This window comes from Microtetraspora glauca (assembly GCF_040656155.1).
GTDB lineage: Bacteria > Actinomycetota > Actinomycetes > Streptosporangiales > Streptosporangiaceae > Microtetraspora > Microtetraspora glauca.
Genome location: NZ_JBFALK010000012.1, coordinates 172,336 through 228,822 on the forward strand (window position 1 = coordinate 172,336; position 56,487 = coordinate 228,822).

The 56,487-nt window shown below is 69.3% G+C and carries 55 protein-coding genes, 1 tRNA gene and 2 pseudogenes (1 of these 58 only partly in view); 27 read left to right on the top strand and 31 right to left on the bottom strand.

From position 1 onward, the window contains the following. Both AB0I59_RS22375 and AB0I59_RS22380 read left to right on the top strand, forming a co-directional pair. Nucleotides 1-681: the 3' portion of an SAM-dependent methyltransferase gene (locus AB0I59_RS22375; protein ID WP_358135620.1), read on the top strand. 126 nt of this gene lie to the left of the window's left edge; the window shows 681 of its 807 coding nt (coding positions 127-807); its start codon lies off the left edge, out of view; its stop codon occupies nt 679-681. 144 nt (nt 682-825) lie between these two features. Further along, nucleotides 826-1,122, top strand: a complete 297-nt coding sequence (locus AB0I59_RS22380) for a hypothetical protein (protein ID WP_358135623.1) — start codon at nt 826-828, stop codon at nt 1,120-1,122. On the opposite strand, the gene AB0I59_RS22385 is transcribed toward AB0I59_RS22380, so the two are convergent. The 3 genes from AB0I59_RS22385 to AB0I59_RS22395 form a co-directional block, all read right to left on the bottom strand. Next, complete coding sequence (locus AB0I59_RS22385) at nt 1,110-1,703, bottom strand: phosphotransferase-like protein (protein WP_358135626.1); 594 nt, start codon at nt 1,701-1,703, stop codon at nt 1,110-1,112. The genes AB0I59_RS22380 and AB0I59_RS22385 overlap by 13 nt on opposite strands. After that, a complete protein-coding gene (locus AB0I59_RS22390; protein ID WP_358135629.1) occupies nt 1,700-2,737 on the bottom strand; it encodes a P-loop nucleotide/nucleoside kinase family protein in 1,038 nt (345 codons plus the stop codon). Before AB0I59_RS22390 ends, AB0I59_RS22385 begins: the two co-directional genes overlap by 4 nt. Before the next feature lie 285 nt (nt 2,738-3,022). After that, the gene (locus tag AB0I59_RS22395) at nt 3,023-3,388 is read right to left on the bottom strand and encodes a winged helix-turn-helix domain-containing protein (protein WP_358135631.1); all 366 of its coding nucleotides are present in this window, start codon (nt 3,386-3,388) and stop codon (nt 3,023-3,025) included. 144 nt (nt 3,389-3,532) lie between these two features. On the opposite strand from AB0I59_RS22395, the gene AB0I59_RS22400 reads away from it, so the two are divergent. The 10 genes and pseudogenes from AB0I59_RS22400 (at nt 3,533) to AB0I59_RS22445 (ending at nt 9,809) form a co-directional block, all read left to right on the top strand. Next, nucleotides 3,533-3,865 (top strand): SCO3933 family regulatory protein, encoded by a 333-nt coding sequence (locus AB0I59_RS22400; RefSeq protein ID WP_358135634.1) that lies wholly within the window; start codon nt 3,533-3,535, stop codon nt 3,863-3,865. Beyond that, a complete protein-coding gene (locus AB0I59_RS22405; protein WP_358135638.1) occupies nt 3,865-5,238 on the top strand; it encodes an FtsK/SpoIIIE domain-containing protein in 1,374 nt (457 codons plus the stop codon). The genes AB0I59_RS22400 and AB0I59_RS22405 overlap by 1 nt, the downstream gene beginning before the upstream one ends. A 37-nt stretch (nt 5,239-5,275) precedes the next feature. Continuing rightward, a pseudogene (locus AB0I59_RS22410) lies at nt 5,276-5,596 on the top strand (DUF2637 domain-containing protein); the annotation flags it as partial. 206 nt (nt 5,597-5,802) lie between these two features. Beyond that, nucleotides 5,803-6,072: a hypothetical protein gene (locus AB0I59_RS22415; RefSeq protein WP_358135641.1), complete on the top strand. Its 270-nt coding sequence runs from the start codon at nt 5,803-5,805 to the stop codon at nt 6,070-6,072. A 14-nt stretch (nt 6,073-6,086) separates the two neighbouring features. Next, nucleotides 6,087-6,452, top strand: coding sequence for a hypothetical protein (locus AB0I59_RS22420; RefSeq protein ID WP_358135644.1), 366 nt, complete (start codon nt 6,087-6,089; stop codon nt 6,450-6,452). 22 nt (nt 6,453-6,474) lie between these two features. Further along, nucleotides 6,475-6,648 carry a hypothetical protein gene (locus AB0I59_RS22425; protein WP_358135647.1) on the top strand — a complete coding sequence of 58 codons (174 nt, stop codon included), beginning with the start codon at nt 6,475-6,477 and terminating at the stop codon, nt 6,646-6,648. Continuing rightward, nucleotides 6,645-6,779, top strand: coding sequence for a hypothetical protein (locus tag AB0I59_RS22430; protein ID WP_358135650.1), 135 nt, complete (start codon nt 6,645-6,647; stop codon nt 6,777-6,779). The genes AB0I59_RS22425 and AB0I59_RS22430 overlap by 4 nt, the downstream gene beginning before the upstream one ends. 101 nt (nt 6,780-6,880) lie before the next feature. Further along, nucleotides 6,881-8,257 (top strand): replication initiator, encoded by a 1,377-nt coding sequence (locus tag AB0I59_RS22435; RefSeq protein WP_358135653.1) that lies wholly within the window; start codon nt 6,881-6,883, stop codon nt 8,255-8,257. Further along, on the top strand, nt 8,257-8,448 hold the full coding sequence (locus AB0I59_RS22440; protein ID WP_358135655.1) for a helix-turn-helix transcriptional regulator: 192 nt from the start codon (nt 8,257-8,259) through the stop codon (nt 8,446-8,448). Before AB0I59_RS22435 ends, AB0I59_RS22440 begins: the two co-directional genes overlap by 1 nt. Next, nucleotides 8,445-9,809 (top strand): tyrosine-type recombinase/integrase, encoded by a 1,365-nt coding sequence (locus AB0I59_RS22445; RefSeq protein ID WP_358135658.1) that lies wholly within the window; start codon nt 8,445-8,447, stop codon nt 9,807-9,809. The genes AB0I59_RS22440 and AB0I59_RS22445 overlap by 4 nt, the downstream gene beginning before the upstream one ends. Nucleotides 9,810-9,926: 117 nt before the next feature. On the opposite strand, the gene AB0I59_RS22450 is transcribed toward AB0I59_RS22445, so the two are convergent. From AB0I59_RS22450 to AB0I59_RS22460, 3 genes are all read right to left on the bottom strand, one after another. After that, nucleotides 9,927-10,604 carry a hypothetical protein gene (locus AB0I59_RS22450; protein WP_358135661.1) on the bottom strand — a complete coding sequence of 226 codons (678 nt, stop codon included), beginning with the start codon at nt 10,602-10,604 and terminating at the stop codon, nt 9,927-9,929. A gap of 203 nt (nt 10,605-10,807) precedes the next feature. After that, nucleotides 10,808-11,284 (bottom strand): NUDIX domain-containing protein, encoded by a 477-nt coding sequence (locus tag AB0I59_RS22455; protein ID WP_358135664.1) that lies wholly within the window; start codon nt 11,282-11,284, stop codon nt 10,808-10,810. A gap of 259 nt (nt 11,285-11,543) precedes the next feature. After that, nucleotides 11,544-11,628: transfer RNA gene (locus AB0I59_RS22460), tRNA-Tyr, on the bottom strand. A 136-nt stretch (nt 11,629-11,764) separates the two neighbouring features. On the opposite strand from AB0I59_RS22460, the gene AB0I59_RS22465 reads away from it, so the two are divergent. From AB0I59_RS22465 to AB0I59_RS22480, 4 genes are all read left to right on the top strand, one after another. Further along, nucleotides 11,765-12,241 carry a GNAT family N-acetyltransferase gene (locus tag AB0I59_RS22465; RefSeq protein WP_061253762.1) on the top strand — a complete coding sequence of 159 codons (477 nt, stop codon included), beginning with the start codon at nt 11,765-11,767 and terminating at the stop codon, nt 12,239-12,241. A 362-nt stretch (nt 12,242-12,603) separates the two neighbouring features. After that, nucleotides 12,604-13,137, top strand: coding sequence for an RNA polymerase sigma factor (locus tag AB0I59_RS22470; protein ID WP_358135666.1), 534 nt, complete (start codon nt 12,604-12,606; stop codon nt 13,135-13,137). Then, complete coding sequence (locus AB0I59_RS22475; protein ID WP_061253764.1) at nt 13,134-14,294, top strand: CU044_5270 family protein; 1,161 nt, start codon at nt 13,134-13,136, stop codon at nt 14,292-14,294. Before AB0I59_RS22470 ends, AB0I59_RS22475 begins: the two co-directional genes overlap by 4 nt. 173 nt (nt 14,295-14,467) lie before the next feature. Continuing rightward, complete coding sequence (locus AB0I59_RS22480; protein ID WP_061253765.1) at nt 14,468-14,959, top strand: YajQ family cyclic di-GMP-binding protein; 492 nt, start codon at nt 14,468-14,470, stop codon at nt 14,957-14,959. A 313-nt stretch (nt 14,960-15,272) separates the two neighbouring features. On the opposite strand, the gene AB0I59_RS22485 is transcribed toward AB0I59_RS22480, so the two are convergent. Continuing rightward, nucleotides 15,273-15,560: a hypothetical protein gene (locus tag AB0I59_RS22485; RefSeq protein ID WP_358135670.1), complete on the bottom strand. Its 288-nt coding sequence runs from the start codon at nt 15,558-15,560 to the stop codon at nt 15,273-15,275. Nucleotides 15,561-15,881: 321 nt separating this feature from the next. On the opposite strand from AB0I59_RS22485, the gene AB0I59_RS22490 reads away from it, so the two are divergent. Beyond that, a complete protein-coding gene (locus AB0I59_RS22490) occupies nt 15,882-16,424 on the top strand; it encodes a helix-turn-helix domain-containing protein (RefSeq protein WP_228646433.1) in 543 nt (180 codons plus the stop codon). A 114-nt stretch (nt 16,425-16,538) separates the two neighbouring features. Further along, nucleotides 16,539-17,501 carry a hypothetical protein gene (locus tag AB0I59_RS22495; protein WP_358135673.1) on the top strand — a complete coding sequence of 321 codons (963 nt, stop codon included), beginning with the start codon at nt 16,539-16,541 and terminating at the stop codon, nt 17,499-17,501. A gap of 28 nt (nt 17,502-17,529) precedes the next feature. Here the strand turns inward: AB0I59_RS22495 and AB0I59_RS22500 are convergent, their stop codons facing one another. The 5 genes from AB0I59_RS22500 to AB0I59_RS22520 form a co-directional block, all read right to left on the bottom strand. Next, a complete protein-coding gene (locus AB0I59_RS22500; protein ID WP_358135676.1) occupies nt 17,530-18,780 on the bottom strand; it encodes a peptidase C39 family protein in 1,251 nt (416 codons plus the stop codon). 457 nt (nt 18,781-19,237) lie between these two features. Further along, nucleotides 19,238-21,355, bottom strand: a complete 2,118-nt coding sequence (locus AB0I59_RS22505; protein WP_358135679.1) for a dipeptide ABC transporter ATP-binding protein — start codon at nt 21,353-21,355, stop codon at nt 19,238-19,240. A 113-nt stretch (nt 21,356-21,468) separates the two neighbouring features. Beyond that, nucleotides 21,469-22,320 (bottom strand): ABC transporter permease, encoded by an 852-nt coding sequence (locus AB0I59_RS22510; protein WP_061253769.1) that lies wholly within the window; start codon nt 22,318-22,320, stop codon nt 21,469-21,471. After that, entirely contained in the window at nt 22,317-23,264 is a 948-nt protein-coding gene (locus AB0I59_RS22515; protein WP_061253770.1) for an ABC transporter permease, read from the bottom strand. The genes AB0I59_RS22510 and AB0I59_RS22515 overlap by 4 nt, the downstream gene beginning before the upstream one ends. A gap of 8 nt (nt 23,265-23,272) precedes the next feature. Beyond that, nucleotides 23,273-24,919: an ABC transporter substrate-binding protein gene (locus tag AB0I59_RS22520; RefSeq protein ID WP_358135683.1), complete on the bottom strand. Its 1,647-nt coding sequence runs from the start codon at nt 24,917-24,919 to the stop codon at nt 23,273-23,275. A 204-nt stretch (nt 24,920-25,123) separates the two neighbouring features. Here AB0I59_RS22520 and AB0I59_RS22525 point away from each other — a divergent pair, with 204 nt between their 5' ends. Next, on the top strand, nt 25,124-26,137 hold the full coding sequence (locus tag AB0I59_RS22525) for a hypothetical protein (protein WP_358135686.1): 1,014 nt from the start codon (nt 25,124-25,126) through the stop codon (nt 26,135-26,137). Between the two features lie 275 nt (nt 26,138-26,412). On the opposite strand, the gene htpX is transcribed toward AB0I59_RS22525, so the two are convergent. The 7 genes and pseudogenes from htpX to AB0I59_RS22560 all read right to left on the bottom strand — a co-directional run bounded on the left by htpX (nt 26,413) and on the right by AB0I59_RS22560 (nt 34,574). Further along, nucleotides 26,413-27,261, bottom strand: coding sequence for a zinc metalloprotease HtpX (gene htpX / locus AB0I59_RS22530; protein ID WP_061253773.1), 849 nt, complete (start codon nt 27,259-27,261; stop codon nt 26,413-26,415). A 75-nt stretch (nt 27,262-27,336) separates the two neighbouring features. After that, nucleotides 27,337-28,794, bottom strand: coding sequence for an NADH-quinone oxidoreductase subunit N (locus AB0I59_RS22535; protein ID WP_358135690.1), 1,458 nt, complete (start codon nt 28,792-28,794; stop codon nt 27,337-27,339). Then, nucleotides 28,791-30,278, bottom strand: a complete 1,488-nt coding sequence (locus AB0I59_RS22540; protein WP_358135693.1) for a complex I subunit 4 family protein — start codon at nt 30,276-30,278, stop codon at nt 28,791-28,793. Before AB0I59_RS22540 ends, AB0I59_RS22535 begins: the two co-directional genes overlap by 4 nt. Before the next feature lie 91 nt (nt 30,279-30,369). After that, nucleotides 30,370-32,244 carry an NADH-quinone oxidoreductase subunit 5 family protein gene (locus AB0I59_RS22545; protein WP_358135696.1) on the bottom strand — a complete coding sequence of 625 codons (1,875 nt, stop codon included), beginning with the start codon at nt 32,242-32,244 and terminating at the stop codon, nt 30,370-30,372. A gap of 200 nt (nt 32,245-32,444) precedes the next feature. Beyond that, nucleotides 32,445-32,753, bottom strand: a pseudogene (gene nuoK / locus AB0I59_RS22550) (NADH-quinone oxidoreductase subunit NuoK); the annotation flags it as partial. Between the two features lies 1 nt (nt 32,754). Further along, complete coding sequence (locus tag AB0I59_RS22555; RefSeq protein ID WP_061253777.1) at nt 32,755-33,423, bottom strand: NADH-quinone oxidoreductase subunit J family protein; 669 nt, start codon at nt 33,421-33,423, stop codon at nt 32,755-32,757. After that, the gene (locus AB0I59_RS22560) at nt 33,420-34,574 is read right to left on the bottom strand and encodes a 4Fe-4S binding protein (RefSeq protein WP_358135699.1); all 1,155 of its coding nucleotides are present in this window, start codon (nt 34,572-34,574) and stop codon (nt 33,420-33,422) included. The genes AB0I59_RS22555 and AB0I59_RS22560 overlap by 4 nt, the downstream gene beginning before the upstream one ends. A 526-nt stretch (nt 34,575-35,100) precedes the next feature. On the opposite strand from AB0I59_RS22560, the gene AB0I59_RS22565 reads away from it, so the two are divergent. Next, nucleotides 35,101-35,751 (top strand): ComEA family DNA-binding protein, encoded by a 651-nt coding sequence (locus AB0I59_RS22565; RefSeq protein ID WP_358135702.1) that lies wholly within the window; start codon nt 35,101-35,103, stop codon nt 35,749-35,751. A gap of 439 nt (nt 35,752-36,190) precedes the next feature. Next, nucleotides 36,191-37,735, top strand: a complete 1,545-nt coding sequence (locus AB0I59_RS22570) for a trypsin-like serine peptidase (protein ID WP_358135705.1) — start codon at nt 36,191-36,193, stop codon at nt 37,733-37,735. 153 nt (nt 37,736-37,888) lie between these two features. Here AB0I59_RS22570 and nuoH read toward each other — a convergent pair whose 3' ends face one another. The 5 genes from nuoH to AB0I59_RS22595 all read right to left on the bottom strand — a co-directional run bounded on the left by nuoH (nt 37,889) and on the right by AB0I59_RS22595 (nt 41,820). Next, complete coding sequence (gene nuoH, locus AB0I59_RS22575; protein WP_228646451.1) at nt 37,889-38,842, bottom strand: NADH-quinone oxidoreductase subunit NuoH; 954 nt, start codon at nt 38,840-38,842, stop codon at nt 37,889-37,891. Continuing rightward, entirely contained in the window at nt 38,835-39,428 is a 594-nt protein-coding gene (locus tag AB0I59_RS22580) for an NADH-quinone oxidoreductase subunit C (protein ID WP_358135707.1), read from the bottom strand. Before AB0I59_RS22580 ends, nuoH begins: the two co-directional genes overlap by 8 nt. Continuing rightward, nucleotides 39,425-39,937, bottom strand: a complete 513-nt coding sequence (locus AB0I59_RS22585) for an NADH-quinone oxidoreductase subunit B (protein ID WP_061254126.1) — start codon at nt 39,935-39,937, stop codon at nt 39,425-39,427. Before AB0I59_RS22585 ends, AB0I59_RS22580 begins: the two co-directional genes overlap by 4 nt. Before the next feature lie 144 nt (nt 39,938-40,081). Beyond that, the gene (locus AB0I59_RS22590) at nt 40,082-41,215 is read right to left on the bottom strand and encodes a M48 family metallopeptidase (RefSeq protein WP_061253780.1); all 1,134 of its coding nucleotides are present in this window, start codon (nt 41,213-41,215) and stop codon (nt 40,082-40,084) included. 233 nt (nt 41,216-41,448) lie between these two features. Beyond that, nucleotides 41,449-41,820 (bottom strand): NADH-quinone oxidoreductase subunit A, encoded by a 372-nt coding sequence (locus AB0I59_RS22595; protein ID WP_061253781.1) that lies wholly within the window; start codon nt 41,818-41,820, stop codon nt 41,449-41,451. A 136-nt stretch (nt 41,821-41,956) separates the two neighbouring features. On the opposite strand from AB0I59_RS22595, the gene AB0I59_RS22600 reads away from it, so the two are divergent. The 3 genes from AB0I59_RS22600 (at nt 41,957) to AB0I59_RS22610 (ending at nt 46,820) form a co-directional block, all read left to right on the top strand. Beyond that, complete coding sequence (locus AB0I59_RS22600; protein ID WP_358135711.1) at nt 41,957-43,432, top strand: polysaccharide deacetylase family protein; 1,476 nt, start codon at nt 41,957-41,959, stop codon at nt 43,430-43,432. A 492-nt stretch (nt 43,433-43,924) separates the two neighbouring features. Beyond that, on the top strand, nt 43,925-45,769 hold the full coding sequence (locus tag AB0I59_RS22605) for a 2-oxoacid:acceptor oxidoreductase subunit alpha (RefSeq protein ID WP_358135714.1): 1,845 nt from the start codon (nt 43,925-43,927) through the stop codon (nt 45,767-45,769). Further along, nucleotides 45,762-46,820, top strand: a complete 1,059-nt coding sequence (locus tag AB0I59_RS22610) for a 2-oxoacid:ferredoxin oxidoreductase subunit beta (protein WP_061253784.1) — start codon at nt 45,762-45,764, stop codon at nt 46,818-46,820. The genes AB0I59_RS22605 and AB0I59_RS22610 overlap by 8 nt, the downstream gene beginning before the upstream one ends. Before the next feature lie 417 nt (nt 46,821-47,237). Here AB0I59_RS22610 and AB0I59_RS22615 read toward each other — a convergent pair whose 3' ends face one another. From AB0I59_RS22615 to AB0I59_RS22625, 3 genes are read right to left on the bottom strand one after another with little or no spacing between them, the layout of a single operon-like run. Further along, nucleotides 47,238-47,675 carry a hypothetical protein gene (locus AB0I59_RS22615; RefSeq protein WP_358135717.1) on the bottom strand — a complete coding sequence of 146 codons (438 nt, stop codon included), beginning with the start codon at nt 47,673-47,675 and terminating at the stop codon, nt 47,238-47,240. A gap of 43 nt (nt 47,676-47,718) precedes the next feature. Beyond that, nucleotides 47,719-48,333 (bottom strand): GntR family transcriptional regulator, encoded by a 615-nt coding sequence (locus AB0I59_RS22620; protein ID WP_061253786.1) that lies wholly within the window; start codon nt 48,331-48,333, stop codon nt 47,719-47,721. Further along, a complete protein-coding gene (locus AB0I59_RS22625) occupies nt 48,330-49,394 on the bottom strand; it encodes an EamA family transporter (protein ID WP_358135720.1) in 1,065 nt (354 codons plus the stop codon). Before AB0I59_RS22625 ends, AB0I59_RS22620 begins: the two co-directional genes overlap by 4 nt. Nucleotides 49,395-49,478: 84 nt before the next feature. On the opposite strand from AB0I59_RS22625, the gene AB0I59_RS22630 reads away from it, so the two are divergent. From AB0I59_RS22630 to AB0I59_RS22640, 3 genes are all read left to right on the top strand, one after another. Then, a complete protein-coding gene (locus AB0I59_RS22630) occupies nt 49,479-49,868 on the top strand; it encodes a barstar family protein (protein ID WP_358135721.1) in 390 nt (129 codons plus the stop codon). 141 nt (nt 49,869-50,009) lie between these two features. After that, nucleotides 50,010-52,055: a sensor histidine kinase gene (locus AB0I59_RS22635; protein WP_061253788.1), complete on the top strand. Its 2,046-nt coding sequence runs from the start codon at nt 50,010-50,012 to the stop codon at nt 52,053-52,055. Next, complete coding sequence (locus AB0I59_RS22640) at nt 52,052-52,405, top strand: DUF742 domain-containing protein (protein WP_358135724.1); 354 nt, start codon at nt 52,052-52,054, stop codon at nt 52,403-52,405. The genes AB0I59_RS22635 and AB0I59_RS22640 overlap by 4 nt, the downstream gene beginning before the upstream one ends. 192 nt (nt 52,406-52,597) lie before the next feature. Here AB0I59_RS22640 and AB0I59_RS22645 read toward each other — a convergent pair whose 3' ends face one another. The 4 genes from AB0I59_RS22645 to AB0I59_RS22660 all read right to left on the bottom strand — a co-directional run bounded on the left by AB0I59_RS22645 (nt 52,598) and on the right by AB0I59_RS22660 (nt 56,173). Continuing rightward, on the bottom strand, nt 52,598-52,969 hold the full coding sequence (locus AB0I59_RS22645; protein WP_358135728.1) for a hypothetical protein: 372 nt from the start codon (nt 52,967-52,969) through the stop codon (nt 52,598-52,600). A 67-nt stretch (nt 52,970-53,036) separates the two neighbouring features. Further along, nucleotides 53,037-54,674 carry an ABC transporter permease gene (locus tag AB0I59_RS22650; protein ID WP_358135731.1) on the bottom strand — a complete coding sequence of 546 codons (1,638 nt, stop codon included), beginning with the start codon at nt 54,672-54,674 and terminating at the stop codon, nt 53,037-53,039. Next, entirely contained in the window at nt 54,671-55,600 is a 930-nt protein-coding gene (locus tag AB0I59_RS22655; RefSeq protein WP_061253791.1) for an ATP-binding cassette domain-containing protein, read from the bottom strand. The genes AB0I59_RS22650 and AB0I59_RS22655 overlap by 4 nt, the downstream gene beginning before the upstream one ends. 114 nt (nt 55,601-55,714) lie before the next feature. Beyond that, entirely contained in the window at nt 55,715-56,173 is a 459-nt protein-coding gene (locus AB0I59_RS22660; RefSeq protein ID WP_063818659.1) for a hypothetical protein, read from the bottom strand. Between the last annotated feature and the right edge of the window lie 314 nt (nt 56,174-56,487).

Consider the following 56,487-nt stretch of genomic DNA (forward strand, 5'->3'; position numbering starts at 1 on the left):
CCACAGGCACGGACCTTCGCGCGGCTGAACCGGGAGTTCCTCGTCCGGACGGTGCGGTTCCTCGCTGGTGAGGCCGGGATCACTCAGTTCGTCGACATCGGGTCTGGCCTGCCAACCCAGCGCAACGTGCATGAGGTCGCCCAACAGATCAACCCGGACGCTCGGGTCGTCTACGTCGACAATGACCCGATGGTGCTCGTGCACGCGCGGGCGCTGCTGGCGACCAACGCCAATACGAGGGTGGCAGACGCCGATCTACGTAAGCCGTCCAACATCGTCGGACATCATGACGTGCTCGACCTGATCGACTGGTCCAAGCCGGTCGCGGTCCTGCTGGCGGCCGTACTGCACTTCATCACCGACACTGACGATCCGCGCCAAATCATCGGCGAACTACGCGCGGCGATGGCGCCTGGCTCCTACCTAGTTATCTCCCACGCTGAGCGGCGTCCCGACATAGCCGAGGCGGGCGAGCTCTATCGGGATGCCAACGCGCCGGTCGTGCCACGTACGGCAGAGGAAATCGCCGCGTTGCTCAGCGGCTTGAACCTGGTGGCGCCGGGATTGCTTCGGCTGCCGCTGTGGCGTCCGCAAGAGCTTGAGATGTGGCCCGAGGAGCTGGACGCTCCGCTGCTCGGGGCCGTTGGACAGGTGGCCTCCATGCGCACTGGGGGTGGGTGAGGAGGCCACCGCTCAACCGCGCCCGCCGACGCCGGCCTTCCCCCAACCCGTCGGCGGGCGCCGCCCCCGCAGAGCCACACGCCCCCGAGTGCCCCTCTGCGGGGGCCACCACCCCAGACGCCCCCATGAGAAGGTGATCACGGTATGGCAGCAGGCGGCCTGACCGTCGAGTACCACGGCATCCATCCCGCACACCCGAAAGCCGGGTGGGAGAAGCTCCCGTGGCAGGAGTGCCGCCCGCGAGCGAGCCGGATCCGGGTGCTTGAGCACACCTGCGAATGCCAGGACATCGTCTATGAGCTGTGCCAGGCCGGGGGCCTACTCTTCACCCGCCGCCACTACCGTGCCGCCGACGGCATCGTAGTCAGCGAGAGCGAATGGCTCCGCTCCATCCCCGCCCGGCGGCTGTGGACGAACATCCTGCTCGGTCATATCCGATGACCGACCGAACCCGCCCCCTCCCCCTCAGCGGACAGAGCGACGAAAGCGCCGGCTATCTCCCTCGCCACCGCTACGGCCTCGGCATCCTCGGTGAAAACCGCCAGATCGAACGTCGCCGTCTCGGCATGGGCGTCGAAGTCGGCTTGGGCCTCGTCCCACGACTGGAGGCGCTTGCCGGTGTCGGGATCACCACGGCCCCGGGAACGCTGCTCGCACACCTCGCGGGGGACCCAGAGTCGTACCTTCAACCAGTCGCCGCCACTGTCGGTGAGCTGGTGAAGGTCGGCGATGCTGCCCACGTGGACAATCGGGATCTGACCAGCCTCGGCCATGGCCTCGACCGTGCACGCGTCGACGGCGTAGACGTTGCCGTACCGGCGGGTCTCGACCAACAACCGCCCAGCCTCGCGCAGCTCGTCCAGGTGATCGCCGGTGACGACGTCGTACTCATCGGCGCGGCCGGTGCCGACCTTGAGCTTACGGAGCAAGGTGAACCGCGGGTCGATGTCGGCGAGTGCGGCGGTGATGGTGCTCTTTCCGCTGGCAGGCGGGCCGTACAGCACGATGCCGCGCACGGTCACGACAGGATCCGCTTGAGCGCTTCGCGGGTCTGGTCGGCGAGGCTGATGGCCGCGCCGAGCCGGTTGTCGACGGTGACGTGTGCCGTGGGCGGGCTGGTCTCGACCTTGAGCCCTGTGGCGTACTGGTCCCAGTTGCTCAGCTTCCAGGCGTCGCGGGCGGCGGCGCGGAACTCGATGTACTCGCGCATCGAGTCGGTGTCGCAGCGGACCCAGATCGCGGCAACATCGATGCCCTTGGCGGCGCACCGGTTCTCCAGTCGGGCGAACCACGCCTCATCGTTCAGTTCCGCGATGAACGGCGCGGACAGGATGGTTGACGTGCCGACGTTGAGGTTGTCCCACGCGGTCTCCATCAGGCACCGGTACTCCAGCGGGCGCACTTCCTTCAGATACAGGTCCGTATGCCGGTCATGGGGGTCACCGCCGAGAGAGATCAGCAGCCGTTCGACGATGAAGCGGGTCAGCGAGTCCTTGTCCAGGAACGCCCACCCAGTGATGTCGGACAGGAAGCGGGAGAACTCGGTCTTGCCCGATCCGGCGTACCCGCCGACGAGGACAAGGATCGGTTTGGGGCTGCCTCCGCCGTGGCGCCTACGCCAGGCGTCGACCACGCGGGCGCGCAGGAGAGCCTGTGGGGTGTCTCCCAGCTCGATGCCGCCGACGGAGACTTTGGTGAACGCTTCTTCGATGACCTGGGCGGCGGCATTGTCGGTTGCGGGGTCCGTGGGCGCGGGTAATTCGGAAATCACAATTTCCGCTTTCTGTGATTCACTGGGCAGAGGGGGGCGAAATCCTAGTTCGGGCTCCGTTGCCTGATAAAGCAGACAGTACGCGCGTCGATAGTGCGGGCCGGGGAAGATGGTTCCCTGCTCATGCCCCCACAGGGTTTGGAAGTTCGCCGCCGGTACGGCAAGGCCGTGGCGGCTGGCCGCTTGGCGGAGTCGCTCGCCCGCGGCTTCGAGGGTGAGGCCGTGTGCTTCGCGGTGTTCCCGCAGGCGGGAAGGGGTCCAGCCGGGTCGCTGGGTCGTCTTCATTGCATACCTTCGCCTTCACGCTTGGGGTGGTGGTGCGCGGTGTGCGGTCGTGCATGTGAAAACGCTCGTGTAAATGCCCGTTGAGACGGACTGAAAAATCTTAACTAGATCGGCGTGATACCGGAAACCCGCAGCTCGCGGTGAACTTGAGCCATCCCGAAAGGGCGAAAGTCGCCAGGGGTGAGCGAGGAGAGACGAGCGTGAATGCGGACGAGCGGCGCATCATTCAAGAGCTGGCCGAAATGCGGGCGGAGCTGGAGGAGTTGGCCTGCCGGGTCGCGGAGATCACTTCCGCGTTGGGAACACCGCCGATTCCAGAGCGGCAAGCCGATCCCCCAACTCCTTGACCGATGCGCGCATCTGCGTGAGCTGGTCCAGGACCTCGGCGTTGATGCCGGACGGCTCAGGCTCGGGGGCCGATGCCGGGGCTTCGCGGACGAACACGCCCTTGCCTTGCTGGCCCACCACGAGTCCCTCGGTGCGCAGGACGCTGATCGCGGACTTGACCACGCTGGCCGAGACCTCGAACCGCTCGCAGAGCTGCGCGATGGACGGCAGTGCCGTACCCGGCGGCAGTGAGCCGGCGCGGATCTGGGCGCGCAGCTCGTCAACGATCTGCAAGTAGGCCGGTCGGCCGGTCTTCTCCACCATCGGTGCTCTCCTCGTCTCCGCCCTCCAGTTGAGCACACCCAGGTAAAGAAACCAACCAAGTCCTCGAAGCACTCCTTGACAACTTAGAATTCCAAGCGTTCCATGTACTCCAAGTAGTCTCACTCTGATCAAAGGAAAACGATCATGCGCAACATCCCGATCCCCGTCGACGTCACCCGACTGTCGGTCTCCGTCGCCAAGGGCGCCCGGCCGCGCCTGGTGAGCAAGGAGACCGGAGAGGTCAAGCGGGACCGCGACGGCAACGTCATGTATGAGGTCACGCTGTTGATCGAGGACGAGTTCGGCCGGATGGAGCTCGTCAAGGTCAGCGCCACCCCGGAGCCGCAGGTCTCGGCGGGGGACGAGGTGATCCCGGTCGGCCTGGTCGGCTACGTCTGGGAGCAGGCGGGCCGGTGGGGCATCTCCTACCGCGCCCAGTCCTTCACCCCCGTCGCGGCTGGTGCGGGGGTGAACTGATGCCCGACATCCCCCGGCCGATCCTGCTCGCCGTCGCCGCCCTGGTCGTCCTGCTGGCCTGGCGGCGGTGGGCGCCGGTCTCGTACTGGTATCTGCTGGTCTTCCCGCGCAAAGCGGTCTGGCTGCGCTGGTCCTGGCGGCACGTCGCTTCCGGCTGCGGCCTGACGAAGAAGCGGCACCGCTGGTGGTTCACCACCGTTCCGGGCCTGGTCGCCTCGACCGGCGTCGTCCGGGTCAAGCGGCGCTTCCAGCGGGTCGCGGTCGACACCAAGCCGTGGATGGGCCTGCCCCGCCCGGTACGGCACGGCTTCCGCATCACCTTCCACCTGCTGGATGGGCAGGTCCCGGACGACTACGCCAAGGTCTGCGACCGTCTGGCGCACGCCTGGCGGATCGAAGCGGTCCGCGTGGTCGCCTCGCGTCCGGGCCGGGTGACGTTACAGGGGATCAACCGAGACCCTTTAGCGCACGTCGCCCCGGCCATGTCTCCCGCTGAACCGGCAGACGGCTGGCGAGCCGAAGACCTGCTACGGCCGGTGGTCGGGGTGCTGGAGACCGGAGCGGCCTGGCGGATGGATCTGCGGCTGATCCCGCACTGGATGAACGCCGGGGCAACACAGTCCGGCAAGTCCAACCTGATCAACGCGCTCATCGTCGGCCTGGCGCCGCAACCGGTCGCTCTGGTCGGGTTCGACCTCAAGGGCGGGGTGGAGCTGTCCCCGTACGCGCACCGGTTGACGGCACTTGCCACGACGCGCGGGGAGTGTCTGGAGTTGCTGGCCGATCTGATCGCGGTCATGGGCGCTCGGATGCTGGCCTGCCGCCGGTACGGGGGGCGTGACATCTGGCAGCTCCCCGACGGCGCGCGGCCGATCCCGGTCGTGCTCCTGGTCGACGAGGTGGCCGAGCTGTTCCTGACCGCCGACAGGGCCGAGAAAGATCAGGTCACCCAGACGGCTACGGCGCTTTTGCGGATCGCCCAGCTCGGGCGGGCGTTCGGCATCCATCTCGTCCTGTCGGGCCAGCGCATCGGCTCCGACCTCGGCCCTGGCGTGACCGCGCTGCGGGCGCAGATCGGCGGCCGGGTCTGCCACCGCGTGAACGATCCGGAGACCGCGGTGATGACGCTCGGGGACCTCGACCCCGACGCGCTGGTTGCCGCCCGGTCGATTCCGCCGGAACTGCCTGGCGTCGCCGTCATCACCGGGAGCGATGGCCGCTGGTACCGCGCCCGCTCCGGCTACGTCTCCACCTCGGCGGCGGAGCAGGCCGCCGAGACCTTCACCGCCGTGACGCCCTCGTGGTCACAGGTCGCCGCCTCCGGCCTCGGCCACGAACTGCCCGCCAACGGCAGCCCCGAACTCGCCGCCTGACCACCTACCGCATGCGAAGGGAGTGAACAGCATGAGCATGACCGTGTCCCGCCTGGCGCTACGGCTAGCCGACTCCGGACCGGTCATCGTCCTGGCCGCCATCGCCGGGGCCGGCAGCTTCACCCACATCCGCGACACCGCCGCCGCCAGCGGACAGAGCGGCTGGATGACCTGGGCCGTGGCGGTCTGCGTCGACCTCACCTGTGTCATGGCCGCTCGGGAACGCCAGCGGGACAAGAAGACCGGACGCGCCCGACGGGGTTGGGTGTCGTGGCCGACGCTCGTCCTCGTCGCCGGAATCGTCCTGTCCCTTGCCGCCAACCTGCACCAGGCCGAGCCGACCGTGTGGGGGTGGCTTACCGCCGCGACCCCTGCCGGGGCGTTCCTGGTCGCGGTGTCGATGCTGGAGCGGCGGGCCTCCGGCCCTCGTCTGGAGCCGTCCCCGGTCCCGTCCACAGCCGACGTCCCGGCGTCCTCGCCGATCAGCGCCTCGCCGTCCGCGTCCGTTGCCCTCTCACCGTCCAACCGTCCGGCGCCGTCCTCAACCGTCACGGGCTCGTCTCGGTGTCGGCCTCTCCGTCCTCGACCGATGGCGGGCCGTCCTCATCGGGCGAGGCCTCGTCCTCCATCCCGGCTCTCGTCCCCACCGACGAGGACGAAGTTCCGGGACCCTCCCCGGCGCTCGTCGACTACGCCCGGCGGGTGGCCGACGAACACCACTCGAAACACGGCAAGCCGATCACTCGTGACCTGCTCCGCGCCCGCCTGGGCGTGTCCAACCAACTCGCCTCAGACCTGCTCCGCACCCTGCGGACCGCACCCGACGCCCTCTGAAAGGACTAATCGCCATGTCCACCATCGACCGAATGGCCATCGTCGCTGGTCTGCGCGCCCTGGCCGATTTCCTGGAGGCCACCCCCGCCATCCCTGCCCCCGACTTCCCGATCTCGATCCGCTGCTTCCCCAAGCGGGGGAGCGACGCCGAGATACGCGCGGAGATCGACCACATCGCCGAACTCCTCGGAACTGAGATCGATCCGGACGACCTGCCGTTCGGCCACTACAAGACCGGCCTCGACTTCGGCCCGGTCCGCTTCGAGGCGGCCGCCGTTCTCGCCGGCGCCCGCGCCCGCTATGCGGCCGAAAGCAGCTACTTCGGCTGCGTCCAGCCCGACCCCATCAACTCGACCACCGACCCGGCACCCGCCGCCTGACCACGAAAGGAGAAACCCGATCATGCGAATCCGCATCGACGGCACCCACGCCGAACTCGCCTACACCATCAACAAGATCCGCACGATCCTCCCGGTCGGCTCCATCTCGCCGATCTACCGCCGCCGACGCCCGTACTCCTGGCGCGTGTTCATCGACACCGCCCCCAACCGCACCGGAACGAGGTGGATCACGTGACTCCCGACCAGGAGGACGCCCGGCCCGTCGACCTCACGCCGAAGCGCTGGCAGTGCTGCCACTGCGGAGGAACCGGCGTCGACAGCCACGGCGAGACCTGCCCGCACTGCGAGGGCCTCGGCTTCTGCTGAGCCTCGGCGCCCCCGGCGTGACCGCACAACCGCCAAGAAGTCCGTCACGTCGGGGGCCATCCCACATCCGAACCGCGAAGCCCGGAAGGGACAGCCCCATCATGCCAACCACCCACGCCAAAGCCGGACTCATCGCCCGGCTCCACGACCCGCAATACGCCCGCTGGGCATCCCAGATCAGGAAGACCGGCGGCTGCCGACAGCCCGTCCACCTGCGCGGCAAAGTCGAACACATCGACCGCGCCACCGGCGAACTGCTCCACCGCTACAGCACCCACCTCGAACCGAACGGCGTCCTGCGGGTCGCGTGCAAGACCCGCCGCGCCTCGCGCTGCCCGTCCTGCGCCGAGACCTACCGGGCCGACACCTACCAACTCGTCCGCGCGGGCCTCGTGGGCGGGAAAGGCGTCCCCGAGACGGTGACCGCTCACCCGTGCCTGTTCGTCACCCTCACCGCTCCCTCCTTCGGCGTCGTCCACACCAGGACGGAGAAGAACGGCAAGGTCCTTCCGTGTCACGCCAGGCGCAACGCTGAGACGTGCCCGCACGGCGTGGTCATGTCCTGCACCGCCCGGCACGGGGCCGACGAAACATGCCTCGGTGAACCGCTGTGCCCGGACTGCTACGACTACGCCGGGTCGGTGCTGTTCAACGCAACCGCCCCCGAACTGTGGCGGCGCTTCACCGAAGCACTTCGCCGGCGCTTCGCCCGAACCTCCGGCCTCACGCTCAAGGAGCTGCGAGAACGCCTCGTCATCTCCTTCGCCAAGGTCGCCGAATACCAGCGCCGTGGCGTTGTCCACTTCCACGCCGTGATCCGCCTCGACGGCCCCGACGGACCCACCTCGCCGCCTCCGGCATGGGCGATCGCCGACGCCCTGGCCGACGCCGTACAGCACGCCGCCTCCGCCGTCACCGTGACCATTCCGGCCGTGGCTGGGGAACCGTCGCGGATCTTGCGGTGGGGTGATCAGCTCGACGTCCGGCAGATCACCATGAGCGGCGAACTCACCGAACAGGCCGTTGCCGCCTACATCGCCAAGTACGCCACCAAGGCCGCCGAATGCGTCGGCACTCTGGACCGTCGCGTTCAGCTCCTCGACGACCTGGCGGCTCTGCCAGTGCGTGAGCACGCTCGGCGGCTGATCGCCGAATGCCTCCGGCTCGGCTCGCTGGAGGAGCTGGCCGACCTGCGGCTGATCCAGTGGGCGCACATGCTCGGCTTTCGCGGCCACTTCTCCACCAAATCCCGCCGCTACTCCACCACGCTCGGCGCGCTACGCGCCGCACGGGCCGACCACATGCGCGACGAGCAGATCACCACGGGACGGCTCCCCCTCTTCGAGGAAGACACCGTTCTCGTCCTCGCCCACTGGGAGTACGCCGGACAGGGGCTCTCCGCCGGTGACGCCCTCCTCGCCGCCACCCTCACCGGGAGGCCGTTCTCACCCTCGACGCCGATCGGGAGTGGTGCCTGATGATGCGCAACGACCAGCTTCTTACTGTGCCCGAGATCCTCGAACAACTCGGCGGCGTCTCCCGCCGGACCTTCTACCGGTGGCGCGAACTCGGCCACGCACCAAACTGCATCAAGCTGCCTAACGGCGAGCTCCGCCTATGGCGTAGCGAGCTCATGGTCTGGCTGGAGACCCTCCGGGAGGCGGCGTGAACACCTCCTATGACGTGAAGCTCTGGGCGATCACCCGAAACGAGTCGAGCAAGACCCCGTCCTATGTGGTGCGTTGGAAGGTGGGCGGTCGGCCGAGGTCGAAGACGCTGCGAACCAAGGCCCTCGCTGAGAACCTTCTGTCCGACCTCCGGCAGGCGGCCAAGCGCGGCGAGCCGTTCGATATGGAGACGGGTCTCCCCCTGTCCATGCTCCAGGCCAAGAGTGCCCGGACGGTCTTCGACTTCGTCCGGGCCTATATCGAGATGAAGTGGCCCCATGCTGCGGCCAAGACCCGGGACAGCATCTCTGACGCGCTCGCCACGGCGCTCCCTGCACTGGTGAAAGAACGTCCCGGCCGTCCTGACGCAGAGTCGCTGCGGACGGCGCTGCGCAAGTACGCCCTCCTGCCTCAGAGCAAGCGTTCTGTCGCTCCCCCGGACGCGACGCGGGCGATTCGCTGGCTCGAAGGTGCCTCGCTCGACCTGACCGACCTCGCCGAGACAAGAACCGTACGGTTGGCGCTCGACGCCATCGCGCTTCGGCTGGATGGCAAGGCGGCCAGTGCTAACACAATCAGGCGCAAGCGGGCCGTGCTGCACGCGCTCTTCGAGTACGCGGTCGAGCTGGAGGAGCTTTCGGCAAATCCACTGCACCGGATCAAGTGGAAGCCGCCCAAGACGACGGAGACGGTAGACCCTCGCGTGGCGGTCAATGCTCGGCAGGCTCAAGAGCTCCTAACCGCGGTGACATACGTCGGCAGGCGGGGACGTGGCCGACGACTCATGGCGTTGTTCGCCTGCATGTACTACGCGGCGCTTCGCCCCGGTGAGGCCGTCGCCCTGCGGAAGGGTGATTGCCACCTTCCGGCAAGCGGCTGGGGGCGCCTCCTCATCGACGTGTCCCGCCCTGAGGTCAATACGCAGTGGACGGACACGGGCGACGCCCACGAAGAACGCGGCCTCAAGCATCGGGGCCGTGACGACGTGCGGCCGGTGCCCATCCCGCCAACCCTGGTCAAGATCCTTCGGCAACACATCGCAGAGTTCGGAGTCGGCTCGGACGGCCGGATCTTCCGAAGCGAACGCGGTGGGGTGGTCGCCTCGACGGCCTACACGGAGGTCTGGCAGGAAGCCCGAAAGCTCGCCTTCACTCCTGCTCAGGTCGCCTCTCCTCTCGCTCGTCGGCCGTACGACCTCCGGCACGCGGCCGTCTCACTCTGGCTCAACGCAGGCGTCTCGGCTCCCGACGTGGCCGAACGGGCGGGGCACAGCGTTGACGTCCTCCTGCGCGTCTACGCCAAGTGCCTCGACGGCCAACAGGAGATCGCCAATGGAAGGATTGCCGACGCCCTCGGGGCGTAATGCGGGATCTCAGGGTCCGGGCCCGGAAGACCTCCGGGCCCTTCCGTATTTCACTTGCAGGAATGCATAGCCTGGCCGCAAGCCCAGGTGCGCAATATGGCCGCTTGAGCTGGCTTGCTAGGGAGTTATAGAGACCTTGGGGGCCGGCGATTTCGTTGGATCAGCGCCACAACAAGTGACGTTAGGAGTCTCGATGAAGTCGACTAGCCTTGACTCGTCATGATCTATGGTGAGAGTTGTATCGTTCGCATACAATTTCACCCTCACCCGATACCTCGTGCCAACTGAAGGGTTATGCAGCCAACAGCGAAACGTGAGGCCAGCCGCCCTAAAGGCAGCCATCTTCACATCGCAGTTCGATACAAGCAACGAATCCTTTTCCTCATCGTATGGATACGACGACTCCGACCTAGCATCTAACACCTCGGCTGTAGCCGAGTAGAGGCTGTCGCTAACTCCTCGGACGTTAGCCTTTACTATTACGACAATCCCCTTCTCATCAAACGGAGGCTGCGGGAAGCGGGCGTCGCCGTTTTTAAGGATTCCGACCTGTTGGCCCCCATACCCGGCCTTCCTTGGGAGGAAGTTATTGTAAGTAATGCCTTGCTGGATGGCGATCCGCTCCAGGCTTACCGACATCTCATCCACGGGACGCGAGTTAGGGTCAACCGCGTACAGAACATCCACCGACGAAGCAGCCACCGCAACGATCGCCGCAATCACTGTCACCACGGCTGTTGTACCGGACCCGAACCTATGCCACCAGTTCTCACCCTTGCCGTTCTCCTTGGACACACTCCTGACAGCAGATGCTTCAGCCGCATCGACCATCTCTAGCCACCCGTCTCGACACAAAGCGTCCTGTGTGTGACTGAACGTGCGATTGAGGCAAAAGGTTTCCAGCACGTCTCCTGTGGCTACTGTTGCCATATCCCGCAGGTCGGCGCAGTTACAGCCATGTGACATGCGTGGCGGAATGCGAAATTTGCTGCCGTTTGTCACCCTATGTGCGGGAGATACATTTCGGTGAGGTAGTGGTCGATGCGCAGGGCCATTGAGCGGTCCATGGGGAGGGCTTCGACATGATGGCGGGGTATCCATCGGACCTCGGTCGACTCGCTGCTCGGGGTCGGCTCGCCCGCGACGGCGCGAGCGGTGAGCACGATGGAGAACTCCTGACGGGCCTCGCCGTTGCTGGTGTAGAGGATCACGTGCTTGGGGTCGGTGTAGATGCCGACCAAGCCGGTGATCTCGCACAGCACGCCGGTCTCTTCGAGGGTCTCCCTCACCGCGGCTTGCGGGAGGGACTCGCCGAGGTCGATCGCGCCGCCGGGGACGGCCCAGTTGCCGTTGTCACTGCGGCGGATCATGAGGATGTCGCCGGCCTCGTTGGTGACGACGACGTTGACGGACGGCACAAGGCTGTTCGGAGCGGGGGCGTCGGGGTCGTCGTAGAAGTCGATCCGTCGCGCCATGGTCACGACATTACCGATGCAGGGGCGCTCCCGCCCTGTAAGCCTGTCCAGGTAGACGCCGATCGCGTCTCCGCTGGCACATCCGTCAGCTTGGTGCATGCTTGCTGTGAAACAGCCCGCGCGACCTGCGGGAACGCCCTCAAGATCATTGCGCGTATATTGCGCGATCATCGACATACGGCCGCTCAGAGCGGCACACGGCTGCATGATCCGGAAAAGCAAAAGAGCCCCCGGAGGGGCTCTGAGCTGCCGTTATGGCTGGTGGCAGGTCCAGGGTTCGAACCTGGGTAGGCTGAGCCGACGGTTTTACAGACCGCTCCCTTTGGCCGCTCGGGCAACCTGCCGTGTCTTCCGCTTGTCGCGGCGACAGGTAGAAGAATAGCGGACTTCGGGCGTGCGCGTGACACCGGTTTGTCCCGGCCCGAACCGGACGGCCGTACGTCTACAGGGACACCACCATGCTCGCGAGATGATTGCCTCATGATCAGATGGGCTGACAACGAGGACCTCGAAGGACTGGTCGAGGTCGAGCTCGCGGCTGACCGGACATTCGCCCCTCTGGGCATCGTCTTCCCCCCTGGCACCACAATGATCGAGGAGTGCGACGATCCCGGGCGTGTGATCGTCGCCGGTCGGCCGGCGGTGGGGTTCGCCCTTCTCGGGCGGGTCGACGGGCTGCCGCACCTCGATCAACTCGCGGTGCATCCCGACCACCACAACCAGGGCATCGGCACGCGGTTGCTCGACGCCGTCTGCGACGAGGCCGCGACCGGCGCCGCCGCGATCACTCTCACGACATTTCGTGACGTCCCCTGGAACGCGCCCTGGTACGCCCGGCGCGGCTTCGCCGTACTGCCTCCGGAGAAGTGGGGGCCGGAGCTGCGGGCCCTGGTCGAACACGAGCGTGCGCTGGGCCTCGAACTGGCACCCCGCGTGGTCATGCGCAAGGACCTCTGAGCCCATGGACCGCTGATGTACGGAGCAACAAGGAGAGGACGCCGATGGCCGACAGCGGTTTCGAGCATCGGCCCCTGACACCCCGCATGTGATCTGTCCGTTCGCCTCTCGGTGCTCCGAGTTTCCGCGGCTCGGGGCACTGCGTCGTTCCGGGATGTGGCCCTCCGCCGCGTCGGCCAACCGCGGAAGGAACCGTGCCTGAAGCGCTCCACCTTCTCGGCCGCACATCGCATCTGGAGTCATCTCCGCGAAAGCGCTGCCCACCGATCCTCGTGAGATCACCGGAAACCAGCCAGTTCGGTAATGCCCCCGATATTCCGGACATGGAGTTGGGTGACCGATGATCCAAGTGAGGAGGCCGGATGGGATCGGATCCCCACGGCCGGTTCGTGGACATATACGAACGTGCCTACCGCCCGATACTCGGGTACGTCCTGCGCCGCTGCGAGGATCCCGACGACGCGGCCGACGTGGTGGCGGAGACCTTCGTCACCGCGTGGCGGCGCATCGACGAGATCCCACCGGGCGACGAGGCACGGCTCTGGCTGTACGGCGTGGCACGCAGGACCCTCGCCAACCACCGGCGCGGTGAACGACGTCACGAGCGGCGCACCGCCGCACTGCGCGAGCAACTCGCCGCCTCCCCCGCGCTGGCCGCCCCGCCGCCGGGCGAGTACACACAGCTCGGCCGGGCCTTCGCCGGCCTCAGCGACGACGACAGGGAGCTGCTGTCGCTGGTCGCCTGGGAGCAGCTCGACACCGAGCAGGTGGCGCGAACGCTCGGCATCACACGCAACGCCGTGCGCGTCCGGCTGCACCGCGCGCGCAGGCGGTTCGCCCGCACCCTGGCCGCCACCGGAATCGACCTTCCGCTCATGGAGAGGACCGCACCGTGAACCTGACCGACCTCGCCAGAGTGCATGACGACGACCTGGGCGACGACCCGGCCGGGCAGGCGTCCGGAGCGGGGGCTCGAACGCTGCTGACCTCGATCATGTCCGAGCCGCCGGGTCAGGGGGGCAGGCCGCGCGCGAGGCGACTGCGCGGGCCGGTGCCGTGGCTGGCCTCCGCGGCCGGCTTGGCCGCCGCCGCGACCCTGGTGGTCACCGTGGTGGTGGCGCCGGACGGGCCGGTTCCGAACCCGTCTCCCACCACGGCCTCGCCCGGAATCCAGCCGTCGGCGCGCCAGGTCCTGCTCGCCGCCGCGTCCGCCGTCATGAAGGTGCCGACGTCGGGCGCGTATTGGCGTACCACCACGATCTCTGGCATGGACGCGATATCGCCTGATCGCGGCTACGTGATCAGGCGGCGTTTCTCCAGGGAGGAGTGGCTGGCGCGTCGGCCGGGAGCGCAGAGCTGGTGGATCTCGCAGTACCTCGGTGCTAAACCGCTCACGGACGAGGACGAGGCCGCCTGGCGTAAGGCGGGCTCACCTACCGAGTGGAGGTATCCGCTCGACATGACCGAATATGTCGGGGTCAACTCGTCGGAGGTGGTGCGAGCCGCCGCCGAGGAGAAGGTGGCCACGCGGCTGCGCGGCAAGTGGAAGGGCTCGGGCGGGACGCTGGCGAAGGAGCGCATCACCTGGGACGAGATCCGCCGCATCCCGAGTGGCGAGCGGGAGCTGCGCGCCTACCTCGAACAGCGCATCACCGCCCATGCCAAGGGTGGCGGGAACGATCCGGAATGGCGGGAGTCGGCCCTGCAGGGAAGCTGCATGGAAGTCTTCAGCCTGCCGGTCTCGCCCGCAGTCCGTGCCTCCGCTTACCGCATCCTGGCCACCTTTCCCAAGATGACGTCTCTTGGCAAGGTGAAGGATCCGCTCGGCCGTACGGGCGAGGCACTCGGGTATCAGACGCGCGACAGCATCCGGGCGGGCACCAACCAGATCGTGATGGTGATCGATCCCGAGACGGGTATGCCGCTCTCGCAGTCGTCGACGAGCACGATCGGACTCGCCGATGGGCGCACCGTGGAGGTCACGGGCTTCTGGGCCCTCCGGCGGATGGGCTGGACCGACGAGAAGCCGTCCCTGCCCGCCAAGCGCGATTGACGGCGGAGGAGCGAATAGTGCCTGCACCCCAGCATCGGACGATGCTCGATAGGCTGATCCATACGTGAAGCTGTCACGGGTCGGTCCCGTGAAAAGCCGCGCGCATCGCTGGTGACACCTGTGTGGGCGCCTCCCGACGATGAGCCGGACCAACAGTGAGAGAGGTTTGTGCTTTGGCAGATTCGTCATTCGACGTCGTCAGCAAGATCGACCGCCAGGAGGTGGACAACGCACTGAACCAGACGGTCAAGGAGGTCGGACACCGCTTCGACTTCAAGGGCACCGGAGCGAGCATCTCCTGGTCGGGCCAGAACGACGTCGAGATCAAGGCGAACAGCGAGGAGCGCGCGAACGCCGTTCTCGACGTGTTCAAGGAAAAGCTGATCAAGCGTGGCCTCTCGCTCAAGGTCCTCGACGCGGGTGAGCCGAAGCTGTCCGGCAAGGAATACCGCCTGATGGTCGCCCTCAAGGAGGGCATCGACCAGGAGAACGCCAAGAAGATCTCCAAGCTCATCCGGGATGAGGGCCCGAAGGGCATCAAGGCCCAGATCCAGGGTGACGAGCTCCGCGTCAGCTCCAAGAAGAAGGACGACCTCCAGGAGGTCATCACCCTTCTCAAGGGCAAGGACCTCGACATCGCCCTGCAGTTCACGAACTACCGGTGACGGAGCGGTGATCCGGACGGGTCACCGCTCTTCCATCTGGTGCCGCGTGACTGCCCGGCCGGTGGCCGCTTCGCGGGTCAGCACGAGCCGCGCACACGAGCCGCGCGCACGTGCCGCCCCGGCACGCCTGATGCTCGACCTCCTCGGCTGCCCGGACACGTGCCCTCTGAGGAGTCGCCGCGTCCGGGAGGGAATCATCGACCGGCTGTGGCCGCCGGAGGCATGTCCCCGGCGAGACGTGCGGGCTCCCGGCCTCCTTCACCGGCACCACCGCCCGCCCCGAGCCGTCCCTCGGGGCGGAGCCGTACGGGCCTCAGGCGCGCTTCCACCGCCACTTGCCGTTGCTGTACCGCACGCACCTGTACTTACGGCCCTTGTACTTGTCATAGCCGTACTTCCCATGCGCCGCGGCCGGGCAGTACGCCCCGGGCGTGACGCAGTTCCAGTGGTCACCGACCCGCTGTACGCCGCACGCGGCGGACACGAACGCCGGCGCCGCCACCGACACCGCAGCCGACGCCGGCGCCGCCACGGACACCGCAGCCGACGCCGGCGCGGGGCCGGCGAGCAGGCCGGTCGCGATGACGGCGACGGCGGCCAACGATGCCGTGGAGAGCGGAACGCCTCTGGATGCTCGAGAAGCCGGAGATGACGCCGAAGCGGCGGGGATCCGCATACGCACTCTTTCCGAAGGGGGATGTGAGAGTGGAATACACCCCCGACCCCGCCTTGTCCCGCTAAATCATCAAGATTGGCATAATCTCGCTGGAGAACGTCACCGCAGGGCACATCGAGGGCACGTGAGACGACGAGAACACCGACAGCCACGGCACCCGGCGATCACGCTCACGATTCGCCGGACGGGACGGCCCTCTGATCGGGCCCATCCGTTCTACGCGGAGGCCCTACGAAGGGTGCTCGGGTGACCGCCCTCTCTGAGCAGGTACGGGCGGCGATCGCCGGAAACGTCCGGCACGCCCGCCGTACGAGAGGGCTCAGCATCCGTGACCTCGCCGACCGGTGCGGGTTCAGCAAGGCCCTGCTGTCGCAGATCGAACGCGGTCTGGCCAACCCGACGGTGGAAGTCCTGTCGGGGATCGCCGAGGCCCTGGAGCTCTCCTTCGCCGACATCACCCGGACCCCGCTGTACGAGCCGCAGGTGATGCGGCGCACGGCGGCCGACGCGGCGGCGCGCACGCTCCTCAGTTCGGTGGATCGCCGCCGCTTCGAGATCTACGAGTCTCTGCTGCCGCCGGAGCACAGCCACGAGAGCGCGCCGCACGGCCGCGGGTCGGAGGAATTCGCCTATGTGGTGTCCGGCGCGGTGACCCTGGAGATCGCGACCTGGACGGTACGGCTGCGCGCCGGAGACGCGGTCCGGTTCTCGTGCGAGGTCGAGCACAGCTACCAGACCGGCGCGCGGGCCACCCGCCTGCTGACCATGGTCTCCATGCCCTCCGACTAGCGTCGCCTTCCACCGTTCCGCCCGCCCCCGGCCCCTTCCTCCGCATGATCCGCCCGGCTCCCGCGCGCCCGTACGATGATCGCCCGGTTCCCGCGCGCCCGTACGATGATCGACATGCCCCTCACACCCTCCGAGGTATCCGCCGACCCCGTACAGGCCGAACCGGTGAACACGCCCGTGGCCGTGGCCGACGGCACCCCTACCAGGACGAACCCCGCCACGGAGCCCTCCGACGCCGAAGAGGGCACCGGTGTGGTCGACCTGCTCGAACGCGGCGGTTCGATCATCCTGCCGATCGGCATCGCCCTGTACGCCCTGCTCTACCTGGGCATCCAGCAGGTCTACGGCGTCTTCAACATCAGCCCCGAGCAGGCGGGCATCGACCAGGCGACCATGTTCGGCCGCCTCGTGGGAACGCTGATCCTCCTGGCACTCGGCGGCGCCCTGATCCTCGGAATCATCGTGGCGATCTGCTGGCTGGTGGACAAGGCCACCCTCGGCTGGGCCACCCGGCTGGTCCGGGCCATACGGCGACGCCCCTGGGCGATGGCGTCCGTCGGCGCGCTGTGGTGCGGCGCGAGCTACTGGGGATTCCTCGGCTACCTCGACCTGGACGAGGGCGCGACATTCGCCTCGATCGTGATCGTCGCGGCGATCATCGGCGTCCTCGCCTTCCTCGTACCGTTTCGGCTGCTGCGCTCCCGCCCGGTCGGCCGAGCGGGCATGAAGATCGTGGTGGCCGCGTTCACCGGGATCGGGCTCGGTTTCGCGCTCATGGGCCAGATGGAGAGCGACGCCGCCGACCTCGCCACCACCGGGCGGTCCAGCCTTCTGCTGAGCATGGTCGGTTTCCAGGACCAGTGGGCGGTCGCGGTCGATCGCGAGAGCGACAAGCCGCTGCGCGACGGCGAAGAGGTGCTGCTGCTGGGCGAGCACGAAGGCGTCTACGTCTTCTACGACTGCGCCAAGCAGGAAACCTTCCGCAGATCGATGGAGGCGACCGTCATCCGCCAGATCATGCTCGACCCCGAGCGCCCCGACGACTACCAGTGCGGGGCGCCGCAGCCCGCGTCGTGATACTCCCCGACGCGGCCAGACGCGGGGATCAGGCCGCCCTGAGCACCACCATGCTCCGATAGCTGGGCGCGCCATACCACGCCAGCCGGTCCAGCGTCGCGGCGGGAAGGGGCAGGTCGAGGGCGTCGAGGTAGGTCTCTCCCAGGTCCGCGTCCGTCCACGGGTCGTTGGCGTAGAAGATGTCACCATCCACGCTGTGCACCGTGATCCAGTGCGGCGAGGGCTCGGCGTGCATCCCGAGCTGCTCGATCAGCACCAGCGCGATGCCGCCGTCGGCCAGGACCGCGCGCAGGCGGTCCAGGTCGAACGCCGCCGTCTCCACCGCGATCCCCCGGTCGGCCAGGTCGGCGCGGAAGCCCGACTGGATGAACCGCCGCAGATCGCGCTCCTCGTCCGTACGGCACAGCTCCAGCAGGATCGGCCGTTCGGTCGACAGCAGCACCTCGGGGACGGCGCCCCGGTCGGCGGCGGCGAGCGCCAGCCCGAGGGGATCGCATCCGGCCACGGTCGTGGCCTGGCGCCACATGCGCATCTCCTCGGCCCGGTCCGGCTGGTCCTGCAGTCCAAGCCCGCACAGCGCCAGCTGCAGTGCCACCGGCCCGCAGGTGAAGTCCGTGGTCTGCCGCATGTACGGCAGAGCCCGGTCGGGGGCCGCCCCCCGCCATCGCACCTGTCCGTAACCGGTGTCCGCCGGGTCGCTGGTGACCGGCGCCGCCCACACCGGAACCGGCATCTCCTGATACCCGCGTTCCAGCGAACGCCGCCAGGCGGTCGTCCCACCGGCATCCGCGGAAGCGTCGTTCCTCCCGGCATCGGCGCCACCACCGTGGCCCCGGCCGTCGCCGGCACGGTCGTCATCGGCCCCAGGGACGTCCACGGGGCCCCCGGCGACGTCCACGGAGTCCCCGGCCATGTCCACGGAGACTCCGGCAACGAACCCGGGAACCTCATCACCGGCGAAGCCGTCGTTCTCACGGTCGGCGGAGTCCTTGGCGGCGAACCAGCGTTTGACGGCGACCGCGCCGTCTCGCCAGGCACGCTCTTCGATGGTGTCCACCAGGATGTCGGCCACCCGCTCGTCCGGCGACCAGACGTCCACGATCTTCCGGTAGGCGGTCAGCGGGCGGTGTACCTCGAACGCGGCCCCCACCAGCACACCGCGGGTACGGGCCGTGACGAGGGTGCGTACCTGGATCCCTCCGGCCAGCCGCCAGCGGCGCAGGATGTCCTCCGGCAGGTCCCGGATGCCGTCGGCGACCTCCCCGACGTCCCCGATCACCGGCAGAACGTCGATGTCAAGCGTGTCGGGGTCCAGCGCACGACCATCGAGCGCACGACCATCGGCCGCGCCATCTTCAAGCGCCGGACCTTCAAGCGCCAGATCTCCAACCGCACGGCCGTCGACCCCATCGGCACCCTGAGCACCACGGGCACCGATGGCGACCGTATGGACATCACGTTCAGACATGTACGCGCAACCCCTTAGTCCGCTTTGGGAGTGTTTCGAGGATCTTTGCCGTAGCGAGGATCAGCCGGATGGACGCCTCGCAAGGCGGAGGAGAAGGTCGGAGCGGAGCCTCCGGCCCGCATGCCCGGGGCCCGCGAAACTCCGGGCCCACATACCCGGGGCCCGCGAAACTCCGGGCCTGCGAGCAGGTGCCGTGAGTGGGGCCGACGACACCGCGAGGCGCCATCCGAGCGACCGCGGTAGGCCGAGCAGGACCACGCCACACGGCCTAGTCCGCCGCCGGGATGGAGGCCAGCAGCCGTTGGGTGTATTCGTGCGCCGGAGCACCCAGCACGGAGTCGACGGGTCCCGTTTCCACCACCCGACCGTGGTGCATGACGTAGACGCGATCCGCGATCTGCCGGGCGACCGCCAGATCGTGGGTGATGAACAGCAGAGTCAGACCGAGCCTGCGCCGCAGGTCCGCGAGCAGGTTCAGCACCTGTGCCTGCACGGAGACGTCCAGCGCGGACACCGACTCGTCGCAGACCAGCAGATCGGCCCTGGGGGCGAGCGCTCGCGCGATGGCGACCCGTTGGCGCTCGCCGCCGGACAACGCCCGCGGCCTGCGACGGGCGTACGCCGCCGGAAGTCCCACGAGCTCCAGGAGCTCGCCCACCTCGGACTTCGGCCGTCCGGCCGCCCGCAACGCCTCGGCGAGCGAGGTGCCGACGGTCAGTCCGGGGTTGAGCGCGGAGTACGGATCCTGGAAGACGATCTGCACCCGCCTGGCCCCCGTGGCCGTGCCGTGGAAGTCGATCCGGCCGGTGTCCGCCCGCTCCAGGCCCACGACGCACCGGGCGAGGGTGGTCTTGCCCGAGCCGGACTCGCCGACCACCGCGACCGTCTCTCCCGCCGCGATCGTCAGATCGACCCCGTCCAGGGCCGGTACGGCAGAGCCCGGGAACGTCTTGGCCAGTCCTTCCACGCTGAGCAGCGGCGAGGCCGGAATCCCCTGGTCTTCCCCAGCATGGAACAGAGACGCCGCGGCCTCCCTGCCTCGCCCGCTGTGCTCAGGAGAAGGCGAGACCGTCTCTGCTGGAGAAGATGGGACGGTCTCCGCCGGAGAAGACGAGACGGTCGCCGCCGGAGGGAGCGGAACTGCCACCGCCGGAGGAGGCGGCACGGTCTCCGCCGGAGAGGGCGGGACGTCCACCGGGAGACCCGCCGTCTCGGGACGCAGGCAGGCCGCCCGATGTCCCTCGGCCACCTCCGCCAGTGCGGGCTCCGCCATACGGCAGGCGTCGACGGCGAAGGCACACCGTGCCGCGAAGGCGCACTCGGCACCGACCGACGAGGGCTGGGGGACGGACCCGGGAATCGTCGGAAGCACCGGGAGCCGGTGGGTGATCGGGGGGTCACAGGCCGCCAGCCGCGCGGTGTAGGGATGCGCGGGCGCGTCCATCACCAGGGCGGTCGGCCCTTCCTCGACCAGCCGGCCCGCGTACATCACCATGATCCGATCCGCCCTGCTGCGGGCGAGCCGCAGGTCGTGGGTGATCAGGATCAGCCCCATATCGCGTTCGCGCTGGAGCCCGGCGATCAGCTCCAAGACCTCGTGCTGGGTGGTGACGTCGAGTGCCGTGGTCGGCTCGTCGGCGATCAGCAGGTCAGGATCGGCGGCCAGCCCCGCCGCGATCGCGACGCGCTGGCGCATGCCTCCGGAGAGCTGGAACGGGTACTTCTCCGCGACATCGGCGGGCAGCCCGACCTCGGCCAGCAGACGCGCCACACGCTCGGCCCGGCCGCGCCCCGAGATCGCCCAACCGATCTGCTCTCCGCAGCGATGCACCGGGGACAGCGACGTGAAGGGATCCTGGAGCAGCAGCGCGATCCGCGATCCCCGGACGTCGCGCCAAATCGTTCCCTGCGCGGCCAGATCGATCTCACGCCCGGAGCGCCCCGCAGGCCCCGCATGCCCGAAAGGTCCCGCATGTCCGGAGGACCCCGCATGCCCGGAAGACCCCGCATGCCTGGAACGCCCCGTCGGCTCCGAAGGCCCCGCAGGCTCCTCCGTAGGCGCTGCACGCCCTGCCTGGCCGGAACGCCCTTCCACAAGTCCTGCACGTCCTGACAGCCCGGAACTCCCCTGCGCGAGCTCTGCGCGCCCGGGGAGCTCCATCCGACCGGTGGCGCGTACGCCTTCGGGCAGCAGTCCGGTCAGCGCCTTGACGGTCATCGACTTGCCTGACCCGGACTCCCCCACGATGGCGACCGTCTCGCCGGGCGCCACGGTGAGATCGAGCCCGGCGACGATGGTCCCGGAGGCCGACGCGACCCGGAGGTCGCGTACGGCCAGCATCGGGGCCGCGACCATAGCCGCCGTCGAACCGTCGACTGCCGCCATCGGTCCATCGCCTGCCGCCGCGGAACCGTCAATCGTCATCGGGCCACCGCCTGCCACCGTGGAACCGTCACCGTTCATCGCGCCATCGCCAGCCGCCGCGGAACCGTCACCAGTCATCGCGCCACCACCCGTCGGTCCAGCAGGTCGGAGAGCCAGTCGCCGAGCAGGTTCACCGCCGTGGCGGTCAGGATGATCAGCACCCCGGGAACGACGGCCGCGAGGGGGTTGTCGCCGAGTAGCTGTCGCCCGTCCGCGAGCTGGCGTCCCCAGTCGGGGGCACCCGGCGGGACACCGAGGCCGAGGTACGACAACGAGGACAGCGCGACCAGCGCGAAGGCGACGTTCAGCAGCAGGTTCGCCACCACGATCGGCACGATGTTGGGCGCGATGTGCCGGAACATGATCCTGGACGGGCGGATGCCGAGCACCCGCGCCGACTCGATGTACGGCCGGGGCGCCTGCTCGATGACCGCACCGCGCACCAGCCGTACGTCCGACGGCGAGAACAGGACGATCAGCACGACGACCGTGACCCAGTAGCCCCTGCCGACCAGTCCGGCGACGACGATGGCGAGCAGCACGGCGGGAAGCGCGAGCAGCAGGTCGGCGTAGCGACCGGCCAGCATGTCGACGATCCCGCCCCGGTATCCGGCGTACGTGCCGAGGAAGAACCCGATCAGCATCGATCCCACGGCGACGACAACCGGCCCGGCCAACGCCGAACGGGCGCCCGCCAGGGAGAGCTGGAGGATGTCCCGGCCGAGCTGGTCGGTGCCGAACAGGTGGCCGTCGACGCCGCCGCCGACCACTCCGAGATAGATGTCCTGTTCCAGCGCCTTCGGGGCGATGATCTCCTGGGCCAGGGCGCAGATCGCGACGAAGGCCAGCAGCGCGGCCGACACGATCGCGACGACCGGGATCCGCCTGCTACGTCCGTTGGCCGTACTGTCCGGGCGCGGGCTCATCGGCGCACCGCCCTGGCTCGTACGCGCGGATCGATCAGCAGGTACGACAGGTCGACGAGGAACGCGGCCGCGGATACCACGAAGGCGACGGCGAGCGTGAGTGCCTGCACCACAGGGATGTCCTTGAACAGCACCGACTCCTCCATCAGCGACCCGAGGCCGGGCAGGGCGAAGGTGACCTCGATGAGCACGGTGCCGCCGAACAGGTAGGCGACCATCAGGCCCAGGCTCGTGACGATCGGGATGGCGGCGTTGCGCAGGACGATGCGCAACGTCGCGCCCTCCGACAGGCCGCGGCCGCGGGCGAAGGTCACGTAGTCCTGGTCGAGCTCGCGGATCACCGCGGCCCTGGTCAGCTTGACGACGAAGGCGCCGAGCCCGAGCGCCAGCGCCACCGCGGGCAGCGCGAGGTGCCAGAGGGAGTCGAGGAATCCCTCACCGGTTCCGTAGATCGGGAACCAGCCCAGGCCGAGCGCGAAGACGTACAGCAGCAGGAGACCGATCGCGAAGCCGGGCGCGCTGACCCCGACGACGGAGACCGTGACGAGCACCCGGTCGAGCCAGCGGCCCCGGCGGACCGCCGTCGCGATGCCCGCGGGGACGCCGACGAGGACGGACAGCAGGAACGCCAGTCCGGCGGTGGCCGCGGTGATCCCGGTCTTCTCCAGCATCAGCGGCCCGATGGGGCGGCCGGTGCGGATGGAGGTGCCGAAGTCGCCGGTGACCGCGTGCGTCAGCCACCGCCAGTACTGCTGCAGGAACGGGTCGTCCAGGTGGTACCGGGCGCGGATCTGGGCCAGCGCCTCCGGGGTGACATTGCGGGTGCCCAGCAGGTTGCGGGCGACGTCCCCCGGCGCGAGGTACAGCAGCCCGAACACCAGCAGGGAGAGCGCGAGCAGCAACAGCAGCGTCGCGCCCGCCCTGCGCAGGACGAAGGCGAGCACCGGGCTTCTCACTTGGCCGCGTACAGGTGTTCCGGCCAGTTGGCCAGCAGGGTGTAGGAGGTGTAGTCGTGCACGCCGACGGCGCTGCTCAGCGCGATCGCGGACTGTCCCCACCACAGCGGAAGGTAGGCCACGTCGGCGGCCTGGGCGCTCTGCGCCTCGATCAGCAGCGCGGCCCTCTTGGCCGGCTCGGACTCGGCACCGGCCTTGGCCATGGTGTCGGTGATCGTGGCGTTGGTGTACTTCGCCGGGTTGCCCTCGCCGAGGAACCAGCTCGCGAGCTCGCCCGGGTCGCCGGTGGTGTTGAAGTACCACATGTAACTCAGCGGCGGGAAGGTGTTCAGCTCGGCCAGCCACTGCTCGATGGGCAGTTCCTTGACGTCGAGGGTGATCCCGATCTTCTTCAGGTCCGCGGCGAAGGCGAGCGCGGCCGTGCCCAGGTGCGGTCCGGTGTTGGGATACGAGAGGGCGGCGGTGAACCCGTTCGGCACCGACGACTGGGCGAGCTCCTTCTTGGCCTGCTCCAGGTCGTACGCGTACTGCGGGATCGCGGCGAGTTCCTTCGTCGCCTGGTCCGGCGTCCAGAGCCCGCCGAACTGCTCGGGCGTGGACAGCGCGGTCGCGACCTGCCCCCGGCCGTGCAGGATGTTCTTGACGATGGCGTCGCGGTTCACCGCGTGCGCGATGGCCTTGCGCACGTGGACGTCGTCGAACGGCTTGGCCGACACGTTGAAGGTCAGCCCGGCGTAGGACCGGTCGGCCGCGTAGACCACACGGGTGCCGGCCGCCGACTCCCATTGACGCGCCTGGGCCAGCGGCACGTTCAACGACATGTCGGCCTTGTTCGCCTTCCATGCCAGCAGGCGGGTGTTGTCATCGGCGATGAACTCGAACCGGATCTTGGCGACCTTCGGCCGGGTGCCCCGCCAGGTGTCCACCCGGGTGAGCTCGACGTGCGAGTCCGGCGCGAAGTCGGTCACCTTGTACGGCCCGGAGCCGACCAGGAGGGACTGGGCCGTGCCGATCTGGTTCTTCGCCTTCTCCCAGGCGGCCTTCGGAGCGATCCACAACGCGTCGACGTTGGACGGGATCCATCCGAACGCCTCGTCGGCGGTCTTGCTGGACAGCGTGATCTCGTTCGCGCCCGACTTGGTGGCCTTGTCGAGGTTGGCCCAGTAGCTGGCGGTGCTCGGCGACGCCTTCGCGTCCCTGGCCATCTCGATCGAGTGGAGGATGTCGTCGGCGGTGACCGGGCTGCCGTCGTGGAACCTGGCGTCGTCGCGGATGGTGTAGACGTAGGTCGTCGGCGAGGTGCGCTCGACCTTCGAGGCCAGCGCCGGGACGATCGCGCCGGAGGTGTCGACGCCGACGAGGCCCTCCATGCAGATGCCGGCCACGTAGTAGTTCAGGATGCCGGACTCCTGGCCCGGATAGAGGTTCGACAACGATCCGGGCAGTGCGACCCGCAGCAGTTCGATGTCCTTGCCGGTGTCCGCGCCCTCCGCGGCGCTCCCGCCCGATCCGGACGACTCGGGGGCCGGTGCCGCGCCGCACGCTTCCAGCAGCGTGGCGGCAGACAGGATGGTCACACCTGTGACGGCCGCCTTGAGCAGCCCGCGACGGCTGAGAACGCCGCGCTCGTCGATACCTGCCATGCCACACCTTCCCGGCACTGTGATCTGTCTACCAAAACACCCCAAATGGCTAGAAGTAGTAAACACCATCAATGTCCGGATCTTCCATAGCTTTCCCTACTGGAACAGTAGGGAAATGCTGTGACATTCGACACACCGTGGCCTATTCGTAACGCAACCTTTCGGCCAAGCCCGGCATCTATCAGATGACGAAAGGAGCAAGCGATGACAAGGAAACTGGCGGTCCTCGCCGCCGCGGTCGCCGCGACGGCCTCCGCCCTGGCCGTCCCCACCGCCGCGGAGGCGAAGACGGGAGCCGCCTCCGCCGCGAGCGCCCAGATCCGCTACGCGTGGGTGAAGTCATGCCCGAAGAAGGACTACACCGTCCCCTGCGGGTCGTGGACCCTCGCCCTGCGCGACGGCAAGACCCGTAAACTCACCGACGCCCGGGTCAACCCCGTGACCGCCTCCGGCAAGGTCGACAAGGACATGGTCTCGACGCTCGCCATCAGCGGCGACGGCCAGAACGTGGCCTACTTCCGCAAGTCGGACAACAAGCTGGTCGTCCGCGACCTCGCGGCGAACCGGGTGCGCGTACTGCCCGGCAAGGCGGCCCTCGTGCCCAAGGGCATCGGCATGGGCGACGTCGCCGCCACCCTGTCCCCGGACGGCGACAGCGTCGTGATCGAGTACCAGGACGACGCGGGCAAGCTCCCGTCGCTGCTGGTCGACATGAACGCGGGCAAGGTCACCAAGATCCGGGCGAATGTCGACGTCCAGGGCTTCAGCCCCGACGGCCACCACATCCTGGCGTCCCGGTACACCAGCGAGAACACCACGGAACTCGTCGTCTTCGACGAGAGCGGCGCAACCACCGGCCGCAAGGTCGTGCCGCAGGTGATCGCGAACAACATGCCGCAGGCCCTGGCGAACGACGGGAACACCGTCGCGGTGATGATCAGCACGTCGGGGGGCAAGCAGCGGGTACGCGTCTACGACCTGGCGAGCGACACCGTCGGCGACGCCGTGAACGTGAACACGCCGAAGAACGAGTCGCCCCACCGGCTCAGCTGGGACGACTCCGACAACCTGACCCTGTGGCAACTGCGCAACGACGCCGAGGGCAACACGACGGGCATCGTCCGGCGCTCCCTCGACCCGACCTCGGGCGCCACGAAGAAGGCCGACACATTCACGATCACTTCCAAGATGTACATGTGGTGGCTGCCGGGCGAGTGACGCCGCCCGCACGTACCGCACAGGATCCGCACACGGATCCGGAGACGGAACCGGAGACGGAACAGATGACGGACCGGTCGCGCACCCTCGCCTCGACGTGACCGGTCTGCCGGAACGCCGTCAGTGACCCGATCCGACTGAGCGCCGTCCGTGACCCGGCCTTCCGGGGCGCCGTCGATGACCCGTCCGACGGAACGCCGTCAGCGGACCCTCCGATTGAGCTCCGTCGGTGGACCCGTGCGGAACGGAGCGCCGTCGGCGGAACCCCCGGGCCGTCAGCGGCGGTAGCCGGCCATCCGCTCCAGCCGGGCGACCCGCTCGGCGGTCGGCGGGTGGGTGGAGAAGAGCTTGCCGATGCCCGCGCCGCGGAACGGGTTCGCGATCATCATGTGGCTCGCCGAGGCCAGCCGTCCGTTCTCCGGGAGCGGCAGCCGCCGGGCCCCCATCTCGATCTTGCGGAGCGCGGAGGCCAGCGCCAGCGGATCACCGGTGAGCCGGGCACTCGACTCGTCCGCGGCGAACTCACGCGACCGGGAGATCGCCATCTGGATCATCGAGGCGGCGACCGGACCGAGGATCATCATGAGCAGCGCACCGAGGAAGCCCGGACCGTCGTCGTCATCGGAGCCGAAGAATATCCCGATGTATCCGAAATAGGTGATCATCGTGGCCAGTGCACCCGCGACCGACGAGATCAGGATGTCCCGGTTGTAGACATGGGACAGCTCGTGCCCGATCACTCCCCTGAGCTCCCGCTCGTCCAGCATGACGAGGATGCCGTGGGTGACGCAGACGGCCGCGTTACGCGGGTTCCGCCCGGTCGCGAACGCGTTGGGCTGCATTGTGGGGGAGACATAGAGCCGGGGCATCGGCTGCCGGGCGTCGTTGGACAACTCCCGGACGACGCGGTAGAGAACCGGCTGCTCCACCTCACTGACGGGCCGGGCCCGCATGGCGGAGAGGGCGATCCGGTCGGAGAAGAAGTACGCGATGCCGTTGGTCAGAAGCGCGACCACGAGGGCCAGTCGCACACCGGAGCCGCCTCCGAGCCAGGCACCCGCCGCCAGGATCAACGCAGAGAGAGCCCCCAGAAGGATCGCGGTACGCAGGCCGTTGTGGTGCACGCCTCCTCCTCACGATTTGGTGCGTTCTCCCTTACCAACGCGTGTGGCCTGGCAGAACGTTCCCAATGGGAAAGGTCAGCCGGAGGCGGAGAGAACGAGCTGCGGAGCGACGGAGAAGGCCAGCGTGACCAGGACGGCGACCCCCACGGCGACCGTGACCGGCACCGATCGGGTACGGCTCGCGCCCGCCGGGCCGGGAGCGAACAGCCGGGCCGTCCACGCGATGTAGTAGTAGAGCCCGATGACCGTGTTGACCGCCATCACGACGGCCAGCCACCCGAGGCCGCCCTCCACGATCTCCCGGAACACCACGACCTTGGCGAACAACCCGGCGAGCCCAGGGGGCAGGCCGGCCAGGCAGACGAGGAAGAAACCGAGCGCGACGGCCGTGCCCGGCCTGCGGGAGGCCAGACCGCGATAGTCGTCCAGCTCGTTCCGCGGCGCCGTACGGGAGATCGCCATCACCACGGCGAACGCCCCCAGGTTCATCGCCGCGTAGATGACCAGGTACGACATCGACGCGGTGAACGCACGGCCGCCGACCACCGCGAGCGGGGCCAGGATGTAGCCGGACTGGGCCACCGACGACCACGCGAGCAGCCGCAACGCGGCGCGCTGGCGCAGGGCGAGGACGTTGCCCGCGGTCATGGTCGCCGCGGCCACCACCGCGACGACCGGCCCCCACAACGTCGCCTGGTCGCGCAGCCCGGTGACCAGGATCAGGATCAGCCCGGCGAACCCGGCGGCCTTGGAGACGACGGAGAGCAGCGCCGCCACCGGGACGGGCGCGCCCTGGTAGACGTCACCGGCCCAGAAGTGGAACGGCACAGCGGCCACCTTGAACGCGAACCCCGCCAGCACCAGCACGACGGCGACCGACACGACCCCGGACGCGCCCGAGCCCGCGGAGGCCGCGGAGAGGGCCGGGGAGAGCCGCTCCAGGTAGAGGGTCCCGGTAAGGCCGTACAGCAGGGAGACGCCGAACAGCGTGATCGCGGTCGAGACGACGGAGACGAGGAACAGCTTGAGCGCCGCCTCCGAGGCCCGGCCGTCGTACCGCTTCAGGGCGGTCAGCGCGAACACCGGCAGGGACACCACTTCGAGCGCCACGACGAGCGTGGCGAGGTCGCGCGCGGCGGGCAGCAGGACCGCCCCCGTCAGCGCGCTCAACAGCAGGAAGTACCACTCGCCGGCCGGGATCCTCCGGTCGGTCAGCTCGGCCATGGACAGCAGCACGACCACGATCCCGGCGACGAGCGCCAGCCCGGACATGACCAGGGTGAAGCGGTCCACCACGAAGGAGCATCCGCCGCCGCCCAGCGAGTCGGGCACGCAGAACGTGCGCCGCCGCCCGCCTCCGGCGGCCTGCGCCATCAGGACGCCGAACGCCGCGACGACCCCCGCCAGCGTGACGAGCCCGAGCGTCCCCGGCGTACGGCGGGGCAGGAAGGCGTCGAGCAGCAGCACCACCCCCGCCACCAGGGCGAGGATCAGCGGCGCGGCTATCGCGACGTAGTCGATCGACTGGATCACGAGCCCACCCCCGGGAGGATCGCCTGGACGGCGGGCGTGGTGATCGCGAGCAGCGCCTTGGGCCACAGGCCGAAGAGGAGCGTCAGAAGCACCAGCGGCATCCAGGCGGCCAGCTCGTACGCGGTCACGTCCACCGCCGGCCCGCGATCTCGCGCGGGACGGCCGTGCGTCACCCGGGACAGCATGAGCAGGAAGTACGCGGCGGTCAGCACCGTGCCGATGCCGCCGATCACCATGAACGTCAGGAACAGCGGCCGGGACAGCTCGACGGCGGGCCGGAACGCCCCGAACAGCGCGAGCATCTCGCCCCAGAACCCGGCCAGACCTGGCAACCCCAGCGACGCGACGCAGGCGAAGGTCAGCAACGAGCCGATGTACGGCAGGCGGCCCAGCATCCCGCCACCCAGCCGGGCCATGTCGGCCGTGCCGTACCGGTCCTTGACCGCCCCGGCGACGAAGAAGAGCAGTCCGGTGATCAGACCGTGCGCGACGTTGCCGAAGAGCGCGGCGTTCACGCCGACCGGAGTCAGCGTCGCGAAGCCGAGCAACACGAACCCCATGTGCCCGACCGACGAATAGGCGATCATCCGTTTCAGGTCGCGCTGGGCGAGGCAGGCCAAGGACCCGTAGATGATGCCGATCACCGCGAACGCCCCCAGCCATGGGGCCACCGTGGCGGCCCCCTCCGGGAGGATCGGGATCGCGATGCGCGCGAAGCCGTACGTGCCCATCTTGAGCAGCACCCCGGCGAGCAGCACCGAACCCACGGTCGGAGCCTCGGTGTGGGCGTCCGGCAGCCACGTGTGCAGCGGCCACATCGGGGCCTTGACCGCCAGACCGGCCCCGATCGCCAGGAACGCCAGGATCTGCGTCGAACGCGCGATGCCGTTGCCCCGGGCGAGCGCCACCATGTCGAGCGTCCCGGCCTGGGACCAGACGACCAGCAGCCCCAGCAGCAGGACGGCGGATCCGAGCAGCGTGTAGAGGATGAACTTGACCGCCGCCGCCCGGCGCTCCGGCCCGCCCCAGACCGCGATCACGAAGTACATCGGGACGAGGACGACCTCGAAGAACACGAAGAACAGCAGGAGATCGAGCGCGAGGAACGTGCCGATCATGCCGGTTTCGAGGACGAGCAGTGTGAACGCCAGCGCCCGCGGCCTGCTCTGCGGGCGGCCAGCCAGGTGGACGAAACACAGGAACGTCAGCAGCGCGGTCAGCACGACCAGCGGCAGCGAGATCCCGTCCACGCCGAGGTGGAACCGCAGGTCAAGGCCCGGGATCCACGGCACGTCCGTCTGGAACTGCATCCGCGCGGTGTCCCCGTAGTCGAAGACGGCCGCCATCGCGACGGCGAGGGCCAGCGTCACCCCGGACACGGCGAGCCCGTACCCGCGCGGCACCCGTCCCGCGAACCTCGGCAGGAGGAGCACGGCGGCCCCGAGCAGGGGCACGGCGAGCATCGCGATCGGGATCCAGCTCATCGGCGGGACACCTCCGGAACCCGTACCGACCGGCCCGGAACCGGTCCCCACGGCGAAGCATCACGAGGCATCCCGATCACGGCATCGCGGATCATGCGAGCACCACCACCCCTACCGCGATCAGCAGCACCCCGGCGAGCACGCCGGTGACGTAGAGCTGGGCGTTGCCGTTCTGCGCGAGCCGCAGGAGGCCGGACAGGCCGACCGCCGCCCGCCCCGACCCGCGCACCGCCCCGTCCACCACCCGGTCGTCGGTCCGTACGACGCCCCGGGCGAGCCGCAGGACGGGACGGGTGACCAGCCGGTCGTAGACGGTGTCCAGGTAGAACGCCCGCTCGCACGGCACCCGGAACGGGCCGAGCATCCTCGCCGGATCCTGCGCGGGCGAGCCGCGCCAGAGCGAGTAGACGACCCCGGCGCCGAGCAGCGCGATCACCACGCTGATCGCGGCCGACTCCGCGTCGAACTCGCGCACCCCGGCGAACCCGAGCAGCAGGGCCGGTACGGCGAGCAGCACGACGGGCCAGAGCATCGACCGGGGAACCGCCGGACGCCCCCGCTCCTCGTGCTGTGCGCGGCCATGGCCGTGATCGTCCGCGTCGGACGGCGGCACGGGACGGCGGGAGCCGAAGAAGGTCCGCAACCAGGCGCGGGCCGAGTAGGCGCCGGTCACCCCGACGGTGACCAGCGCGCAGCCGTACAGGAAGAGCTGGGCGGGACTGCGCGAGTGCTCGATGGCCGCGATCACCGCGTCCTTGCTGAAGAACCCGCTGGCCGGAGGCAACCCGGCGAGCGCGGCGAACCCGATCGTCATCGCCCAGAACGTGACGGGCAGGCTGGTGCGGAGCCCGCCCATATGGCTCATCAGGTTCGACCCGACGTAATGGATGACCACGCCCGCGCACAGGAACAGCAGCGCCTTGAACGCGCCGTGCGTCACCAGATGGAAGATCGCCGCGTGATCCGACCCCGCGGCCAGCGCCGCTGCCATGAAGGCGAGCTGGCTGATCGTGGAGTACGCGAGCACCCGCTTGAGATCGTCCTGGGCCAGGGCGGAGAGGGCCGCGCCCAGCATGCCGACGGCGGCGATCACGCCGAGCACGTCCAGCGTGGGCTGGGCCGCGAGAAAGACCGGATAGAGCCGGGCGACGACGAAGATGCCGGCCGCGACCATCGTGGCCGCGTGGATGAGCGCGCTGATCGGGGTCGGGCCCGCCATGGCGTCCGGCAGCCAGGTGTGCAGCGGCACCTGGGCGCTCTTGCCCGCGACGCCCGCGAGAAGCAACATCGTCGCCGCGATCAGCGTGCTCGTCGGTATGTCGGCGGCGAGGACGTCGTCGATCCGGAAGCTGCCCGCCGACAGGCCGAGCGTGAATATCCCGAACAGGAATCCGACGTCGCCGAGACGGGTGACGAGGAACGCCTTGACCGCCGCGCGGGAGTTGGCCCGGTCCTCCCACCAGTGCCCGATCAGCAGGTAGGAGCACAGGCCCATGATCTCCCACCCGACGTACAGGACGATCAGGTCGCCCGCGTAGACCACGAGCAGCATGGCGCTGGTGAACAGGCTGATGAACGCGCTGTACGACGGGTAGCGCGGATCGTCCCGCATGTACCCGACCGAGTACACCTGGACCGCGAGCGCCACCACGGTGACGAGGACGCCGATGAGTGCCGACAGCTCGCCTACCTGGAGTCCCACGGAGATCGGGACGGACCCGGTCTCGATCTCGGCCAGGGTGCCCGCGACGGTGTCCGCGGCCCCGTGGTCACCGGTGATCGCCTGCCGCGCGGCGAGCCACACCGCCGCGACGGCCGAGATCGCGACGGGCAGGACGGCGAACCACGCCGCCCGCCGCCGGGCCGTACGGGCCGGGGTGCGGCTGCGCGGGACCCGCGACCCGAGCAGTCCGGCGGCGGCGCCGACGAACGGCAGCAGGATGGCGAGTACGGCCAGGACGATCATCCGGCCTCCGAACGGTCAAGGACTGCCCCGCCTTCGGAGCCCGGGGCGGGAGGATCGGCGGGACCGGGGTCCGGCGAGTCACCTGGGGGCGCGCCCGCCGGACCGGGACCGGAGCCGACCGGAGTGTCCGGGCCGGAGCCGAGCGGGCCGTCCGGGCCGGGATCGGAGCCGACCGGAGCGTCCGGACCGGGACCGATGAGGTCGCGCTCGGTGAGGTCCCGGAGCCGGTCGATGTCGATGGTCCGGCGGTTCCTGAAGACCGAGAGCACGATCGCCAGGCCCAGACCCACCTCGGCCGCCGCGATCACGATGATGAACAGCGTGAGCACCTGGCCGCCGTGCAGCCGGTCCCGCAGCCAGATGTCGAAGACGACCAGGTTGAGGTTGACCGCGTTGAGCATGAGCTCGACGGACATGAGCACGAGGATCGCGTTACGCCGGGCGAGCACGCCGTAGACGCCGATGGAGAAGAGCAACGCGGAGACGACGACGGGATAGACGACGTGCACGTCAACCGCCGTTCCGGGAGACACCGTCAGAGCCGGTCTCCTGATCGCTCCGCGGCTCGCTCCCGGAGCCGCCCTCGGGGTCGCTGCCCGTTCCGTCCGGTGAGGGATCGGAACCGGGCGAGTCGGTGACGCGGCTCGGGCCGCCGATGTCGGTACGGGAGAGGACGATGGCGCCGATCAGCGCGGCCAGCAGGAGCACGGACAGCGCCTCGAAGGGCAGCACCCACGACCGGAAGATGCTCGACCCCAGCGCGCCCGCCGCGCCACCCCCGGGTTCGAGCGGCGTATAGGCGGTCGCGAAACCCTGGACGACCACGGTCACCAGGACCGCGGCCGTCGCGACCGCCACCAGAACGGCAGCCGCCCGGTTGCCCGAGTCGAGGTCGGCGCTCCGGCCGATGGGCGCCCGGGTCAGCATGATGCCGAACAGCAGCAGTACGACGATCGCGCCGACATAGATCAGGACCTGGACCCAGGCGACGAACTCGGCGGTCAGGACCAGATAGCCCCCGGCAAGCGCACCGAAGCACACGACGAGCCAGAGAGCGGCGTGGACGAGTTGTCTGGTGGTCACCACCAGCAGGGCGGACCCGAGAGCGACGACTCCGAGCAGCAGGAACACGACTTCCTGCCCGGTCGGCGGCCACAGGTCCGGCACCTGCGATGTCATGATTCGCCTCCCTGATCGGGTGGCGCGTCCTTCTTCGGCAGTGACCCGGGCGGTCGGATCGAACGGACGTTCCGCAGAGCTCTGGGCGGCTCGCGACGGTCCGGTTGCTCCCGCTCGCCGGACGCCCCGGACCCGGACTCACCGGACGCCCCGGTCCCGCCCTCACCGGAGGTCCCGGGCTCGGCGGTCGGCCCTGTGGACTCGCTACCCGCTGGCCCCGAGGGCTCCGGGGGTCCCGAGGGCTCCGGGGGCTTCGCGCCCGCGCCCGGTCGTGGAGGCAGCGAGCCCGGAGGGCGGATCGCGCGGATCGCGGCCGGACTCCGTGGCGCCTCCCGCCGTACGCGGGGGCCGCTGTCGGCCGCGCCGGCCCCGGCGGGGGCCTCCGTCGTCCCTGACGTGTCTTGGCCACCCGAGGCGTCGGCGGTGTCGGCTCCGCTCGCCGTGCCGGCCGTACGGGCGGCGGGACCGCCGGAGCCGGCCGTTCGGCCGGGTTCGCCGGGTCGGTCCGCGCTTGGACCGGTGGTCTCGCCGGGTCGGTCCGCGCTTGGACCCGTAGTCTCGCCGGGTCGGCCCGTCCGGGTGCCGGTCGCCTCGCCGGGCCGCCCGGCACCCGGACGGGCGGTGTCACCGGGGCGGGCGGCGGGTCCCCGAGCCGGGCGGGAAGCGGCGGCGGCCTCCTTGGGCGGCTCGGCGCCGATCTCGTGGGGCGGCGGAGGGGGCACGCTCTCGACCCACTCGCCCAATCGATCCTTTTCATGCAGAAGGTCGCGAATGTCGTATTCGGCGTACTCGAACTCGGGCGCCCAGAACAGCGCGTCGAACGGACACACCTCGACACAGATGCCGCAGTACATGCAGAGCGAGAAGTCGATCGCGAACCGGTCGAGCACGTTCCGCGCGCGAGGGCGCCCACCCTCGGGAGCCGGAAGCGTCTCCTTGTGCGAATCGATATAGATGCACCAGTCAGGACACTCGCGGGCACAGAGCATGCAGACCGTGCAGTTCTCCTCGACCAGGGCGATCACGCCCCGGCTGCGAGGAGGCAGGTCAGGCTGGACCTCGGGGTACTGCTGGGTCACCGATTTGCGCACCATGTGCTTGAACGTGACCGCCAGCCCCTTGGCCAGCCCTTCTCCTGGTATGCGCGCCACAATTCCCCATCATCGCGCACTACGGGCGACACGTGAATGCGCTGATGCGCCCCTCTGTGTTTTCCACAGTTTCCACAGGCTTCTCCACTGGTTGTCCACAAGTGGAGCGGTAGAAAGGGCTTATTCTGCCACTATGCGGCCCCCACACCCCGGTCCTCCTCCACAGTCGCCCTACGGGCAGGCACCGCACGGTGAGGCATCCGCCGAACCGCCCACTGCCCCGCAGCGGTTGCCACGCGAACAGGCGCCCCAGCGCCCGACGCCGTACGGGCAGGCACCGCAGGGACCGGTCCCTCATGGCCACACACCATACGGCCAGCCGCTCCAGACACGACCACCACACGGCCAGGCACTCCCCGGCCGCCCCCCGCACGGCCAGGTACTCCCGGGCAACCCGCCGCCGGGCCAGGCTCCGCGGACGCAACCGCCGCTGGGACAGGCACCCGCCATGCCCTCCGCTCCTCCACGGCATCCGCATTACGTACAGGGGCCACCCGGGCCGGTGCCGTACCGCCAGGTGCCCGGCATGCCTCCCGCCGCCGTCCCACGTCCGCCCGGCGCACGGACGTTCCTCAGCGTCCTGTGGGCGCTGGTCCCGTTGGGGAGCGTCGGGGCTCTCACTCCGGCCGTCTTCCTGCACGCCGCGATCAAAATGCGGTCGACGCTCGCCTGGGCCGCCTTCGTGATCTACCTGGTCGGCACGGTGACGATGTTCACCACCGTCAGTTCGAACGACGCGCTGTTCAGCGCGGGCCTGGTCCTCAACACCCTCGGCGGTACCGCCCACGCATTCGCCGTCCGCCGCCGCGTGTTCCCCCGTCCCGATCCCGTGGCGTACGGGAACGACCAGGCGATCCAGTTCGCGCAGCACCGCCGCGACCTGCGCCAGGAGGCACGCGAGCTGGCCGAGCGCGACCCCGGGCTCGCCATGGAGCTGCGCATCGGGCGGCCCGACCTGCCCCGGCGCTATGACGACGGCGGCCTCGTGGACATGAACCACGCCCCCGCCGCGGTGATCGCCGGCCTCCCCGGGATGACGCCCGAACTGGTCGAGCAGATCCTCGAGGCCCGGCAGGCGGTCGGAACCTTCACCTCTGCCGTGGAAGTGTGCGTCACCGCGAACCTCCCGGCCGACCTGACCAGCCCGCTCACCGAATACACCGTGTACCTCCCCTGACGGGGGGTTCCGCGCGCTCTTGCCGAAGGGTCCAGACGGCCCTTGCCGCGCGCCGCAACCTTCCGCCCGGCCGGTGGTGGTGGTGCCCGGCGTGGAGTTCATGAACCAGGAAACCGCCTGCGCGCTCGACAAGGCCGGCATCGTGTGCGGCCACCGGCACGATCAGCGCGGGCACCACCGGCGGGGCGGTCCAGTACCGGTTCCTGCGGGTCCCGGAACGGCGTGTCCACCGCCCTGGCGTGACAGAGCGGAGAGGCGCCCGCCTGGGATCGCCGATCGACGGGATCCGGCACGGGGATCGCGCCGCGGCTCGCTGGTGGCGGAAACCTCTGCGACCTGCGCCCCAAGTGAGCCACCAGTGAGCGCCCTTATTTTCCGGGGCGCCCTTTCCTGACGTACCGGGACGCATGATGCATCCCACGACAGACCAAGGAATCCCATGAAGCGCACTCTGGCTTTCGGTGGTGCCGTAGCCGCCGCGGGCCTGCTCGCGGCCGGGCTGACCGTCCCCGCGAGCGCCGCCCCCAAGGACCAGGCACCCAGCGTCATCCTGGCCAACACGAACCTGGCCGCTCGGCAGATCGCCGCGTTCTGGTTCGGTCAGCGCGCGGCGAACCTGATCGCCGCCACGCCGTACAACGTCGAGACCAAGGTCGTCGCCAAGCACGTCTCCACCGGCGGCCCAGCCGCCGACAGCAAGCCCGGCGTCGTCCCGGCGATCGGCGACGAGAAGAAGACGACCGCCAAGTCCAAGAACGTCAACCTGCCCAGGACCACGGGCAAGGTGTTCTTCATCGGCGCCGACCACAAGCCGCACTGGTGCTCCGCCACCTCCGTGCAGGCGAACTACCGCAACCTCGTGGCCACCGCGGGCCACTGCGTCTACGACACCGAGTCGAACAAGGCCACCCTCGACAAGTGGGTCTTCATCCCCGGCTACTACGAGGGCAAGACCCCGTGGGGCATCTACGTCGGCAAGCAGGCCTTCACCCACTACGACTACGACGTCTACGAGGACGGCGACCGCAACTTCGCGTTCGTCACCGTCTATGACGGCGTCCTGCCGACGAACGTCACCAAGGGCGGCACCTACAAGAAGGTCTGGGAGACCAGGGCCGAAGCCATGGCGGACGCCTCGAGGCTGGACGACGACCCCGCGTACTCGAACGTCCAGACCGAGAAGATCTACACCCGCGACCTCGCGCATTCGACCCAGGTTGAAGAGAACTGGGTGCACGATCACACCCGTGACGAAATCAAGCGACTGACCGGATTCTCCGACCTGGAGCTGGGCGACAAGCCCGCCAGCGCGTTTCCCGTCGACGTCGCCGCGCACCCTCTCGTCGATGCCAAGTTCTTCGAGGACGTCAAGGCCACGCCGGGCCCCGACGGCGGCGAGGGCACCAACGGCGGACGGGACAACTGGGCCTGGACCCAGAACGAGCAGAATCTCGTCTCCAAGCGAGGAGACACCTACACGTGGCGCTCCTTCCACACGGAGTACGACCTGGACTTCAAGGTCACCGCCACCACGAAGCGCGGCCTCACCATCGAACTGAAGAGCGTCGGCCGTCTCGGTGACAACGTCGGCGGGCAGGGGCTCGCCTACAACCAGAAGCTCGGCAACCCGGTCTTCGTGTTCGGCTACCCGAGCGGCGCCCACCTGGACGGCAACCACGCCTACACCGGCAAGACCCTCAAGTGGAGCTACGGCAAGACCTTCGCCGTCCAGGCTCCCGCCATCAAGGGCGAGGAACTCCAGGGCATGAAGTCCTCCTTCACCGGCGAGGGCTCCATCGGCTCCTCCTGGCTGCTGAAGTACAACAACAGCCGTCGCCTCGGCTATCTGAACGGCGTCACCATCGGCGTCGCCGACACCGACGCCAACAACCGCTTCGACACCAGCGTCTCCCCGTACTTCGACGGCGAGACCTACGGCGTCTACAAGGCCGCCGCCAACGTCTGGTCCGGCAAGATCGTCTGATTCTTCACGGACGACCGCCTCGCCATGGACTCGATCGTGGCCCGACCGGTGTCTGCGCTCCGGTCAGGCCACGATCGCAGGGCCTCGAACCCTTGAAGGATCGGGGCCCTGTCGACCTTTCCGTCTGTCGGCCTGATTCCTTCTCGAGGCTCGTCAGGCGGCGATGACCTTGACGACGCCGGTGAGAGCGAGCTGGAGGAGCGCGAGCGGCACCAGACCGACCCAGGCCAGCTTCTGGAGCTGGTCCTCACGCAGGCGCGGATAGCTCACCCGTACCCAGATCACCACGAACGCCAGCGCAAACACCTTGAGGAGCGTCCACACCGGGCCGGGAAGCAGCGGTCCGTGCCAGCCGCCGAGGAACAGCACGGTCGTCAACGCCGACAGCACCACGATCCCGGCGTACTCGGCGAGCATGAACAGGGCGAACCGGATCCCGGTGTACTCCGTCATCGGACCCATGATGATCTCGGACTCGGCGATCGGCATGTCGAACGGGGGCCTGCGCAGCTCCGCCAGCCCGGCGACGAAGAACACCACCCCGCCGATGGCCTGCCAGGGCAGCCACCACCACTGCCACTGCTCCACGATGCCGTGCAGCGACAGAGTGCCCGCCGCCATCGCCACGCTCGACGCGGCCAGCACCAGCGGCAGCTCGTACGACATCAGCTGGGCCGCCGCCCGCATGCCGCCGAGGACGCTGTACTTGTTGGCGGACGCCCATCCGGCCATGATCGCGCCGAGCACGCCGACGCCCATGACGGCGAGGACGAAGAACAGACCGGCGTCGAGGTCCACTCCGTACAGCCCGGGCCCCACCGGGATCACGATCATCACGACGAGGTACGGCACGAGCGCCACACCCGGGGCGATGGCGAAGATCCTGCGGTCGGCCGCCGCGGGGATGACGTCCTCCTTCTGGACGAACTTCACGCCGTCGGCGATGAGCTGGGCCCAGCCATGGAAACCCCCGGCGTACATGGGGCCGAGGCGCGACTGCATGTGCGCCATCGCCTTGTGCTCCATCTGCCCGACGATCAGCGGCAACGCGAGGAACACGACCACGATCACGACCAGCCGGACCGCGATGTCGAGCACCTCACTCACCACGTTCCTCCTGGTCGGGTGCGGATCCCGTCCCCCAGCCGGACGGCACGCCCGGCGGGAGCATCTTGCGGCGGCTCGGCGACCCGTGACCGGACTCGCCCGGCTCCTTGGCCCCGGGCCACGCCTTGGCGACCCTCGCCGCCAGGACGAAGTCCTTGCGCAGCGGATGGCCCTCGAACCCGTCCGGAAGCAGGAGCGGCCGCAGGTCGGGGTGGCCGTCGAAGACGACGCCGAACATCTCGAACGTCTCACGCTCGTGCCAGTTCGCCCCGCGGAAGACGCCGGTGGCCGTGGGCAGCCGCGGGTCCTCCTTGGGCACCCGGGTGCGCAGGAGCAGGTGTGCCATCGCGACCGGGTCGAAGACGTGCGCGACGACGGCGAAGCCGTCGGGCGGCTCGTCCACGCCGGTCAGCCAGTCGAAGAACTCGAAGCCCTCGGCCCTGGCGAAGTCCAGCAGCTCGATCCAGTCCTCCGGCGCCACGTCCACCACGGGCTCACCGAAGGAGTCGGAGATCCGGGCGCGCGAGCCGTACCTGGACCGGATCGCGGCCGCGATCCCGGTGCCGGCGTCAGGGGAGGCGGTCACGCGCCACCGCCCTGGTAGCGGTCGCCGAGCGACTCGGCGGCGATCTTCTCCTGGAGCTTCATGATGCCGTGGAGCAGCGCCTCGGGCCGGGGCGGGCAGCCGGGGACGTAGACGTCGACCGGGATGATCTGGTCCACGCCCTTGGTGACGCAGTAGGAGTCCCAGTACGGTCCCCCGCAGTTGGAGCAGGCGCCGAACGAGATGACGTACTTGGGATCGGGCATCTGCTCGTAGAGCCGCTTCACGGCCGGGGCCATCTTGTCGGTGACGGTGCCCGAGACGATCATCAGATCGGCCTGGCGGGGCCCGTTGGCGAACGGGATGACCCCGAACCGGATGAAGTCGTGCCTGCTCATCGATGTCGCGATGAACTCGATCGCGCAGCAGGCCAGCCCGAAGTTGAACACCCACAGGGAGTACCGCCGGCCCCAGTTGAGCACGAACTTCATCGGCTTGGGAGCCAGCCTGGACACCGGGCCGACCGTCGGCATCGGAAGGTTCACCGCCATGAGAGCCATTCTCCCCCCGTCCCGGCCGCCGGTACAGCGCCGGGCAAACCCTCGCCACCGTAAAACCGTGCCCGATGAAGCTCGCCGTGCCCCCGCGCCGCCGTAGCCCGCCCACCGTGAAGCCGCTCCAGGGGGTGGCGGTGCTCACTGGTAGAGCGCCGCCCGTGCCCGGTCGGTGATCTCGCGGGCGATCCGATCGCCCGCCGTGTCCAGCTCGCCCTGGATCCGCTCCATCTCTCCCTCCGTCACGGTGACCCCCGCCGCTCCGTACGGCAGGGCCACGGTGAACGCCATGCGCAGGTGACTCGGTGGGTGGAAGGCGTCGACCCGAACCGCTTCGAGCGGGGCCAGCCGACGCAGCCGCTCCTCCTCAAGTTCGGGGAACCCGTCCATATACTCCCGAAGCCCCTCCCACAAGTCTCCGGTGCGATGGGCCGAGGACGCCAGGTGCCTGCCGGCGGCGGAGACCCTGGTGATGGACTTGTCCATCAGGCCGGCTGCGGCGACCGGAGAGGCGACCTGGGCCGCTCTCTCGTCGGCGGCGTATTCGGCGAGTTGCGATGACCGATACGTCATCAACTCCAACAGCATGATCATGCCGGTGACCGGCACGCGGACCAGCCATATCACGATGTTGAGCAAGAACATCGCGGCGATCTCGAGCAGTCCCCCGTCGAGCACGATGGGGGCCAGCACTCGGCGCAGTTCGTAAAGCGTGTTCAGCGCGCTGCCGACATAGAGACCGTGTCGGGAGTCACCGTTGGTCGAGTGCCCCAACTCGTGGCCCAGCAGGGCGACACGCTCCGCCCGGTCCAGGATCAGCCACAGCGGCAGCCCGATCGTCAGCACGTGCCTGCGGCGGAGCCCGATGGTCGCGAAGCAGGCGTTGAGGTCGCCGTTCACGGCGACGATGTCCACGGGCGGCGCCCCGACCTCGTCGGCCACGCGGTCGAGCAGGTCGTACAGGGTCGGCGCCTCCTGCCGGGTGAGCGTCAGGGCGTCCTTTCTGACGCGCCCCAGGCGTGGACGCACCAGATAAGCGAACGCCAGAACCATGATTCCGAGGGCGATCCCGAAAGGGCTCGGCCAGGTCGCCGCCAGGAGCCAGACCCCGGCCAGCGTCAAGGAGAGCGCGAACAGGTGGACGGTCGTGGCGAGAGCATACGAGGCGATCCTGGCCGGATCACGGGACGGCAGGCCGGGCCCGGAATCGAGCACCCTCCGATGCAGGTCGGCGACGTACCGGCGAGCCAGGCGGCTGCGGGAACGAGCCAGCATGCCCTGCGGGCGCTGCCACTCTCCGTTGTCCGGGCGGATGTTCCATTCGCAATCCCGGCACCAGACGACGAACCGAGGGTCGGCGCTGATCGACGCCGAACATTGCGGGCATTCCTGAATGATCGCTGAAGGCGTCATGGACCGAGAAGCGTGGCACAGTGACGACGATCACGTCCAGATCGAACCCAGGCGAATCGGGCCAACTCCGCGTCAGCTCCAGGGCCGGGTCCGCGTCACGTCCAGGTCAGTACGCGCTTGCGCCAGGCGTACAGGATCCCGATGGCGATGAAGACCAGGAAGACGAACATCTCGACCAGCGTGGTGACGCCGAATCCGGGAGCGGAGAAGACCGTCGCCCACGGGAAGAGGAACACCGCGTCCACCGCGAAGACGACATAGAGGTACGTGAAGACGTAGTAGCGGACCTGGGACTGGGCCCAGCCCTCGCCGACCGGGTCGACGCCGCACTCGTAGGTCAGCAGTTTCTCCGGGGTGGGCCGGTGCGGACGCAGCAGCCGGTTGACGAGCAGACCTCCGGCGACGATGGCCAGGCCGAGTCCGAAGAGCACCACGACAACTAGATAAGAGCTGAAATATCCGTTCATGCCCGCCTCCGAGCCCGTACGGCCTTCGCCACGATCATAACCGTGTCACCCTTTAGTCACCGTTCGCAGCCAAAAGATGCGCGGTGATCACACAAAGGGGGGGTAAAACCGGCATATCCGCTCATACCCTCCACTCATGCCCCCACTCGGTTTCGTCGGCGTCATCACCTTGCTGATCATCGCCGTGACCAGCTGCGGCCTGCCCCTGCTCGGCGGTGGGCGGGACAAGGGCATCGACGTCGCGTCCGAACCGACGGTGCTCACCTTCGCCGACCCGGCCAAGATTGCGGGACTCTCGGTGGCGACGATCTCCAGTGGCACGGCCAAGCCGCACGTGCACGTCAGCTATCCCACGCTCTCGGACGCGCCCGCGCTCAACAAGCGCCTCAAGGAAGAGCTGTCGGCCAAGGCGCGGCGGTTCTCCGAGAAGACCGCCAACCGGGAGGGGTTGCGCACCCCCGAATACAACGTGGACTGGGAGCTCACCGCCGCGTCCCGCGACGCCGTCGGGGTCAGGCTGAGGGAGAGCCGGTTCACCGGCCGCACCTGGGTCGACTCCTACCGCACGCTCTGGTACGACCGGCGGGGCGAGAAGGTGGTGGACTCCACCAGCCTGGTCTCGAACATCAAGGAGCTCTCGACGCTGGTGCGCAAGCACCTGCCGAGCACCGCCCCGGTCCACGCCGAAAGCGTCGTCGTGGATCCCGATCTCTTCGACTCACTCAACTTCAACACGCGGGGCGACCTGGTCGTGGAGTTCGACGGCCAGGAGTCCAGCCCGGGATCGACCGGCAGGGTGGCCGTGGCCATCCCGCGCAAGGAGGCCGACCGGCTGCTGACGACCTTCGGGCGCCAGGTCCGCACGGCGGTGGCCGAGACGACCACGCGGCCCTTGTCCGCGACCCTGGACCACAACCCGACCGCCGTCAGCGAGCTGAACGGCACGGTCGACTGCGCCGTGGCCCACTGCGTCGCCCTCGCGTTCCAGGGCGGGCCGGGGCCGTACACCGAGCGGCTGCTGTCGACGCTGTCCACGCACGGCGCGCGGGCGACGTTCTTCATGGTCGGCTCGAACGCGGCGGCGATGCCCGGCCTCCTGCACCGGATGCGCGAGCAGGGGGATCTCGTCGCCAACCAGACGTGGACCCATCGGGACCTCACCCTGCTCTCGACCACTGTGATCTACGACCAGATCCGGCGTGCCCAGCACGCGATCGGCATGGGGAGCGGCCAGACCCCGGCCCTCCTCCTCCCGCCGTACGGTGCGACGGACGCCAGGGTGGCCGACGTCGCGCGCGAGCTGGGGCTCGCGATCGTGCAGGGGAACGTCGACGCGGGCGACGTGGCGGGAGCGACCCCGGAGGCGGTCGTGAAGCGGGTCCTCGCCGACGCCCGGCGGGGGTCGATCATCCTGATGCGCGACATGGACCAGGTCACCGCCGACGCGCTCCCCCAGGTGCTCGACAAGCTCCGCGAGCGCGGGTTCGTCTTCGTGACCGTGCCCGAGCTGTACGGCTCCGGCCGCATGATGCCGGGCCTGACCTATTCCTCCCCCATCGTGCCCACCGGCGTCGCGCCTACCGGCGGGTTGCGGAGCCACCAGGTACCGTGAAACGCGCGGGGACATATAGTTGGACCTCGTGACCCGCAACATCCTCTTCGCCCGCTTGCACGTTGATCTGTGCCGGCTCGCGGCGGGGCTGTGTCGCACGAAGCGTCACCCTCGATCGTGACCATGCCGTCGATCCGGCGGCCATGGAATCCCCGAACGATCTGCGTACCGGCGGGCGCCCCTCTGAGCGGGCGCCGCCCGCCGGTCGATGCGACGCACGTCACACCTTGGCGGTGAGCGGTTCACGCGACAATCGAACGCGTGCGCCTGGTGACTCCGCCGCTCCCTGAAGAGAGCGGCTTCTCGCTTTCCTCGGTTGAGGCGGGCGACGGCCAAGTCCTGACCGTTTCGAACAACCGAACCCTGACCGGGAAGCGATTCCCCTGCCGGGTGAACCGGCAGTCTCGTCGCTAGAGATGATGGATCTAGCATGGATAGAACAACGTGCCACGAGCTAAGACGCCTTGGCGCGTCGAGGAGGACTGAGCAGCTGTGACCAAGCAGGTTCAGCAACTCGATCGCGTGATCATCCGGTTCGCCGGCGACTCCGGCGACGGAATGCAGCTGACCGGCGACCGTTTCACCGCGGAAACGGCGAAATTCGGCAACGACCTCTCGACTCTCCCCAACTTCCCGGCGGAGATCCGCGCCCCTGCGGGCACCCTGCCCGGCGTGTCGAGCTTCCAACTCCACTTCGCCGACCACGACATCCTCACCCCCGGCGACGCCCCCAACGTGCTGGTGGCGATGAACCCGGCCGCGCTCAAGGCGAACATCGCCGACCTGCCGCGCGGGGCGGACATCATCGCGAACACCGACGAGTTCACCAAGCGCAACCTGCAGAAGGTGGGCTACGCCGCCAACCCGCTCGAGGACGACACGCTGAGCGAATGGCGGCTCCACTCGGTGCCGCTGACCTCGCTGACCGTCAAGGCACTCGAGGGCTTCGAGATCTCCAAGAAGGACGCCGAGCGGGCCAAGAACATGTTCGCGCTCGGTCTGCTCTCCTGGCTGTACCACCGGCCTACCGAGGCGACGATCAAGTTCCTTGAGGCGAAGTTCGCCAAGAAGCCGGACATCGCCAAGGCCAACGTCGCGGCGTTCCAGGCCGGGTGGAACTACGGTGAGACCACCGAGTCGTTCTCGGTCTCCTACGAGATCAAGCCCGCGACGCTGGCTCCCGGCGTCTACCGGAACATCTCCGGCAACCAGGCCCTGGCCTACGGGCTGATCGCGGCGTCGGTCCAGTCGGGGCTGCCGCTGTTCCTCGGCTCCTACCCGATCACCCCGGCCTCCGACATCCTGCACGAGCTGTCCAAGCACAAGCGGTTCGGCATCAGGACGTTCCAGGCCGAGGACGAGATCGCCGGCGTGGGCGCCGCCCTGGGCGCCGCGTTCGGCGGCGCGCTCGGCGTGACGACCACGTCCGGCCCGGGTGTCGCGCTGAAGGCCGAGACCGTCGGCCTCGCCGTGGCGACCGAGCTGCCGCTGATCGTCGTGGACGTGCAGCGGGCCGGCCCGTCGACCGGCATGCCGACCAAGACCGAGCAGACCGACCTGCTGATGGCGATGTTCGGCCGCAACGGCGAGTCCCCGGTCCCGGTCATCGCCCCCGCGACACCGTCGGACTGCTTCGACGCCGCCATCGAGGCGGCGCGGATCGCGCTGAAGTACCGCACGCCCGTCATGCTGCTGTCCGACGGCTACCTGGCCAACGGCTCCGAGCCGTGGCGGGTGCCCGAGGTCGCCGAACTGCCGGACATCTCGGTCGAGTTCACCACCGAACCCAATAGTGAGGACGGCACCTACCTGCCGTTCAAGCGCGACCCGGAGACGTTGGCCCGTCCGTGGGCAGTACCCGGCACTCCGGGGTTGGAGCACCGGATCGGTGGCATCGAGAAGGCCGACGGCAGCGGCAACATCTCCTACGACCCGAACAACCACGACCGGATGGTCCGGCTGCGTCAGGCCAAGATCGACGGCGTCGACGTCCCTGCCCTGGAGGTGGACGACCCGGACGGGGACGCGCGGGTGCTGGTGCTCGGCTGGGGCTCCACCTACGGGCCGATCGCGGCGGCGGTGCGGCGGGTGCGCAAGGACGGCGGCAAGGTCGCCCAAGCCCACCTGCGGCACCTCAACCCGCTGCCCGCCAACACCGGCGACGTGCTGCGGGCCTACGACAAGGTGCTGCTTCCCGAGATCAACCTCGGCCAGCTCGCGCTGCTCCTGCGGGCGCGTTTCCTGATCGATGTGATCAGCTACAACCGCGTGCGCGGTCTTCCGTTCAAGGCCGAGGAACTGGCCGGTGTCATCCAGGACGTGATCAACAGTGACTGAGAGCCTCAACGGCAAGGGCCTGGCCCTGGTGCCCAAGACCGAGGGCAAGCAGACCCTCAAGGACTTCAAGTCCGACCAGGAGGTCCGCTGGTGCCCCGGCTGCGGTGACTACGCCATCCTCGCGGCCGTCCAGAGCTTCCTGCCCGAGCTCGGCCTGCGCCGGGAGAACATCGTCTTCGTCTCCGGCATCGGCTGCTCGTCCCGGTTCCCGTACTACATGAACACCTACGGGTTCCACTCGATCCACGGGCGGGCTCCGGCCATCGCCACGGGTCTGGCGACGTCGCGTCCCGACCTGTCGGTGTGGGTGATCACCGGCGACGGCGACGCCCTGTCCATCGGCGGCAACCACCTGATCCACGCGCTGCGCCGCAACGTCAACCTGAACATCCTGCTGTTCAACAACAGGATCTACGGCCTGACCAAGGGGCAGTACTCGCCCACCTCCGAGGTCGGCAAGATCACCAAGTCGACGCCGATGGGCTCGCTGGACAAGCCGTTCAACCCCATCTCGCTGGCGGTCGGCGCCGAGGCCGGGTTCGTCGCCCGGACCATCGACTCCGACCGTAAGCACCTGCAGAGCGTCCTGCGGGAGGCGGCGGCGCACCGGGGCACGTCGCTGGTGGAGATCTACCAGAACTGCAACATCTTCAACGACGGCGCCTTCGAAGCGCTCAAGGAGCCGGACACCCGGGACGAGATCACGATCCGGCTGGAGCACGGGCAGCCGATCGTCTTCGGCACCGGCGAGAACGAGAAGGCCGTACGGCTCTCGCCCACCGGCGGGGTCGAGGTCGTCCGCCGCTCCGAGGTGGCCGACAGCGAGATCCTCGTCCACGACGCGCACCGCGACGACCCGTCCCTGGCGTTCGCGCTGTCCAGGTTGGACGAGCCGGCGTTCCAGCACGTCCCGATCGGGATCTTCCGCTCGGTGGACCGCCCGGCGTATGACACGCTCATGAGCGAGCAGCTTGAGCAGGCCACCGCCGACAAGGGCAAGGGCCAGCTCGCCGACCTGCTCCTCGGTGGCGACACCTGGCGAATCAACTAGTTCACGGGTCCCCGGATCCACCGCTTCATCGCTTCACCGCTTCACCGCGAAGGCCCGCGTCTCGCCCGAGACGCGGGCCTTCGCGTGTCAGCAAGGGCCGGCACAGCGGGACGGCGGCGTCGTGGTGGCTTTTCAGACGCTGTCCGCGATCACGGCCAGTCCTGCGATGAGCCCCATCAGGGCGACGATCGCGATCACGCAGACGAAGAGCATCAGCCAGCCGGGCACGATGCTCAGCAACGCCATCCCGCGTCCGTCGCCGTCCAGACTTCGCCCCCGTTAGCGGCCGACATGTCCGACAAGGTCATGACAGAGCGGCGTCGCATGGCGAACCACCCCGGATCGTCTTCACACCACGACAGTCGGCATCAAAACGCTGGAAATCGTCCGGCGTGATCGCGCCCCTGTGACGACGAGCTAGTCGTATTCGAGGTCGGGAAGCGGTGAAGGGGGATCGGGGCTGCGCCAGACGACGACGTAACCGTCACTCGCCGCCTCGACGGCGGAGCTGAGCCGGTCGAGGTCGAAGTCGGGCAGGTATCTCAGGCGGGCCAGGAAGGACGCGTCGGTCGCCGACCGGGGGACGACGCACCCCTCGCCGTCACGGTCGAGCAGGACGATCAGGACGTCGGCGTGCCCGTCCCCGTGCCTGTCTCCGTGCTGGTCGGGGCGTTGGTCGCGGGACTGGTCGGCGCGGTGGTCACGCTGGTCGGCGAGGCCGCCCACCCGCACCTCGACGACGTCCTCCCACGCGAGGGCCTCTACGCTGCCGTCGGCGTAGTGACGGGTCACGCCTTCTTCCGTGACGTACACATAGGACTCCGGCATGGACTCCGGCACTGCGTTGCCGTGCATGGGCGCGATTGTGACGACATCCCCCCACTCCGTGCAAGAGCGGTTACGTTTCGCGCCAGTGAAGATGCTCCCGGACGGCCTGCCGTGCCGCGTCCTCCGGTCCGGCGGCGATGATCTCCAGGAGTTCGCGGTGCTCCGCCACCAGTTCGTCCCTGTCGGGGTAGACGTCGCGGAGCCGTACCAGACCGAGGCGGGTCTCGGCGGCGAGCACGCCGTACAGACGTTCCAGGCGAGGGCTGCCCGCGGCCACGACGAGCGCCTCGTGCAGCGCCATGTGCTCGGCAACCACCGCCGCCCACGGCGCGTCGGGCGGCAGGCTTCCCAGCCGGTCGAGCGCGGCGTCCGCCGCGGCGACCCGGCGGCCCGCGACCGCCTGCGCCATCAGATCCTCAAGCGGGCGGCGCACATACATCAGATCGGCGAGGTCCGCCGACGTGACCTCGGGAACGTACGCGCTGCGATTGCGCTCGCGCCTGAGGAGCCCTTCGTGGACAAGGACGGCGAGGGCCTCCCGCACCGTGGGCCGGGCCACGCCGTACCGTGCCGAGATCTCCTGCTCGGGGAGGAACGCGCCGGGGCCGATGTCCCCGGAGAGCACGCGCTCGCGGAGCGCCGCGGCCAGGGCCTGCACGGTGGAGACGGGGCGGAGGGATGTCACGCTGACGAGCTTAGGGTGACCGGGACCTGGGCCGCCGGGTCGCGCCTCCGGTCGGGCAACGCCACGACCACCAGGCTCGCCGCGAGCAGCACGAGCCCTCCCCAGGAGATCGCCGACAGATGCTCGTGCAGCACGACGAGGCCGAGCATCGCCGCCACCGCGGGTTCGGCCAGGGCGAGCGTGGCGGCGGTGGCCACCGGGGTCGTGCGCAGCCCCCTGCCGTACAGGACGTAGGCGAGGGCGGTGGTGGCGCAGCCCAGATAGAGAGCGGTGAGCAGCCCGCGCGGCTCGGCCAGCCACCCCGGGCCGGTGGCGACGAGCACGGGCAGCATGATCAGCCCGGCGACGCCGAACAGCGTGCCCATGACCGCGTCCGACGCCATGCCGGCGCCGATCGCCCGCGCCGCCGTCACCGCGTAGAACGCGTACAGCATGCCGCCGAGCAGGGCGAGCGCGATCCCGCCGGCGTCGGCGCCGCCCGCTCCCCCACCGGTGATCAGTACGGCACAGCCGGCGATGGCGGCCGCCGTCGCGACCGCCCAGCGGCGGCTCGGCCGGTTCCGGTCGATCAGCCAGGACAGCAGCCCGGTGAAGACCGGGCCGCTGCCGATGGCGACGACCGTGCCGATGGCGACGCCGGTCCTGGCGACGGCGGCGAAGAAGCAGAGCTGGTAGGCCGCGACGGCCAGACCACCGGCCGCGAGGAGGATTCTCGGCACGCGTGCCGCGCGGGCAGTCGTTCCCTGCCCGGTCCCGGATCTCTGCCCCGCCCCGGATGCCTGCCCGGTCGCGGATGCCTGCCCGGTCGCGGATCCCTGCCCGGTCGCGGATCCCGCGTCGGCGCCTGATCCGGAGGCCGCCCCGGAGGCGGATCCAGAGGGTGTCCCGGAGGCTGAACGCGCGGTGCACATCGCGACGGCGGCCAGCACGGCTCCGCCGATCACGAGGCGGGCGGCGGCCAGCGAGACGGAGCCCGCATGGGCGAGCGCCCCCACGGTGCCCGCCGTGCCCCACAGGACGGCCGCGGCGACGACGGTCGGGGGGCCGGATCGCTGAGTCATGCTTCGATTGTCTGACAACTAGACAAAGATGTCCATCGGCGCGGTTCCGTGCCCCTGACCTGCGAGATCGCTAGCCTGGGCCGCATGACGCAGTCAAGGGTGGCCGGGCAGTTCACCAAGGCGCCGACCGGGATGGGAGTCGCGGCGGCGATCAGGCAGGCGCGACTCCGGGGCGCCACACCTCACGTGCTGGACGGATCCGGCGCGCCGAGTTCGGCGGCCATGCTGGAGTCGATCGCCCGGCTCCTCGACTTCCCTGAGGATTTCGGGCACAACTTCGACGCGCTCTACGACTGCCTCACCGACCTGTCCTGGCTGCCCGCGGGCGAGCATGTGCTCGTCTGGTCCAAACCGTCGGTGCTGCGCCGAGCGGATCCCACGGCCTACGACGCGCTCGGGAGCCTGCTGTCCGACGCCGTCGGCGACGGAGCGTCCGGCAAGGTCACCCTCTCGGTGATCATGCTCGCCAACTGACGCGCCGTCTGAAGCGTTCCAGCCGTCTCTGCGCTTCGCCGGAAAGCTGCGCTTTCGTTAGGCATCACCGCTGGTAACCGCATCTCGCTCATTGCTAGTGTTTCGCCCCAATTAACACAGCTGTCATAGGGGCGAGGTCACATGGCTGGACGCAGGCGTTCCATTCGCGCCAAGATCTTCGCCATCATCCTGGTTCCGGTGACCGCCCTGGTGGCGGTCTGGGCGTACGGCTCCGTGATCACCGTGCAGAGCGGCCTGGAACTCCTCAGGATCCGCACCGTCTACGACAACGTCGTGGTCCCGGCGCAGGGCGTCATCGACCAGCTCCAGGCGGAACGGACCCTGTCCGCCGGATTCCTCGGCAGCAAGGCGACGCTCTCCCCCGAGCTCCAGGAGCAGCGGCAGCAGACCGACGCCGCGGTGTCACGGCTGGAACAGGTGTCCGTGCAGGCCCGGGACGCGACCCCCGACGCGATGTGGGGACGGCTCCAGGAACTCGTCACGTACGCCCGGGGCCTCGGCTCCGTGCGCAGGCAGGTGGACGAGCGCGTGCTGACGGCGCTGGAGGCCGTCGAGCACTACAGCGCCGTCGCCGAGGTCGGCTACCAGGTCTACGACCGGCTGATGATCACTCCGGACATCGAGTTCATCCAGCAGGCGAAGGCGGTCATCCTGATCAGCCGGGCCCGCGAGGTGATGAGCCAGCAGTCGGCCCTGCTCTCCGGATCGCTCGCGGCCGGCCGCATGACGAAGGCGGAGTACGACGCGTTCGGGAAGATGGCCGGCAAGCGCAAACTCCTCTACGAGCTCGGCGTCGGCCAGCTCGACGCCGACCTGGCCGCCCCGTACCTGACGCTGAACTCCTCGGCCACCTACCGGACCTACAGCGCGATGGAGAACGAGGTCGCCGACCGCGTCGTGGCCAACCGCGCGCTGTTCTCCGGCGCGCTCGCCTGGCGTACGGCGAGCGAGGCCATGACCGTCGCGGTCGGCGGGCTCGTCGGCGAGGGCAGCCAGGAGATCGCCGACCGGGCCCTGCCCGTCGCCCGGACGACGCTCTACCGCATCGGGATCGCCGCCGGGCTCGGCCTCCTCGTGGTGGCGCTCAGCATCTTCTTCTCGATCCGGCTGGGCCGGAAGCTCACCGCGGAGATGGTCGGCCTGGAGGAGGCCGCCATCGAGCTGGCCGACCGGCGGCTGCCCGCCGTCGTCACCCGCCTGCGCCGCGGTGAGGACGTCGACGTGTCCGCGGAGACACCGCCGGTGACGATCCCCGGAAAGACGGTCGAGGTCGACCACGTCGCCAACGCGTTCACCTCGGTGCAGCGCACCGCCATCGAGGCCGCGGTCGACCAGGCGCGGATGCGCGCGGGGGTCAACAAGGTCTTCCTCAACCTGGCACGCCGCAACCAGTCGCTGTTGCACCGGCAGCTGTCCATGCTGGACGGGCTGGAGCAGCAGGTCACCGATCCCGACGTGCTGGACAAGCTGTTCGGGATCGACCATCTGACCACTCGCATGCGCCGCCACGCCGAGGGTCTGATCATCCTGTCCGGCGCCGTGCCGGGACGCGGATGGCGCACCCCCGTCGCCCTGTTCGACGTCGTACGCGCCGCGATCGAGGAGGTGGAGGACTACCTCCGGGTCGAGGTCACGGTCCCGCACGGCCCGGCGCTGATGGGCCCGGCCGTGACCGACGTGATCCACCTGATCGCCGAGCTGGTGGAGAACGCGACGATCTTCTCTCCGCCGCACACCCAGGTGTTCGTGCGCGGCGAGGTGGCGGCCAGGGGGTTCGCCCTGGAGATCGAGGACCGCGGTCTCGGCATCTGCGCCGACGAGATGGAGCAGCTCAACGCCAAGCTGGCCGAACCGCCCGAGTTCGACCTGGCCGACAGCGAGCGACTCGGCCTGTTCGTCGTCGGGCGGCTGGCGAAGCGGCACGGCGTCCGCGTCTCCCTGCGGTCGTCGCCGTACGGCGGAACGTCCGCGATCGTGCTCATCCCCGCGGAGCTGATGGCCGAGGGTGGCGCTCAGGAATACCCCGCCGAGAGCATGGTCCCGGCGCAGCCCACGCCCGTCCTCGCGCTGACGCCGCCTCCAGACGACCTGCCCAGGCGGGTACGGCAGGCCAGCCTCGCCCCCCAATTGCGTCCCGCGCACCAGCAGCCGCAGGAGGATTCGTGACCGAGCAGGAGCAGGGGCCACTGCTCCGGCCCTACACCATCACGCGCGGCCGGACCCGTCCCACCGGTCCGGATTTCGACCTGATGACGATTATCAGGACGGCGCCGTCCGCGTTCGAGCGGCCGACCGGGCTGACGCCGGAGCACCTGCGCATCCTCGGGATCTGCCAGACCCCCACGCCGCTGGCGGACCTGGGCGCCGAGACCGGGCTCTCGGTCAACGTCCTTCGGATCCTCCTCGGCGACCTGCGGGAGCGGGGCATGATCACCGCCCGTCCGCAGGCATCGGTCAGCCAGTTGCCGGAGGAGCGCATCCTGCTCGAGGTGATCCAGGGCCTCCAGGCGCTCTGACGCCACGGCGTTCCGCCGGTGGTGCGAGATGCCGGAGATACGGTGCCGGGGCGGCATCGGTGACGCGGTGCGTGGTGGCGTGCCAGTGTTGCGGTGGTTCCTGGGGCGGCGATGTCGCACGTCTCGCTTGAGAGCCTTCGGCACCTGTGCCGAAGGCGCCCGCGGGCGATGTGCGACCGTCCCGCCGCCGGTTCAGTTGCCGCCCCTGTAGAGCGCGTAGCACTCCACCTCGGAACGGCGGTAGGTGAGGCCGCTCTGGACGGAGTCCTGCACGCACCGCTTCTGGCGCTTGCTCAGTCTGAGCTCGCCGCACACGGTGATGCTGGAGTACGTCCGGCAGTCGAGGTTGGGGTTTCTCGCCCCGATGGTGTAGGTCCGCCGGACCTCCGCGCGGCACTCCCGCCGGGCGGCCCTCGTATCGGCGTACCGGCACTGGTTGAGGAGGATCCGATACTGCTCCCGGCTGACCGTTTGCTTGCCCACGCCGTCCATCGGGTGTCCGGCGCCGGCGGTAGCGAGCGTGGTCATCGCGGCGAGCGCCGCAACGCAGATGATCTTATTCATAGCGCACCCCCACTGCTACCTAACGTTACATTCCACCCATATCGCGCGACCAGGTGGGATGCCGGAGTCACCTCACGGCGTGCCGTGCCGTACGGACCGCCAGGGCCGCGCCCACCAGGAGCAGGGCGAGGCCGCCCACGGCGAGCGGCGACGGCCCGGCAGGAACCCCTTCCGACCTGACCACGCCCATGTAGTCCAGCGCCGCGACTCCGTTGACGGCCAGATACCACAGGCCGAGGTAGACGACCTGGAACACCCGATGGGTACGGGTGGCCACGCCGAGCGCCAGCGCGAGCGCGGGGACCAGGAGCGCGCCGCCCGCCCAGGAACCCACCCCGGCCCAGTCGGCCGTGGCCGCCATCCGCACCGCGGGCGCGATCCCGGTCACCGCGGTGAGCACCACCCCGGCCGTCCATTCCGCCAGGAGCCCGCGCCACATCGTGGGGTAGGCGCCGAGCAGCCCCTCCACGCCGTGTTCGACACGGAGCGTGCCCAGGCGGGACCAGACCAGCACCGGCCATATCCAGGCGAGAGGGAGCAGCGTCGCGGGCTCGGGAGTGGCGAAGCCCGCCACGGTCACGGCCGCGACCACGAGCCACCACCACGGCGAGACGCCCCCGGCGAGGACGCGCAGTTCGCCCGCGAGGAGCCGCCAGAAGGCCCGGCCCCGTCCCGGCGCCGTCATCGTCACCGTCGCCGTCGCCGGGGGCACGGGAAGGCCGACGGGTCCGCCCATGCCGGGCTCTCCCCGGCCAGCGCGCGGGAGGTCTCCGAGGATCTCGTCCTGAGCCTTCGCCCGGCCCCTTCCCGGCTTGGACGGCACGGCGACGGGTCCGCGGCCGAGACCGCGCGCCGGATCGAACCTGCCGAACCAGAGCGTGGGCAGCAGCGCCACGGCGATCCCCACCGCGAGAAGGACCAGCCGACTCCCCATAAAAGCCCCATCAGGGGTGAACCCGTCCCATCGGAAGGTCCGCAACGGCTCGGCCACGGAGGTCAGGCCGAGGCTGAACTCCCGGCCGCTGACATCGATCCCTTGCTCGACCAGGGCGGCGCGCATCGACTCGGCCGCCTGGCGCACCCCGATGCCGCCGAGAGGAGCGTTCCGGGACTGTCCTCCCAGCACGAGAACCATCGAGACGACGAACCAGACGACGTTCCCCACACCGCCCCGCAGCAGCGGCACGGTCTCGAACAGCACCGCCGCCGCGGCCGTCAGCACCAGCGGGGGCAGCGTGATCAGCGCGAAGGGAAGCAGCAGCGCGACCGGATCGAAGGCGCCGGACTCGCCCCGCGCGAACTGCATCAGCGGCGCCGTCACCGCGAGCACGCCCGCCATCGAGGCGAGCACCAGGACGTTGCTGAGGCACTTCCCGACCAGGTATGTCGGCGTGCGGAGCGGCGAGGCGGCGAGGAGGTGCCCCACACGGGTGCGCTCGTCGCGGGCGATCGCGTCGCGTACGACGTAGAACCCAGCCATCGTGAGCCACAACGCGCCGGCGAGCGCGGTGACCGTTCCGATCCAGGCGCTGGTGTAGACGCCTCGATAGCCCCCGACATCCATGATCACCCAGTGGGAGGCCGCGTCCGGTACGGCCAGGCAGGCGAGGCCGACCGCCGCCAGCAGGGTCACCGCGTACGCGGGACGCCGTACCCGCTCCCGGAAGTCGGCGACGGCGAGCGCGATCGGCGCCCGGGCGGTCACCGGGTCACCACCCGTCCACCGGTGACCCTCGCGGCGCCCACGGCCTGCGGAGCCCGCGCGGCGGGGCCGTTGATGACGGCGAGATACACGTCCTCCAGGTCGGGCGTCACCTGTACGGCGTCGCCTTCCGGCGGCGGCGTGGGTGACAGGAGCCGGAGGCGTGTCCCGCCCGCCGTACGGATCATGCGGCTGATCACGTACCGCTCCCGCATGGCGGCGGCGCCGGACGGCCCGGCGACCGTCTCCCACACGTGGCCGTCCACCTCTCGCAGGAGTTCCTCCGGGCTGCCGCGCCGCAGCAGCCGCCCCTGGGCCACGATCGCGATGTCGGACGCCACGGACTCGATGTCGGAGACGATGTGCGTCGACAGCAGCACCACCCGGTCCGCCGCCAGGTCACTGAGCATGGTGCGGAACCGTACCCGCTCCTCCGGATCGAGCCCGGCCGTCGGCTCGTCCACGATCAACACCCGGGGATCGCCCAACAGTGCCTGGGCGATGCCGACCCGGCGCAGCATGCCTCCGGAGTACGCGCCCAGGGGCCTCCGGCCGGCCTCGGTGAGGTTGACCAGTTCGAGCAACTCGCCGATGCGCGCCCGCGCCGAGCGGGCCGACAAACCCTTGACGGCGGCCAGGTAGGAGAGGAACTCCCTGGCCGTCAGGTGGGGATAGACGCCGAAGTCCTGCGGCAGATAGCCGAGGGCCTCGCGGAGCGCGCCCGGCCGGGACACGACGTCCGTCCCCTCGAAAAGCACCTTGCCGTGAGTCGGGCGGGTGACCGTCGCGGCGATCCGCATCAGAGACGACTTCCCCGCCCCGTTGGGGCCGAGGAGCCCGAGTAGTCCCGCGCCGAGACGCATGGAGATGCCGTCCACGGCCCGCTTGCCTCCCTTGTAGACCTTGGAGACATCCACCAGTTCGAGCATCGGTGTCCCTGTCGTCGCGTGATGTGATGTGCCGTTCACCCGTGTAGTCCTGTTTCGTCCCGTGTCATCGGTGTTGTTCGTGTCGTCGGTGTCATCGGTGTTGTCCGGCCGGCGTCATTTCGCGCTGGTGGAGGCGACGACGTCCGTGCCCGCGCCGCTCGGGCCACCCCCGCCACCCGTGCCGCCCGTGCCGGTGGAGGGCGTGCCACGCAGGTCCGTCTTGCGGCCGTCGCGCAGGACCTTGACCTCGCGCGGCACCTCGACCCGAAACCGGGCCGAGCAGTCGGCCCATCCGGAGCATCCGGCCCGCAGGTTGAGCGTCTTCCCGTCCAGGGACCAGCTCGACGTCGGATTGGTGCCCTTCACGTCGAACCAGAGGGTGACCTTGATGTCCTTCCTGTCCGCCGCGACCAGGTCCGTCGGGGTGTCGTGCGCCCGCACGTCCAGCGTCCTGCCGCTGAACGGGAAGGTCGTTTGGCGCGGTGTCGCGTTCGAAGCGTTCGCGCAGCCGGTGAGGGCCGCCGCGGCCACGAACGCCACCAGGGCACACGTCATCGTCTTGCGCGTAATCATCAGATCCTCCGATGCGCGGGGATTGGGCATCCCCAGCAGGATCCGGCCTCTCGGCGCTCGGCGGCATCTGCCGTTCGGCAGATATCCGGCGCCTTTCCCGCACCCGTGCCGCCGGAGGCGCGGCACGCGTTTGGGCACTGTGCCGCTGAAGGCGCGGTAGGTGTTTGGGCACCGCACCGCTGAAGGCGCGGCACGCGTTTCGGCGGCGGGGCGTCTCCGGTGACCCGGCACCCCGGCGACCCGGCGAGTCCCCGTGCGATCTGATCGGACCTACGGCGTCACGTCGTCCGCCGCGAGTCCCTCGCGTTCGCCAG

Coding starts and splice junctions, on each gene's coding strand:
- AB0I59_RS22600 (WP_358135711.1), top strand. CDS start 41,957: ATGCCCCCACTCGGTTTCGTCGGCGTCATCACCTTGCTGATCATCGCC.
- AB0I59_RS22595 (WP_061253781.1), bottom strand. CDS start 41,820: ATGAACGGATATTTCAGCTCTTATCTAGTTGTCGTGGTGCTCTTCGGA.
- AB0I59_RS22400 (WP_358135634.1), top strand. CDS start 3,533: ATGCGCAACATCCCGATCCCCGTCGACGTCACCCGACTGTCGGTCTCC.
- AB0I59_RS22635 (WP_061253788.1), top strand. CDS start 50,010: ATGGCTGGACGCAGGCGTTCCATTCGCGCCAAGATCTTCGCCATCATC.
- AB0I59_RS22615 (WP_358135717.1), bottom strand. CDS start 47,675: ATGCACGGCAACGCAGTGCCGGAGTCCATGCCGGAGTCCTATGTGTAC.
- AB0I59_RS22555 (WP_061253777.1), bottom strand. CDS start 33,423: ATGACATCGCAGGTGCCGGACCTGTGGCCGCCGACCGGGCAGGAAGTC.
- AB0I59_RS22405 (WP_358135638.1), top strand. CDS start 3,865: ATGCCCGACATCCCCCGGCCGATCCTGCTCGCCGTCGCCGCCCTGGTC.
- AB0I59_RS22470 (WP_358135666.1), top strand. CDS start 12,604: ATGGGATCGGATCCCCACGGCCGGTTCGTGGACATATACGAACGTGCC.
- AB0I59_RS22585 (WP_061254126.1), bottom strand. CDS start 39,937: ATGGCGGTGAACCTTCCGATGCCGACGGTCGGCCCGGTGTCCAGGCTG.
- AB0I59_RS22390 (WP_358135629.1), bottom strand. CDS start 2,737: ATGAAGACGACCCAGCGACCCGGCTGGACCCCTTCCCGCCTGCGGGAA.
- AB0I59_RS22380 (WP_358135623.1), top strand. CDS start 826: ATGGCAGCAGGCGGCCTGACCGTCGAGTACCACGGCATCCATCCCGCA.
- AB0I59_RS22565 (WP_358135702.1), top strand. CDS start 35,101: ATGCCTCCCGCCGCCGTCCCACGTCCGCCCGGCGCACGGACGTTCCTC.
- AB0I59_RS22425 (WP_358135647.1), top strand. CDS start 6,475: ATGCGAATCCGCATCGACGGCACCCACGCCGAACTCGCCTACACCATC.
- AB0I59_RS22655 (WP_061253791.1), bottom strand. CDS start 55,600: ATGCTCGAACTGGTGGATGTCTCCAAGGTCTACAAGGGAGGCAAGCGG.
- AB0I59_RS22455 (WP_358135664.1), bottom strand. CDS start 11,284: ATGGCGCGACGGATCGACTTCTACGACGACCCCGACGCCCCCGCTCCG.
- AB0I59_RS22590 (WP_061253780.1), bottom strand. CDS start 41,215: ATGCTGGCTCGTTCCCGCAGCCGCCTGGCTCGCCGGTACGTCGCCGAC.
- AB0I59_RS22540 (WP_358135693.1), bottom strand. CDS start 30,278: ATGAGCTGGATCCCGATCGCGATGCTCGCCGTGCCCCTGCTCGGGGCC.
- AB0I59_RS22570 (WP_358135705.1), top strand. CDS start 36,191: ATGAAGCGCACTCTGGCTTTCGGTGGTGCCGTAGCCGCCGCGGGCCTG.
- AB0I59_RS22440 (WP_358135655.1), top strand. CDS start 8,257: ATGATGCGCAACGACCAGCTTCTTACTGTGCCCGAGATCCTCGAACAA.
- AB0I59_RS22420 (WP_358135644.1), top strand. CDS start 6,087: ATGTCCACCATCGACCGAATGGCCATCGTCGCTGGTCTGCGCGCCCTG.
- AB0I59_RS22395 (WP_358135631.1), bottom strand. CDS start 3,388: ATGGTGGAGAAGACCGGCCGACCGGCCTACTTGCAGATCGTTGACGAG.
- AB0I59_RS22525 (WP_358135686.1), top strand. CDS start 25,124: ATGACAAGGAAACTGGCGGTCCTCGCCGCCGCGGTCGCCGCGACGGCC.
- AB0I59_RS22520 (WP_358135683.1), bottom strand. CDS start 24,919: ATGGCAGGTATCGACGAGCGCGGCGTTCTCAGCCGTCGCGGGCTGCTC.
- AB0I59_RS22510 (WP_061253769.1), bottom strand. CDS start 22,320: ATGAGCCCGCGCCCGGACAGTACGGCCAACGGACGTAGCAGGCGGATC.
- AB0I59_RS22495 (WP_358135673.1), top strand. CDS start 16,539: ATGCCCCTCACACCCTCCGAGGTATCCGCCGACCCCGTACAGGCCGAA.
- AB0I59_RS22660 (WP_063818659.1), bottom strand. CDS start 56,173: ATGATTACGCGCAAGACGATGACGTGTGCCCTGGTGGCGTTCGTGGCC.
- AB0I59_RS22625 (WP_358135720.1), bottom strand. CDS start 49,394: ATGACTCAGCGATCCGGCCCCCCGACCGTCGTCGCCGCGGCCGTCCTG.
- AB0I59_RS22505 (WP_358135679.1), bottom strand. CDS start 21,355: ATGGCGGCAGTCGACGGTTCGACGGCGGCTATGGTCGCGGCCCCGATG.
- AB0I59_RS22465 (WP_061253762.1), top strand. CDS start 11,765: ATGATCAGATGGGCTGACAACGAGGACCTCGAAGGACTGGTCGAGGTC.
- AB0I59_RS22630 (WP_358135721.1), top strand. CDS start 49,479: ATGACGCAGTCAAGGGTGGCCGGGCAGTTCACCAAGGCGCCGACCGGG.
- AB0I59_RS22435 (WP_358135653.1), top strand. CDS start 6,881: ATGCCAACCACCCACGCCAAAGCCGGACTCATCGCCCGGCTCCACGAC.
- AB0I59_RS22645 (WP_358135728.1), bottom strand. CDS start 52,969: ATGAATAAGATCATCTGCGTTGCGGCGCTCGCCGCGATGACCACGCTC.
- AB0I59_RS22545 (WP_358135696.1), bottom strand. CDS start 32,244: ATGATCGTCCTGGCCGTACTCGCCATCCTGCTGCCGTTCGTCGGCGCC.